The following is a 57671-nucleotide window of genomic DNA, read 5'->3' as shown; positions in this document are numbered from 1 at the left end:
GCCAGAGCGGCGTGCTGTTTGGTTATCTGATGGTGAGCGCAGAAGGGCTGGAGTCCGAAGACAGGGCCATCTTGCGGCTGTTTGCCAAGCAGTTGGCGGTGGGCATCGAGGGGCGCCTCTTCACCGACGAGCTGGCGCGGGTCGCACGCACTGACAACCTCACCGGGCTGCCCAACCGGCAGGCGTTCGAAGAGGCCTTCCACCACTATCAAGCAGTGCTGGCGCGCCATCCGGAGCGTCACCTCGCCCTCTTCATGCTCGACCTCAACGGCCTCAAGCGTACCAACGACCAGTATGGGCACGAGGCGGGCGACGCTCTGCTGATCCAGATGGCTCGCCAGCTGCGCACCCTCTGCCGTCAGGATGAGAAGATTTTCCGCATCGGCGGCGACGAGTTCGTGCTGCTGGCGGAGGCGGATCACCTCGCCAGCCAGCAGCTGGCAGGCAGGTTGGAGGCAAGCCAGCAGCACGCCATCGTGCAACATGGGGAGCACAGCTTCCCGCTGCGTTTTGCCATCGGCTGGAGCAGCAGCGACCAGACCCCGCTGGCGGAGCTGAGCCGGGTGGCTGACGATGCCATGTATGCCAATAAGGCGCGCTTCTATCAGGGGCAGCGATAAAAAGCAGAGGTCTGTGGCGTTGGCGAGCCTTTCGCCAACGCCCTGATCAGCTCGCAAAAATGGCGCGCAACGCTAGACGCGGCGCGGACCATGACTAAGATAGGGGCTCTTGATGTCTCGATTTGGAAGGGAGTAGGAAATGGAGTTAGTACTTGGCCCGCTGGAAGCCCGCGTCATCGGCTGTCTGATTGAAAAAGAGATCTGCACCCCGGATCAATACCCCCTCTCCCTTAATGCACTGGTCAACGCCTGCAACCAGAAGAGCAACCGCGAGCCGGTGCTGGAGCTCTCCGAGCTCGATATCCGCGCCGTGGTAGACGAGCTGATCCGCAAGCGGCTGGTGGTCAACACTGCAGGCTTCAACGCCCGGGTGCCCCGCTATCAGCACAGATTCTGCAACACCGAATTTGGCGAGCTGAAATTCAGTGCCCAGGAGCTTGGCATCGTCTGCGAACTGCTGCTGCGCGGCCTGCAAACCCCGGGGGAACTGCGCTCCCGTACCAACCGCCTCTGCAGCTTCGATGATGTCACCGAGGTGGATGCGGTGTTGACCCAGCTCATCGAGCGTGGACCCTACGTGGTCAAGCTGCCGCGCGAGCCGGGCAAGCGCGAATCCCGCTACGCCCACCTGTTCAGCGGCGAAGTGGATATTCAGGCGATGATGGATGCCGCCCCCGCCGCGGCCTATGCCTCCCCTGCCGCCGACCGTCTGAGCGAGCTGGAGCAGGAGGTAAACGAGCTCAAGAGCCGTCTCGCCGCCATGGAAGCGCGGCTGGCTGCGCTGGATGGTCAGGGCTGATCGCCTTTACCATCGCCAATCTCTATCAGGGAGCCGGGGCTGATGTCCCCGGCTCCCTGCGTTTTTTTATCGTGAGGAAGTGCCCGTGATCACCCTGATTAAAGAGTCTGACCACCAGAAGATGCCCTGGAAAAACCAGCAGGGCACTACCAGCCAGATCCTCATCTCCCCCAAGGGGAGCAGCCTTGCCAAACTCGACTTTGACTATCGACTGAGCTCGGCCCCCATCAAGAACGCGGGCCCCTTCTCCCCCTTTCCCGGCTATCAGCGCATTTTGCTGCCGGTAAGCGGGGCAGGCTTTGTGCTCAACGGACACCCATACGCCACCTTCGAGGCGGCGCACTTTAGCGGCGATGAGGAGACCCACTGCGAGTTGCTGAAAAAAGAGGTGACCGATCTGGGACTTATCTACCATCCGGATCGCATCAGCGCCAACGTGCGGGTACTGAACCTCCCCTTCCCGCTGACCCTTACCCTCGAGCCAGAGAAGACCTACCTCTGTCACCTGCTGAGCGGCCAGCTGGCCGTGCAGGGCAAAGAGGTGGCCATCAACGAGACACTGGTGGTGACCGGTGAAGAGAGCATTCATTTTGAATGCCAGAAGAAGACCGCCATCGCCTTCTTTACCCTGCAGGCCAAATAGCGCGAAAGTCGGCGGTGTGCAGTCATGCCATGCCACGCCACACACAAACAGCAGAGATGAAAAAGCCGGGAAATCCCGGCTTTTGCTATTGAGGCAACCGGCTCGTGCCGGTCAGCACCTTAGTTAACCTTGAAGGAGCCCTTCATCATGGCGAAGTGGCCGGGGAAGGAGCAGAAGAAGGTGAGATCCTTGCCCGCCAGACCGTCGGTCTTGAAGGTGACGCTGCTGCTCTCGCCGCCGCCGATCAGCTTGGTGTGAGCCAGCACACGGGGATCATCCTTGGGCAGATAGCCGTTCTCGGCCCCAGCGCTCATCCCGGCAGTCGCCACGGTCTGATAGTCGGCGGTGCTGGCCAGCACCCAGTTGTGACCCATGGCGGTCACGGGCAGCTTGCCGGTATGGTTCAGGGTGACCGTCACCTCCTTGCAGGTGGCCGGCACGCTCATCTCTTTGAGGTTGTACTGCATGGCATCATTGCCTTCGATGACCAGTGCACACTCATCCGCCAGCACGGGGGCAGCCAGGGTACTCAGAAACAGCAGGGTAATCGCCTTTTTCATCATCTTCTCCTTTGATTGGCAATGGATGGCAACGACTTGGCGGATGCGGTGAACGCTTCGCAAAGATGCCGTCTAAATCGACCTTCATTTTACTCAATTGTCTTCAATCGGCTATGGCTTTTGGCCAAAGCTGCGGGCCAGGTCACCAGACGGTGCTCTACTCGCCACTCTCTCCCTCACGGATGGACGATACGGCCCGCTCCCGCCACAGGTTCAAAACTGTTTAATTTTTTATGCCCTTTTCCCTCCGATTACCCCTATCAGGGCTCGCCCGGCGGGCGCCCCTTGGCTAAGCTAGCGCCCCGATATGAACCTTCTCCAGATGAGAGCGCCGGATGATTGCGATAACCCCCGTGGCGGCCCTGCGCGGCCTGCTGCTGACCCTGCTGCTGGCGCTGGCCGGCTGCCAGCCCACCCCGCCTGCCCAGACCCGTATTCAGGGCAAGACCATGGGCACCTACTATGTGGTGACCCTGAGCGATAGCTACCCCGGTGGAGAGCCCGCCCTCAAAAGCGACGTAGAAAGCCTGCTGGCCCGGATGAACAAGGAGATCTCCACCTACGATCCGGGCTCGCTCATCTCCCGTTTCAATCAGGGGCCCGCCAACACCCCGTTTGCCATCCCACCCGCCATGGCCATCATAGTCCAGCAGGGGATTGATGCCGGTAAGCTGACCGACGGCAAGCTGGATGTGACCGTGGGGCCTCTGGTCAATCTGTGGGGCTTTGGCCCGGACAAACGGCCGGTCAAGCGACCCGATGAGGCGGCCATCGTCGCCGCCCGCCACAAGGTGGGCATCGACAAGCTAACCCTGACCTCGCAGGGTGATCACTTCCTGCTCGAAAAAACGATCCCGGATCTCTATCTCGACCTATCCACTCTCGGCGAAGGGGCGGCATCGGATGAAATCGCCGCCCTGCTCGAGGGCAAGGGGGTACACAACTACCTGATCGAAGTGGCCGGTGCGGTGCGCAGCAAGGGCAACAACAGCAAGGGCTCGCCATGGAAAGTGGCCATCATCGAACCCTCCGATCAGCCGGGGGCGTTTTCCGATATCGTCATCCCCAACGGCATGGCGCTCAGCACCGCAGGCAGCTATCGCAACTACTACGAGCTGGATGGCCAGCGTTACTCCCATATCATCGATCCTGCCACCGGCCAGCCGGTCACCCACAAGCTGGTCTCCGCCAGCGTGATCACCCCGACCGCGCTTGAGGCTGACGCCCTCGATACCGCGCTGATGGTGATGGGGCCCGAAGCGGGTATGGCATTTGCCAAACAGCACAAGCTGGCGGTCTATCTCATCATCAAGACCGAACAGGGGTTCAAGGCCAAGTACACGCCCCAATTCGCCCACTATCTGGCGAAGCAACCGACAGAAAAGCACTGATAAACAGAAGGCCCCGATAACGGGGCCTTCTCATTACGGTTGATGATGAACTTGTCACGGGCTATTCGATGGTCACCCGGTGAGGGGCTGGCGTTTCCACCTGCTTGGGCAGTTGCAACGTGAGGATACCGTTCTCGAACCTGGCGCTGACCTTGTCCAGCGCCACCTCGACCGGCAACTCCAGAGTGCGTGAAACACTGCCAAAATAGCGTTCACTGCGCAGTGTTCGCTCATCCTTGTTCTGGCTGTCAAACTGGCGGATCTCCGCTTTCAGCGTCACCTGTTTACCATGGATATCCACATGGATGTCCTCTTTGGCAACCCCCGGCAACTCGGCTTGCAGCACATAGTTGCCATCACTCTCCTTCAAATCCAGCCTGATCTGGCTCGGCAAGGGGTCCCCGTGCAAGGGGCGAATATAGAAGCCGGACGCCATATCGCGAAACAGGTCATCGAACAGACTGGTACGGCTTGGTAGCAAACTCATCTCTGATCCCTCCGTGATTCATGGACTGACAGAGGCAGGCCCTGATACCTGCCTGATGGGGCCTATATGTGACCGAGGCTTGTCTTTGCCCCCTCTATCAGTCTAAAAAGTGTGCCGCGTGCTGCCACCCCATCTGAGCTTTATTTGATATGGATCAACCACATCGCCCTGGCCACCAGGCACAGAGCGTGACATGGAAACTGAAAGTTGCGTGACAAAAGCACATTGATTGCCACTTGACACGCTTTGGTGGCACACTTTCTCCCATCAACCCGTAGCGCCTCGACCCAGAACAATGCAGACACCGGAAAACGCGTCAGAAAAGAAGAGCCCTGCCAAGCCCCAACGCATTCTGATGGTCAATGAGCAGCGCTCGTTTCAGGTGATGATGAAGGCGATGCTGATCAATCTGGGTATCAGCAACATTACCTACTCCAATACCGCCGAGGATGCACGGCGTCGCTGCCAGAAGGGCAGCTTCGACATCTATCTCATCGATTACGATCTCGGGGTCGGCGAAAATGGCCGCCAGTTGCTGGAGAGTCTGCGTGACCAGAGCCTGATCCCGCCCCAGAGCGTGGTGATAATGGTGAGCAGCGACAGCTCCCGCGCCATGGTGCTGAGTGCGCTGGAGGCCGAGCCCGACGAGTACCTGATGAAGCCCTTCTCCCAGGAGCAGTTCTCGTTTCGCCTCAGACGCGCCCTCGCCCGGCGTCATGCCCTGGCACCGGTATTCACCGCCCTGGCCGACAACAACTTCCAGGCTCTCATTACCGCCTGTGCCGAGCGAGCCGATGCGGTGCCCCGTTTTGCCAACTACTGCCGCTGCTTGCAGGCCGATACCCACCTCAAGTTGGGTGAAGCACAGGAGGCTCGCGCCTTGATGCGCCAGCTGCTGGCCGGCCAGGAGAACAGCTGGGCCCGCCTGACGCTGGGCAAGGCGTGCAACACTCTGGGGCTCCATGAAGAGGCGGTCAGCCATCTGCAGGCGACCCTCAAAAATACCCCGCTGATGGTGGAGGCTCACCTCTGGCTGGCAGAATCCCTGCTGGCCCTTGGCAATGACGAGCAGGCGCAGCAGGAGCTCAGACGGGCGGTGGATATCTCCCCTCAGTCGGTGCAACTCTCCCGCCGGCTGGCGGAGGTGTGCCTGCAGCGCCACGACTACGCCCAGGCCAAGGATGTGCTGATGTCACTGATCGACCTGTCGCGCAACTCGATCCATCGCACGCCCCATTATCTGGGGGCCTATATCCAGACCCTGACCCTCTACGCCCTCAACAGCAACGACAGCTACCACATCGCCAACCTGCAAAAGCAGGTCAATTCTGCCCTGTCGCGCATCCGCGACTCGTTGATGATGTCGGAGTTCAACTACCCGGTGTTCGAGCAGATCTGTCAGGCCCGGGTGCAGATTGCGCTGGGCGAGCTGCTCAAGGGCAAGAAGATGCTCTATCGCGCCAACCAGAACTGGCTCGATGAACCGGCCACCATGCCCCCCGTCCTGCTTGGCGAAACCATCCTCGCCCTCTATCAGCTCGGCGAGTTCGAATATGCCGAAAGCCTGCAAGGGCTGCTGGCGGAGGACGAAGACCGGCTGCTCACCACCTGTATTCAGGCAACCCGGGATGACAAGACGGTACTGGAGCGGCGTCAGCGCTACCAGCAGCTCAACGATCTGGGGATCAAAGCCTATCAGGCCGGGGAGCTTGAACAGGCACTCGGTCACTTCCGCGAGGCCCTGCGCCGCGCCCCCGCCAATACCGGTGCGGCTCTCAACAAGATCCAGGTGCTGCTGCAACTGATGCAGAAAAACCGCAAGAGTCCGGAATTTGGTGCCGAGTGCAAGGACACCCTGGACGTGCTCGACGGTATCCCCCTCAACCCGGCCCAGCAGGAGCGTTTTCGCAAGCTGCGTCAGGAGTTCAACCAGTTCAGCTAAGACGACGCCGCCGCGCCCCCTTTTCCCCGCCTATGCTGAAACCAGTTCGGCAATGCGAGGGAAACGAAGATGGCGATGTGTCGTTATCTGGTGGCCGATGGCCGCCACTGCAGTGAAGAGGCTGGCGAGCACGATCTCTGCCACTGGCATGATCCCCACCATACCCATCAGGAAGCCCACACCGCCGAGGCGCTTGAACAGTACGTTCGCGCTGGCGGACTCTGCCACGGCCTGCAGCTGTCACGGGCCAATCTGGCGGGCCTCAATCTGGTCAACAAGGAGTCCGATCAGGGATTTTTGCTGGAGCAGTGCAACCTCTATCGCGCCAACCTGCGCGGTGGTCACCTCTACGGCCTGCGCATGAAGGGCGGCAGCCTGATGAAAGCCGATCTCAGTGACGCCAACCTCCAGTGCGCCACCCTCGATGACGTCAACCTGCTCGGCATCCGCTGGCACAACACCCGGCTCGACAACATGCAGACCGGCAAACGGGTGATGCAGGATCGCAAGGGGCGCCGCGAACGGGATCCCAAACAGGCGCGCATCTGGTTCAAGGAGGCGGAAGAGACCTACCGGGATCTGCGCAAAGCCTCCGAGGCGCAGGGGATCTTCACCATGTCCGGCAACTATATCCAGCAGGAGCTCACCATGCGCCGCCTGCAACTGCCGTTCTGGTCGACCCAGCGTTTTACCTCCTGGGTGGTCGATCTCTTCTGCGGCTATGGCGAGGCCCCGATGAGGGTGGTGCTCTTCTCTCTGCTGCTCATCTTTATCTGCAGCATTTTTTACTTCTTCTGCGGCCTCAACTTCGCGGGTAACTACCTTATCTATCGACCAGAGGCGCCCCTTGAAGAGAACGCCATCTTCCTGCTCGAATGCCTCTACTACAGCGTGGTCACCTTCACCACGTTGGGGTACGGCGACTTCACTCCGGTCGGGCTCTCCAGGATCTTTGCCGCCTTCGAAGCCTTTACCGGCAGCTTCACGCTGGCGCTGTTTGTGGTGGTATTCGTCAAAAAGATGACCCGCTGACGCCTCTCCCTGCCAAGCGGGTCGGCCACTGGTGCTGACCCGCGCCCCGAACTTGCATCCACCGCCGATTCCTAGTCCAATAGCCACTTATAAAAATGACATGAGCATCCCGGACATGAAGATCATCTCTTTCAATATCAACGGCCTGCGCGCCCGCCTGCACCAGCTGCAAGCCATCATCGACAAGCACCAACCCGATGTGATCGGCCTGCAGGAGATCAAGGTACACGACGAGGCTTTCCCGCTGGCCGATGTGGAGGCCATGGGCTATCACGTGGAGTTTCACGGCCAGAAGGCCCACTATGGGGTCGCCATCATGAGCAAGCAGAAGCCGGTCAAGGTGGAGAAAGGCTTCCCCACCGATGACGAAGAGGCCCAGCGCCGGATGATCATGGCGACCTTCGAGCGCGAAGACGGCTCTCTCATCAAGGTGATGAACGGCTACTTCCCGCAGGGTGAAAGCCAGGATCACGAGACCAAGTTCCCGGCCAAGCAGAAGTTCTACGAGGATCTGCAGCACTATCTCGAAACTCATCACACGCCGGACGACCAGCTGGTGCTGATCGGGGATATGAATATCTCCCCCACCGATCTCGACATCGGTATCGGCGAAGCGAACCGCAAGCGCTGGCTGCGGGATGGCAAGTGCTCCTTCCTGCCCATCGAGCGCGAATGGATGGAGCGGCTGAAAGGGTTCGGTCTCACCGACACCTTCCGCGCCGCCAACCCTACCGAGTGCGAGCGTTTCTCCTGGTTTGACTACCGATCCAAGGGCTTTGACGAGAATCGCGGCCTGCGCATCGACCTCATCATGGCCTCCGACGCCCTCAAGGACAGCGTGACCGAGACCGGTATCGACTACGAGCTGCGCGGCATCGAGAAACCCTCCGACCACGCTCCCATCTGGGCCTGCTTCGCCTGATTGAGTGCGGGCGAGGGCTCCTCTCGCCCGCTACAATTATCCCCCTTTTTCCTCCTGACTATTGTCATCGCACGCACTATCCTGTCGGCAATCTAGTTCTCATATGATACTCTTTACTCCATTTTCCAGTAGCAGAACGGCTTCTGTTGTGAAGAACAGAGAGAACTTTTTCGATCAAGCAGCTTGGGTTCAATGTTCATGCTCTATGATTGAAAAACTTCAATAATCCAATGAGTTAATTTGTAATCATGAAGTTAATCACGTCAGCCGAAAAAAAAGGTGTGCATGATGGCCGCAATCGGGCCAACAGGAGTGAAATGATGATGGAGCCAAACACCAGAGCAGGATTATTCAAACAGGGGATGCTCGCTCTGACGCTGGCCGGTGCACTGGCCGGCTGTGGCGGGGAAACAAACCAGACGGTGCAAACCATGCCGGCCGTGCCCGTGGTAGTCAACGAGGCGACCCTGACCGATGTGCCGCTCACCACCGAGATGGTGGGCGAAACCGCCGGTTTTCGCGAGATCGATGTCCGCTCCCGGGTCAGTGGCATCCTGCTCAAGCGCACTTATGTAGAAGGCCAACCGGTTACCGCCGGCCAGCAACTGTTCCTGATCGACCCCGAGCCCTACAAGGTGGCGCTGGAGCAGGCCAAAGGCACCCTGGCCCAGGAGCAGGCCAGACTCAACAAGGCTCGCGCCGATCGGGATCGCATCATTCCCCTCTTCAAGCGCCAGGTGGTAAGCCGCAAGGACTATGACGACACCATCGCCAACTATGAAGCGGCCATCGCCAGCCATCAGGCCGCTCAGGCCAAGGTGAAGGAGGCCGAGCTCAACCTCAGCTATACCAAGGTCACTGCCCCCATCAACGGCATGGCGAGCAAGAGCTCCCAGTCCGAGGGGAGCCTTATCTCCACCAGTGGCGACAACGGCCTGCTCACTACCATCACCCAGTTTGATCCGCTCTACGTCAACTTCTCCTACTCGGAGCAGGATCGCCTCGATTTCGAGAACTCGGTCAAGAGAGGGACCATTGAAGCCAAGGACGCCACCAACTGGCGCACCCATATCCGCCTGGCCGATGGTTCTGTCTACCCACAAGCGGGCAAGCTCAACTTCTCCGACAACCGGGTCGATCCCCAGACCGGCACCATCCGTGCCCGCGCCATCTTCGATAACAAGGACGGCGTGCTGCTGCCCGGCCAGTTTGTCCGTATGACCATCGATCTGGGCACCCGCAAGAATGCCATAGTGGTGCCGCCCCGCGCTATCGTCCAGTCCCAGGCTGACCGCATGGTGATGGTGGTCGATGCCGAGAACAAGGTGATCCCCCGTCCGGTCAAACTGGGCCCGGTGGTCTCCGAGGGGGTGCTGATCGACAGCGGCCTCAATGCCGGTGACCGTTACATCGTCGAAGGCTTGATGAAGGCTCGCCCCGGCAGCGTGGTGAAACCTGTCTCTGCCGACGAGATGAAAGCCATCACCGCCAAGATGGTCAGCCACTCAGCGGCCAAGTAAGGAGCTCGTATGTTTTCCAGGTTTTTTATCGAGCGTCCCATCTTCGCCAGCGTGATTTCCATCATTATCGTGCTGGGCGGATTGGCGGCAATGCGCTCGCTTTCCATCGAGCAGTACCCCCAGATCACCCCGCCGGTGGTCTCGGTGACCGCTTTCTATCCGGGGGCCACTCCGGAGGTGATCTCCCAGACTGTCGCCGCACCGCTGGAGCAGCAGATCAACGGCGTCGAGCGGATGATCTATATGCAATCGGGTTCGGCCTCCAACGGCCAGATGAACCTCAACGTCTACTTCGAGATCGGCACAGATCCGGATCAGGCCACCATCAACGTCAACAACCGGGTATCGGCCGCCATGGCCCAGCTGCCGGAAGAGGTGAAAAAGCAGGGGGTAACGGTCAAGAAGAAATCGACCTCCATCCTGCAGGTGGTCACCCTCCAGTCGCCGAACGGCTCGTTTGATACCACCTATCTGTCAAACTATGCCCTGCTCAACATCATCGACGAGCTCAAGCGGATTCCCGGCATCGGTGATACCACTCTGTTTGGCGGTACCGACTATGCGATGCGCATCTGGTTGCGGCCGGATCGACTGGCCCAGCTCGAACTCACCCCGAGTGATGTGATTAGCGCCATCCGCGAGCAGAACACCCAGTTTGCGGCAGGCAAGATCGGCGCTCAGCCCACCTCGACCCCCATCGACTTCACCTACACGGTGCAGACCAAGGGTCGCCTTGAAGATGTGAAAGAGTTCCAGAACATCATAGTTCGCTCCATGCCCGATGGCTCCAAGATCCGGGTCCGCGATGTCGCCCGGGTCGAGCTGGGGGGCAAGGATTATGATCTGGTGGCCCGCGCCAACGGCAAACCGGCCATCGGTATCGCTACCTATCTGCAGCCCGGTGCCAACGCCGTAGCAGTCGCCGATGCGGTGCACACCACCATGGAGCGGCTCAAGGAGCGCTTTCCGCAGGATATCGAGTACCAGATCCCCTACGACACCACAGAGTTTGTGAAGATCTCCATCGAAGAGGTGGTACACACCCTGTTCGAGGCGATCGTGCTGGTGTTCGTGGTAGTCTACCTGTTCCTGCAGAACTTCCGCGCCACCCTGATCCCCTGTATCGCGGTGCCAGTGTCGCTCATCGGGACCTTCGCCGGCATGCTGGTGCTCGGTTTCTCCATCAACCTGCTGACCCTGTTCGGCATGGTGCTCGCCATCGGTATCGTGGTGGATGACGCCATCGTGGTGCTCGAGAACGTCGAGCGGATCATGAGCGAGAAGAAATGTTCGCCCAAAGAGGCTGCCATCCTCGCCATGCAGGAGGTCTCAGGTCCGGTGGTCGCCATCGTGCTGGTGCTTTGCGCCGTGTTCCTGCCGGTCGCCTTTATGGGTGGCATGACTGGGGTGATGTACAAGCAGTTCGCCATCACGGTCGCGGTCTCGGTGGCCATCTCCGGTCTGGTGGCTCTGACTCTCTCTCCGGCCTTGTGCGCCGTGTTGCTGAAAGAGGGACATCACAAACCGGCCCGTTTCTTCGTCTGGTTCAACGATAAATTTGACCAGCTGACCCGCGGCTATGTACGGGGTGTGGCCTTCCTGAACCGTCGGGTGGGGGTCGCTTTTGCCATCATCGCCGTACTGCTGCTCTCCATCTACGGTCTCTTCCTGAAAGTGCCGGGCGAGCTGGTACCGAACGAAGATCAGGGCTACCTCATCTCCGCCGTCATGCTGCCGGATGCCGCCGCCATGAGCCGGACACAGGCAGTGGCGGATCAGTTCGACAAGCTCGCCATGGCCAATCCCAATGTGAAGGATGTGATCACTTTCTCGGGCTTCGACATCCTCTCCAACGCCATCATCAGCAACAGCGGTCTCACCTTCATTACCCTGAAGGACTGGAGCGAGCGCAAGGGGACAGGCCAGGACTCCTTCGAGCTGGCCAAAACTCTGCAGGGGATGAGCCTGATGGGGCTGGCTGACGGCTTTGTTGCCTCCTTCAACCCGCCCCCCATCCAGGGAATGTCCACCACCGGCGGACTGGAAGGCTACCTGCAAAACCGGGGTTCCGGCAGTGCCCAGGAGTTTTCGGGCGAAGTACAGCGCTTCCTCGCCGCCGCCAAGGAGCGCCCCGAGTTTGCCAGTGTCACAACCACATTCCGTGCCAATGTGCCGCAGGTCTATCTCGACCTGGATCGCGAGAAAGCCAAGGCGCTGGGGCTGCCGATCAATGCGGTGTTCGACACCATGCAGGCCACCTTCGGTCAGGTCTATGTCAACGACTTCAACCAGTTTGGCCGAACCTACCGGGTACAGTTGCAGTCCGAAGCGGACTACCGCGCCAAGAAGAGCGATATCCGCAACGTCTACGTGCGCTCCAACACCGGCGAGATGATCCCGCTCAGCAGCCTGGTGACGGTCCGTGATGCCACTGGCCCCGAGCTGGTAGAGCGTTTCAACATCTTCCAGGCAGCCAAGATCATGGCACAGCCGGCACCCGGCTACAGTTCGGGTCAGGCGATCGCCGCACTGGAAGAGGTGGCCAACAGTACCCTTGGCAACGATGCCAAGCTGGAGTGGACCGGTTCCGCCTATCAGGAGAAGGCCTCTGCCGGTAGCGCAGGCATGGCGTTCGGCTTCGGTATTGTGATGATCTTCCTCATCCTGGCAGCCCAGTACGAACGCTGGAGCCTGCCGTTTGCGGTGATCACAGCCGTACCGTTCGCCCTGTTCGGCGCCCTGCTGGCCACCTGGCTGGTAGGACTCACCAACAACGTCTACTTCCAGATCGGGCTGGTGACCCTGGTGGGTCTTGCCGCCAAGAACGCCATACTGATTGTGGAGTTCGCGGTGATGAAGCACGAAGAGGGGATGAGCCTCATCGAGTCGGCACTGGAGGCGGCGCGCCTGCGTTTCCGTCCCATCGTGATGACCTCGCTGGCCTTCATCCTCGGCTGTGTGCCGCTGGTCACCTCCAGCGGCGCTGGTGCCGCAAGCCGTCACGCTCTCGGCTGGCCGGTGATCGGCGGCATGCTGGCGGCCACCTTTATCGCCATCTTCTTTATCCCGCTCTTCTTCCGCCTCATCATGAAAGGGTCGGAAAAGCGCGCCAAGCCGTAACGCTCTCCACGGGCGTTCCACCGATAACAAACTACCCCCGCCCGTGCGGGGGTATTTTTTTGTCTGCGGTGTGCTTCAATGACACACATCGAGACTTTTTTGCACAGGATCCGGATATGCTGGCTCAGCTCTGGCTCGCGACGACCTTGACGACCACTACCCTCTCCGCCTGTGGTCATCACGATTATCCCCCCTGGAACTGGCTGAGCGATGGCAAGATCATCGGCGTTTGTGCCGAAGTAGTCAGTACCCTCTATCAACGGTTGGGTTTCAATGTGGATCTCTCCTATGTGGGCCCCTGGGCCCGCTGTCAGCAGAAAGTGGCGAAAGGAGAGGTCGACATCAATATCTGTGCGCTGCGCAACGAAGAGAGAGCACACTACTCCCGCTTTACCCGAACGCCCATGGCCATCAATGACATGGCGGTGTTCGTGCGCCAACCCGGCAGCCGCTTGCTGCAGCGACGGGAGGATCTGACCGGACTGCGGGGAGCCATGATGATAGGCGTCAGCCTTGGCAGCGAAATGGATGATTTTTTGCAAGCAAATACCCGCATCTACAGGGTCAACTCCCTCAAGCAGGTATTTGGCCTGCTGGCCAGTGACCGGGTCGACTTCGTTCCCTATGGCCGCTCTTCCGGTCGCCTGTTTTTGAGCGAAAATTACCCGAGCAGCGGAATGGTTGATCTGCAGTGGCCACTGCAGCGCGGTGAGCTCTATATTTCTGTTTCACTACAATCTCCCCATCTTGGCACCCTCGAACAGCTGGAACCCATGCTGCAAGCGCCGGGCATGAGGCAGTGGATAGATCAGCTGCTGGAGAAATACAGCGACATCTATCTGCAACAACAGCGCCAGCCCTCGCCTTGACCTTCTCCCAGAAGCAAGGTTTAGAGTCTGGATACCAGATCCTGAAGGATGACCGGATTGTCACTCACCCAGCTTGCGACAAGATTGCCCTCTGCCCTGCTAGCCCGGCTATTGCTGGCGCTGCTGCTCGTGTGCAATCTGACTCTCTGCATCAGCTGGCATGGTTCTCCCCTCTCCTCCAAGCCGACCCCAAACAACACTCAGTCGATGGTGATGTTCGATTCATCCATGGCGATGGCGGATGGCGAGAGCTCTCATGCGATGCCCGCAATGTCTCACCCGAGCGATACCATGGCCCTCTCCTGCCATCAGGGAGACGAGGGGTCGGCCATGGGCGATGAGTGCCAGATGCAGACCGGCGTCAATGCCCTCTCCTTCGGCGCGATAGCTCTGCTGGGTGTATTGGTCGCCCTGCTGATCTTCCCCCTGCTACTTGGCAGTAACTTCGCAACTGCACTGCTTGATAACTGGTTGCGGGATCCCTTCCTGCGATCACGCGGTACCCATCCCCCCTCCTGGCCGCGCCGACACCTGATGTTGTCGGTGCTGCGACACTAGAAAGATCTTCTCTTGCGGCAGCGGCAAGCCTCGGCTTGCCCGTCTCCTGCCGCCTTGCCTGACCCTGTGCCCCGGCCAAACCGGCCCGCTCACTGGGAGCCGTGCGCGCTGATACAGCTGCGCCCCGTTTGCCGCCAATCCCTTAGGTGATGCCTTGTCCATCTCCGATCCGGCGGCCTGCACAAGAGAAGAGATATGATGTCACTTGTCCCTGTTACCGGCCTTATCGCCGCCAAGAACTTTGCCACCCTGCCACTAAGTGGGGGTGTGCGATGAGCCAGAAACTGCTGGTATCAGCCCTGCTGCTGGCCCTCGGCGCCGGTGGCGGCTACTGGGCTGCCAAACAGACCACTGCTAGCACCGTGGCCAAGGAGAAGACGCCGCTCTACTGGGTCAACCCCATGGATCCGCGCGACAAGCGCAATGCCCCGGCCAAGGACAACATGGGGATGGACTTTATCCCCGTCTATGAGGAAAAACAGGGCGGCTCACCGGGCACCGTCACCATCAGCCCCGAGATCCAGCAGAACCTGGGGGTGCGGCTTGCCAAGGTGGAGAAGCTCCCTATCCACCAGCAGATCGAGACGGTGGGCTACGTCGGCTATGACGAGGACAAGCTGGAGGCGGTCAACGCCCGCATGGCGGGCTGGATCCGCACCCTCGCCATCAAGAGCGAAGGGCAGCAGGTGAGCAAGGGGAGCCTTATTTACAAGCTCTACGCCCCGGATCTGGTCAACGCCCAGCACGAATACCTGCTGGCCCTCAACACTGCCAACCCGCTGCTGCTGCGCGCCGCCGAAGGCAAGCTCAAGTCCCTGCAGGTACCGGCAGATCAGATAGCGGCCCTCAAGCGCACCCGTCAGGTGCAGGAGACGGTGCGTATCTATGCCCCCAGCAGCGGTTATGTCTCCGAGCTGAAGGTGCGCGAAGGCCAGTATGTGGAGCCCGCCGCGGCCCTCTTTAACATCAGCACCCTCAAGCAGGTGTGGGTGAGTGCCGAGGTGTTCGAGCGCCAGGCCGCCCAGCTGAAGGTGGGGGATCCGGTCACCATGACCCTCGACTACGCCCCCGGCCGCCACTGGCAGGGCCGGGTCGATTACCTCTACCCGACTCTGGATGCCACCACCCGTACCCTCAAGGTGCGGCTGCGCTTCGCCAACCCGGACGAGTTTTTGAAACCCAATATGTTCGCCAAGGTGACCATTCAGGCGGGCAAGGGAGAACCGCAATTGGTGGTGCCGAGCGAAGCGGTGATCCGCACCGGCAGCCAGGACCGGCTGGTGCTGGCGCTGGGGGATGGCAGCTTCAAGTCGGTCGCCGTCACTCTGGGCCCCCAGTTTGGCGACAAGGTGGCCATCAAGGCTGGGGTAGAGGCTGGGGATAACATCGTCAGCTCGGCCCAGTTCCTGCTCGACTCCGAATCGGCCATCGATTCCGACTTTCAGCGTATGACGGCGGTGCGCCCCGCCCAAGTGTGGACTCAGGGCGAGGTTGAAAGCATCGATCTGGCCAACCGCACCCTGATGGTCTCCCACCAGCCCATCCCCGAGTGGCAGTGGCCCGCCATGGAGATGGAGTTCACCGTCGCCGACGGGGTCGATATCAGCAAGCTGGCCGAGGGACAGACCCTCCATCTGCAGGTGATGCAGGAGGGGGATGAGTACCGCATCACCACCATCCATCAAGAGCAAGAGCAAGAGCAAGCACCAGCAACTGGCGACACCGCCAAGCCTGCGGCAGATGAGATGGAGAAGATGGAAGGCATGGACCATAGCCAGCATCAGATGACGATGCCCGAGATGGAGAAGAAGTCATGATCCCTGCAATCATTCGCGGCCTGACAGGCAACCGCTCTCCGCTCTCTGCACCCAATGAGCAAGGAGCCCAACCATGATCCCCTCGATTATTCGCTGGTCCGTGGGCAACCGCTTTCTGATACTGCTATTGACCCTCATGCTCACCGCCTGGGGGCTCTGGTCGGTCAAGCAGACCCCGGTGGATGCCCTGCCGGATCTCTCCGACGTCCAGGTGATCATCAAGACCTCCTACCCGGGCCAGGCGCCCCAAGTAGTTGAGGATCAGGTGACCTACCCGCTCACCACCGCCATGCTGGCGGTGCCGGGGGCCACCACGGTGCGCGGCTACTCCTTCTTCGGCGACTCCTTCGTCTATGTGCTGTTTGACGACAACACCGACCTCTACTGGGCCCGCGCCCGGGTGCTGGAGTATTTGAGCCAGGTCGCGCCCAACCTGCCCGCCTCCGCCCGTCCCCAGCTCGGCCCCGATGCCACCGGGGTGGGCTGGGTCTATCAGTACGCGCTGGTGGACAGAACCGGCAAGCATGACCTCAGCCAGCTCACCTCCCTGCAGAACTGGTTCCTCAAGTACGAGTTGCAGACGGTGGAGGGGGTCTCCGAGGTCGCTACAGTCGGTGGCATGGTGCGCCAGTATCAGGTGCGGGTCGATCCGGACAAGCTGCGCGCCTACGGCATTCCGCTCTCCCTTATCGAGACTGCCATCAAACAGGGCAATCAGGAGACAGGCGCTTCCGTCATCGAGATGGCGGAAGCGGAGTACATGGTGCGCTCCAACGGCTATCTCAAGAGCGTGGAGGATCTGAAGCAGATCCCGCTCGGCACCAATGTGCGCGGCGCCCCCCTGCTGCTGGGTGACGTGGCGGATGTAGTCACCGGCCCCCAGAGCCGGCGCGGTCTGGCCGAGCTCAATGGCGAAGGGGAAGTGGTGGGCGGCATTATCGTCATGCGCTATGGCGAGAATGCCCAGCACACCATCGACGGGGTCAAGGCGCGGCTCGCCCAGCTGAAGAGCAGCCTGCCGGAGGGGGTGGAGGTGGTCACCGTCTACGATCGCTCCGACCTTATCCAGCGCGCCATCGACAACCTCTCCGGCAAGCTGGTGGAGGAGTTCGCGGTGGTGGTGCTGGTCTGCCTCGCCTTCCTGTTCCACCTGCGCTCGTCGCTGGTGGTGGTCATCTCCTTGCCCATCGCCATCCTGACCGCCTTCATTGTGATGCACCTGCAGGGGATCAACGCCAACATCATGTCGCTGGGCGGCATCGCCATCGCCATCGGCGCCATGGTGGATGGTGCCATCGTGATGATCGAGAACGTCCACAAGCACATGGAGCGGGAGGCGCTCACCGACAAGAACCGCTGGCGCATCATCACCGAGGCGAGCATCGAGGTGGGGCCCGCCATCTTCTTCTCCCTGCTCATCATCACCATCAGCTTCCTGCCGGTGTTCGCACTGGAGGCACAGGAGGGGCGGATGTTCCACCCCCTCGCCTACACCAAGACCTACGCCATGGCGGCGGCAGCCGGGCTCGCCATCACGCTGGTGCCGGTGATCATGGGCTACTTTATCCGTGGCAAGGTGCTGGCGGAGCAGGCCAACCCGCTGAACCGCTGGCTAAGCCAGGGCTATGTGCCACTGCTCAAGGCCGTCTTGGCCCGTCCGAAAACCACTCTGGCCATCGCCGCCGTGGTGACGGTGGCGGGCTTCTGGCCGCTCAAGTACCTGGGCTCCGAGTTTATTCCGCCGCTCGATGAGGGGGACATCATGTATATGCCCACCACCGCGGCCAATATCTCGGTGGGCAAGGCGCGGGAGATTTTGCAGCAGACCGACAAGCTCATTCGCACCGTGCCCGAGGTGCAGAATGTGCTCGGCAAGGCGGGACGCGCCGAATCGGCCACCGACCCCGCCGATCTGGTGATGATGGAGACCAGCATCCAGCTCAAACCCCGCGATCAATGGCGCCCCGGCATGACCCCGGAGAAGCTCAAAGAAGAGCTCGACTCCCTTATCCGCTTCCCCGGCCTCACCAACGCCTGGGTGCCCCCCATCAAGACCCGCATCGACATGCTGGCTACCGGCATCAAAACCCCGGTCGGCATCAAGATAGCGGGGCCGGATCTCAAGGTGATCCAGCAACTCGGCCAACAGCTCGAACAGATCGTTGGCAAGGTGGAGGGCGCCTCATCGGTCTACGCCGAGCGGGTGGCGGGTGGCCGCTACGTCAAGGTGGATATCGACCGGCTCAAAGCGGCCCGCTATGGCCTCAACATCGCCGATGTACAGGCGGTGCTCGCCACCGCAGTGGGCGGCATGGAGGTGGGCCAAACCATCGAGGGGCGCGAACGCTATCCCATCAACCTGCGCTACCCCCAGAGCTATCGCGATTCTGTAGCCAGCTTGGAGCTGCTGCCGGTGGTCACTCCAAGTGGCGCTCGCATCGCGCTGGCGGATGTAGCCCGGGTCTACATCAGCGATGAAGCCCCCATGCTGCGCAGTGAAAACGCGCGGCTCAACGGCTGGGTCTACGTCGATATTCGCGGCCGCGATATCGGCTCCTTCGTCGATGAGGCCAAAGCCGAGGTGGGCAAGCAGCTGGTGCTGCCGGCGGGCTACGCCCTCACCTGGTCTGGCCAATACGAGTACATGGAACGGGCCAAGGCGCGCCTCGCCTACGTGGTGCCGCTGACGGTAGCCATTATCGTGCTGCTGCTCTATCTGGCGTTTCGCCGCGTTCAGGAGGTACTGCTCATTCTCACCACCTTGCCGCTGGCGGTGGTGGGGGGGATCTGGACCCTCTGGCTGCTCGATTTCAACCTCTCGGTGGCGGTCGGGGTGGGCTTTATCGCTCTGGCGGGGGTGGCGGTAGAGACCGGCGTCTTGATGCTGGTCTACCTCAACCATGCCTGGGATGACCTGGTGGCCAGTGGCAAGCCGGACAAGGCGGGTCTGCACCGGGCGGTGATCCACGGCGCCGCCCTGCGCCTGCGCCCCAAGATGATGACGGTGGTCACCATCATCGCTGGCCTCTTGCCCATCATGTGGAGCCACGGCACCGGATCCGAGGTGATGCAGCGCATCGCCGCCCCCATGATCGGCGGCATGGTGAGCGCGCTGGTGCTGACCCTCTTGGTGCTGCCCGCCGCCTACTACCTGTGGCGCAGCCGGCACCTGGGCGCGACCGAGCACCAACCCGCCGGCTAACCCGGTGGCAGCGCCCTTTTTGACAACCAAGAATCTGAATCAACGACGAGGAAACACCATGAACTACAAGACGCTGACCCTGACCCTGCTGCTTGGCCTTGCCACCCACACCAACCTGCAAGCCGAAGAGATGATGAACCATGCAGGCCACGACATGGGCCAGATGAGCCAGATGGAAGGCATGAACGAGATGGGCGAGATGGCGATGACCCAGGGGGTCATCAGCCGCATCGACGCGGCCAACGGCAAGGTCGGTATCAAGCACGAGGCGATCGACAACCTCAAGATGCCGGCGATGACCATGGTCTTTCGGGTGGCCGATCCGGCCCTGCTCAAGGATCTGAAGGTGGGGGATGCGGTGCGTTTTCACGCCGAGAACCCGGACGGCAAGCTAACCGTAACCACTATCCAGAAACAGTAATCAGAGTCATTTCAAAAAAAACGGCGGGATCATCCCGCCGTTTTCTGTTATTGCACCATCCGCCGAGCGGTCTCCTCAGCCGTTCGGATAGGCTTGGGCTATGTTGGCCTGCGCCCCCCCCATCAACTGAACCGAGATATCCTGCAGCACATAGAGGTCGCGGCGACGGGTCCAGGGTTGATCGGATTGCTCGTCGTACCAGACGGGCAGTTCGATCCCCTCCGGGGCATGGCTCGCCACCTTGCGGGCACGGCAGGTGATGATGCAGCGCTTGACGTGGTCGCGGTGACCGATAACGGCCGCCGTGCCAAGGGCGGCGGCATCTCCGCCGGCATAATCCCTGACAATGGCCTCCACCACGCCGTCCGTGCTGAGGTAGACCAGCTTGCCTTCATTATCCCAGTAAGGCTCGATGGAGATGACATCCCGGGCTGGAATGTCCGGATAGCGGGCCGAGTCGAGGAAGCGGGCAATCTCCCATTGCACGTACATGGGCACCGGCTTTTGCCGATAGAGGGCCGCACAGCAGGCAGCCAGAGCCTCGTTCATGGGGCCGGGCTCGGCCAGTTCATCCGGGTTGCCCGAGGCGTTGGGGCGGTTGCCGAAGGCAAAGGCGATGACGCAGTGGGCCTGGTCGATGGCGACCCGGGACGGGGTCATGTTGAAGCAGGCCTCCTCGATGAAGGGGGCCAGCTGGCGGGCCGTCTGCTCGTCGTGCAGCTCGGCGCTCAGCCGGTCGGTCAGGGTGGTGCGAAAATCCGCCGCACTCCCCTGGCTGTCATTGCTGCTGTTGCAGCCGGTGAGGGTGGCGACCAGGGGGGTACTCAACAGCCCCAGGGTGACTCTACGTCGACTCTCGTTCATTTAGATTCCTCTTTGGTAGCAAGCACTTAACGGGAACAAGCAGCAATTAACCCTTGACCCAATAAACGCTCATACCATACGGAAAAACGGGGGCGACAAAAGCCATACCGCGAGGCTCGTACCCAGAACGTGCAGCAATTCACACATTAATCAATAAACGAAAGCACTCTTTTGCGAATGAGCCAATAAAAGAAATTAACATCCACATTAATGAACCACTGATAGATAGATACTCTATCTGTGGTTCATTCGCACAGATTTCATCCCTCAGATAACGCGCTCGTTCAGCTGCGGGTTGCCAGCAACTGCTCCACATCCTCGATCACCTTGAGAGCCGCCTGCGGGCCGCCGCTGGAGGTCCAGAGCGACCCGTCAACGGCGCCAAAGCGCTTGGCCTTGATCACCGGCAGTTGCTGGAACGCCGGGGTCTGCTCCGCCTGACGCATGGCATCCACCGCATCACCGCTGGCGCTCAGAGTGCCGACCACCAGCCAGTCAGCATCCAGCAGGTTGAGGGACTCCAGACTCAGCGCCGGTGAGTGGGGTGCGCCAGTCCCCTGCTGCTTGCTTGGGCGTACCAGCCCCATCGACTCCACTACGCTGCTGGCAAAGGTGCCCTGATACATAAAGCTCGGCCCCTTGGGGTTCCAGCGCACTATGCTGATGCTCTCCCCCTGATGCTTGGCCAGCTTGCTGCGGGCCTGAGTCAACCGCTCGGCATACTGCAGCAAGAAAGTATCCCCTTGCTGGTCGCGGTTGAGGGTGTGAGCGGTGCGGCGGAAGCTATCCTGCCAAGGCTCACCCCACTTGCTGGTCACCACGGTCGGCGCGATCTCCCCCAGCAAGGTCAGCAGCTCGGGACGGGTCTGGCCGGTCAGGATAAGGTCGGGCTCCAGCGCAATCAGCGACTCCAGATTGGGGCTGTCGAGATCGCCGATCACCTGGATACCCATGCCCGCCTTGTTCAGCAAATAGCGGGGCAAGGTGGGTTGACCACGGCCATTGACGGCGCCGATGGGGGTCAGCCCCAGGGTCAGGGTGCTGTCGAGTTCGAGCTCGCTCAGCACCACCACCCGCATTGGCTGGGCTGGCACCTGCACCTTCTGGCCAAACGCATCGGTCACTTCACGCATCTCCTGCGCCTGAACCTGCGGCGCGGCCAGCATCAGGATGGCTGCTGCCAGGGCGGCAAAACGCTTCATCATTTCACTCCTTCTCGTTGCACGGCCCGGATAATCGGCCGCGTGAATACACTCGGTGGGCCCACAGAGCAGGCCCATATGACTCAACTCGCCGAACGCAGGGCACGGCCATGTTCGTGGCGACGGGGCACGATAATGGGCGCCCCGTCGCCGGGGGCATGCAGAATGTCGACACTGGTCTGGTAGAGCCGGTCGATCAAGGACTTGGTCACCACCTCCCGGGCCGGGCCCATGGCGGCAACGGTCCCCTCGCCGATGGCGATCAGCTCGTCACAGTAGCGGGCCGCCATCGCCAGATCGTGGATCACCAGCAGCACGGTTTTGCCCTCGGCGGTGATGCGATGGATCGCCTCCATCACCTCGGTCTGGTGACCGATATCGAGGGCGCTGGTGGGCTCGTCGAGCAGCACCATGTCGCTGTCCTGCGCCAGGATCATCGCCAGCCACGCCCGCTGTGCCTGCCCGCCGGAGAGGGACGCAGCGCTCTGCTGCCAGATCCCCTCAAGCTGCATTCGCTCGCAGGCAATACGCACCATGCGGGCATCCTCCTCGCCCCACTGATTGAACCAGCCCTGATGAGGGTGGCGGCCATACTGCACCAGCTGCTCCACCAGAATGCCGGCAGGCAGGGTCGGCCGCTGGGGCAGATAGGCGAGCTCCCGCGCCAACCCCTTCATGGGGTAGCTGGCAAGCGGCTTGCCTTTGAGCAGGATCTCGCCGCGTTGGGCTTTCATCTGGCCGGATAGCAGCTTGAGCAGGGTCGATTTGCCGCAGCCGTTGGGGCCGACGATCCCCACCAGCTTGCCCCTCGGCACGCTGAAAGAGATGTCCCGCAGGATGGGGGTCTGCTGATAGGCGAAGTGGAGGCGATTTACGGTGAGCGTCATCAGTCAGCCCTCTGGCGATCGTTAACGAGAAGAAACAGCAGCAACAGGCCGCCGAGAATGCGGGTCATGATGCCGGTCGCCACCTCGTGAGGGCTGGCCAGCACCCGGACCAGGGTATCGCTGGCAAGCAGCAGCAAGGCGCCGCTGAGTGCCGCCAGCCAGAGCGGCACCACCCGGTCTTTCACCAGCCAGGAGGCAAGAATGGGGGCCGCCATGGCGATAAAGACCACGGGGCCGCCGATGGCGGTGCCGAGCGCCGCCACCAGAATGGCCTGGGCCAGAATGCCCAGTTGTACCCGATCGCCGTTGACGCCAAGCCCTCTGGCCATCTCGGGACCAAAGCGCAGCACCGCCAGCGCGCGGGAGAGATAGACGATCCAGGGGCAGAGCAGCAGCAACAGGATGGCGATGGGGGTGATGGTGCTGTAACCCACGGCGATAAAGCTGCCCATATTCCACAGATAGAGGGAACTCAGGTGCAGCAGGGCCTGAGTGGACATCACAAACTGGCCGAGCGCCTCGAACAGCTCGGAGAGGCCGATGCCGATCACCACGAACAGATAGCCCTGCTCGCCCGGTTTGCGGCAGAGGGCATAGAGCACCAGCGCCGCGAAGATGGCGCCGATGGGGGCTGCCCACCAGGGCCAGCTGCCCACCGTCAGGTAGAGGGAAAAGATGATGATGGCCAGAGAGGCGCCGTTGTTGACCCCCACCATGTCGGGAGTAGCCAGCCGGTTGCGCACCAGCGTCTGCACCAGACAGCCGGAGAGCCCCATGGCCGCCCCCGCCACCACCACCCCAAGGATGCGCGGCAGCCGGATCTTGAACAGGGTGAGCTGCTCAAGCCGCGTCCCCTCCCCCAGCAGAGTGTTGACCACCCCGGCAAAGCCGAGCTTGCCGCCGCCAACGCTCAGGGCCAGCAGAGCCAGCGCCAGCAGAGCCATGGCCAGCAGAGCAAGCCAGCGCCAGCTCGGCAGATGGATCAGCAAAGAGCGGTTGCCGGCCCGCAGGCAGAGCATATCGGTAGGTGTGCGCATCAGCCCCTCACTTGACGGTCAGTAGGGTACGAAAGCCCCCGCGATGAACAATGGCGATCAGTACAGGCGCGCCAATCAGGGCCAGAATAACCCCGTTGGGCAGCTCGAACGGCTGGATCAGCCAGCGCGCCAGAATGTCGGCCAACAGCAGAAACAGCATGCCGAACAGGGCGGAGAAACAGACCTGCACCGACAGCTTCACCGGCTCCACCAATCGGCCACAGTAGGCGGCCAGAAAGCCGACAAAGCCGATAGGGCCGGCGATGGCGATGGCACTGGCGGTAAACAGGGTGGCGGCCAGCAGCACGCCAATTCGCACCCGGTTTGGGCGGATCCCCAGCGCCTGGGCCTGACTGTCCCCCATCTGCATCAGGGTCAGCTGGCGACAGAGCAGCAGGGTGATGACAAACGCCGCCAGCACGAAGGGCAGCACGGCGATGATGGCATCGAGATTGGCCGCCGACAGGGAGCCGAGGTTCCAGAAGCGGTACTGCTCCAGCACCATCTTGTTGGAGAGCAGCAGAAAGCTGGAGAGACCGCCGAAGGTGGCGGAAAGCGCCACCCCGACCAGAATGAGCTTGAGGGGGTTGGAGCGGCCAATCATCATGCCGAGCCCCAGCACAATCACGTTGCCGAGCAGCGCACCGAGTCCGGCCCAGAGCAGATAGCCGTAGGCGGACTCCACCCCAAACCAGGTGAGCCCCACCACCAGCGCAAAGACGGCCCCGGCGTTGACGCCGAGCAGGCCGGGCTCCGCCAGCGGATTGCGGGTCGCGCTCTGCAACAAGGAGGCCGCCAGAGATAAAGAGGCGCCGACCACCATGGCGCAGAGGGTGCGCGGCAGTCGCAAGGTATTGAGCACCATGGCGAGCTTCTCGTCACTCGCCCAAGGCGCGTCACCCATCAGGTAGCCGAACACCTCGCGGGCACCATAAACACCCGCACCGGTGGCGAGCGAGAGAGAAAGCAGTATGAACAGGAGGAATAATCCCAGCCAGAACAGCGAGGTCTGGTCTCTAAACACCCTTTAACTCCTTATGATTGCAATGCCATCTTGTTGACACAAAAGCCGTCATCCGAGGTGATACCGTGGCAACAGCGGAAGCCCGCCAGTGCGGGCTCCCGCTCAGCCACTACATCTTGTAGGCCACACCGGCATAGACAGTGCGCCCGTCGAGGATCTGATCGGCCTCGGTGGCAACCCAGTCACGCTTGGTATTGGTCAGGTTGTTGAGCCCGAACTTCAGATCCAGTGCCCGAGTGGCGTTCCAGACTGCCCCGATATCCAGGGTATGGAATCCGGCGGTGGTCTCATAGGTGGTGCCGCTCATGCGCGGAACCGGAAGGATCTGGCTGCCGGTGTAGTTCCAGCCGAGCTGGGTACTCAGGCTCTCGACGACCTGCCACTCCAGCTTGGCGTTGCCGGTATGCTCCGGCGTCCGATAGAGATCCTTGCCGCTGGTCTTGTCCTCCGCGTCGATCAGGGTGACGTTGCTGGAGAGGGTCAGGGCATCGGTGATATCAAACCAGCCGCTCAGCTCCACCCCCTTGATGCGGGCCTTGCTGACGTTCTGATAGGTCATCACCGCCGGACGCCAGGTGGAGGTCCATGCCTCGCTCTGGATCTTGTCCTTGATATCGTTGTGGAAGGCGGTAACCCCGGCGCCCCAGAACGAACCATCATAGGCGGTGCCCAGCTCGTAGCTGACGGCGGTTTCCGGCTTCAGATCCGGGTTGCCCACTACGGCGCAGCGACCGCGACAGGCGGCTACGGCATAATCCGGGTTGGACTGGGCAATGGTCGGCGCCTTGAATGCCTTGCCAATGCCGCCCTTGACCACCCAGTTGTCAGTCAGGCTGTAGAGGGCATAACCGCGGGGGCTGAACTCGGTGCCATAGGTCTCGTGGTGATCGACTCGGCCACTCAGGGTCAACGCCAGATCGCCAAAGCCAAACTCATCCTGCAGATAGAGCGCGCTCTGGTTGACGCTGACATCGCCCCCCTTGAGGTTGACATTATGCTTGAGTTCGGTGATGCGGTACTCGGCACCGCTGGTCAGCAGGTGGCTGCCCAGATTGCCGCTCAGCTGGCCATCAAAGGTGTGGTTGGTCTGGCTCACATCGCCGCTGGTCTTGCTCAGCGCCGTCATCAGTTCGGAGTCATCAAAGAGATCAACCTGCTCGAAGGCATAGCCGACCCGGCTGTCGAACTGATCCCAACGGCCGACATGGGTGGCATTGAGCCCCAGTCGCTCCATCTGCTGGATATTGCGCGGCGTCTGGCCGTAGTTGTTCCAGTGGGCCTCCCGATCGTCTTTGGCGTAGTTCATCCCCACATCCAGATCCTGACGATCGTCGATCAGCCATTTGACGTTGGAGAGGATCCCCAGCTTTTCACGCTGCTCGATGGCATCGGCCTTGGGGTTGATGCTCTGCTCGCTCTGCCAGGCGTCCCGGTGGTTCCCTTCCACCACCAGGTTGGCCAGCAGTTTGTTGTCGATCAGTGCCCCGCCCACATAGGCACTCGCCTTGTTGATATCCCCGCCGTGACCATCGGTGGGGTCGCTGAAGGTATAGGTGGCAGCCGCTTCGGTCTTCTCCCCGGGTTGGCGCAAGATGACATTGACCACCCCACCCAGCGCATCGGCACCGTAGAGGGAGGAGATGGGGCCACGGATCACTTCGATACGCTCGATGGCCGCCATGGGGATGGCAGAGAGATCGAAATCATTGCCATAACCGGAGGTAAGAGCATCGCGGGAGCTGATACGCCGGCCATTGACCAGCAACAGGGTGTAATCCCCCTCCAGCCCGCGCAACTTGATCTCGCTGCGGCCGTAGCTGGTAGCAGGGCTGATATTGACCCCCGGCAACTGTTTCAGAGCGCCGGTGAGGTCATTGACATTGAGCTTGTCGAGCTCGGCCCGAGTCACCACAGAGACGCTGGCCGGGGCGGTCAGCTCGCTGTGCCGGGTTTTACTCGCCGTCACCACCATAGTTTCATGAACGGTGACAGGCGCAGTCCCTTGGGCCAGAACTGGCAGGGCAAAAAGGGACAACACCAGCGGATGCACTGCAAATCGTCGGGATGATGTACGCATCATCAACACTCCACATAAAACAACCAAGGCCAACACCACCGACATCCCTGTCTGACCTCGCCAGACCCGGTGCAAAGTGATGGAGTTCATTGGCATGAACAGTCGTCCATGCCCCATCACCCCGAACATCAGTGCATTACGGCAGGCCCTGCGTTGTGCTATGCCACTCGCAGCCATCAATAACAAAAGCGCCGTACCGACTGACATCGGGACGGCGCAATACTAAATGCAAATCATTTTTATTTGCAAGAGTGAATCAGGTATTCTTTCGCATCCGCTTAATTATCCATCACATCGTGGCGAGTCTGGTGATAGGCCTCTTCACTCTTGCCCCGGCGCCAGTACGGCACGGCGTAGAGCGACTGGCGATCCACCTCGAGCACAGAGCGAAAATGGCGGCGCAGCGGCAGCACCAGCGCCTCTTCCCCACCCAGCCAGAAGAAGCCACCATCGCGCACCAGCGGCAGAGCAATCACATGCTCCAGCAGGCCGCTGGACTCGGGCTCGCCGACAAACCAGTGACAGCGCACCCCGACCGGCAGCGTCAACGGCTGAGCATCGGCCTGATCCGGCACCAGAATCGCAATTTCCCCTCTGGCATCGGCAGGCATCACCTCGCACATCGCCATGATGGCGGGCAAGGCGGTGAGATCCCCTACCAGACAGTAGTGATCGGCCGGTTGCAGCATAGGGTTGGGACCACCCGGCCCGGAGAGGATTACCTTCTCTCCCGGCTTGGCATGGGTAGCAAAGGCGCTGGCGGGCCCGCCGTCACCGTGCAGCACGAAGTCGATATCAATTTCCTGCTCATCACGGCGAAACGCGCGGATGGTGTAGGTGCGGATCACCGGCTTGTCAGCCGGGTCACTCCAGCGCGGGCCGCTCGGGGTCATTGCAGGCAGCACCGGCTCTACCTGATGGGGCTGGGCCAGCATCACCTTGATATGGGCCCCACCGCAGGTGAAGGGATAGTCAGCCAGTTCGCTGCCACCAAAGGTGATACGACGCAAATGAGGGGTGATCTGGGTAATGGCTTTGACAGTCAGCAGACGGGGACGATTGGGAGGCAGAGATGGGGACACAATGAGGCTCCTCGTTGAGTGTGTTGCCTATGCTACACACAAATGGGAATCACTATCAAATGCGATTATTTCTCGTCTATCCGGCTCAAACATCACTAATCACTACCATCAGCCCCCGAACAGAGAAACGGGCTTATGCACGCTAGTCCCATGATTGGACGAAGAAAGCAGCCGGACAACAACACTGTCACGCAGGGTTCCATTTGCCTATTTCGACCATAGTTTTTCGAGATCAAATTTTATTTCTCAATAAGTTTCCTATCCTTAGTGAAGCAGTTAATGTAAGCACAGGATGCCAAACAGGATTGTATGATGGATGACCAGATCCTGATTATTGATGATGACGAGCTCTCCCTCCCCGACGCGCAGCAAGCAGGCTGGAGGGTGATGATTGTTGACGATGAACCGGAAGTGCATCGCATCACCAAGATCACTTTAAACAAATTCGAGTTTGACAATCGTCCCATCGAGTTTCTGCATGCCTATTCGGCTGCAGAGGCAAAAAAATTGCTGGCCACCACCCCGGATGTTGCACTGCTGCTGCTGGACGTGGTGATGGAGGTCGATCACGCCGGTCTTGATGTTGTCAAATATGTCCGTGAAGAGCTGCAAAACAAGATGGTACGCATCGTGCTGCGTACCGGCCAACCCGGCCAAGCGCCGGAAGATGACGTGGTGACCAACTACGACATCAACGACTACAAGGATAAAACCGAGCTCACCTCCCAGAAGCTGCGCACCCTGCTGCGGGCCAGCCTGCGCTCCTATCGGGATATCCGCACCCTGGAAAGCAACCGGCAAGGGCTGGAAAAAGTCATCGAAGCCTCCAAGGGGATCTTTGAGAAACGGGCGCTGCGTCAGTTTGTCGAAGGCGCCCAAGAGCAGCTGAGCGCCCTGCTCCATCTGGGAGAGACCCAGATTTACGATGTAAAACAATATGCCTACGAAGTGAAGGATCAACTGCTGGAGCCCCTGCTGCCAGGTCATCCCCCGGTGCGGTTGACAGAGGCACCCGAGATACTGCGTCAGGCCATGACCCGGGGCTGCAATATCTACAACACCAACCAGATGGTGCTCTACTGCCAAAACCCGCGCCACCACCTGTTGTTTCATATCGAGACCACTCGCCAGCTCAGTCAGATCGATACCAGCCTGCTGACCCTGTTTACCGAAAACATCATAGTGGCACTGGAAAATATCCGGCTCAACGAGGTGATCGCCGACAACCAGCGGGAGATCATCTATCGCATCGGCGAACTGGTCGAAACCCGCTCCAAGGAGTCAGGGTTACACGTCAAACGGGTCGCGCTCTACACCGAGCTTTTCTGCCATCTGCTGGGGATGAGCGAAGAGCAGAGCGAGCTGGTTAAACGGGCCTCACCACTGCACGACATTGGCAAGGTGGGGATTCCCGATGCCATTTTGCACAAACCGGGCAAGCTGACCCCGGAAGAGTGGGAGATCATGAAAACTCATGCCCAACTCGGTCAGGATATGCTCTCCGGCAGCGATCTGGCGTTGTTCCAGATTGGCGCCACCATAGCAGGCAATCACCATGAGAAGTGGAATGGCAGCGGTTATCCCCGCGGTTTGAAGGGGGCCGATATCCCACTGGAAGGACGGATCGTGGCACTGGCCGATGTGTTCGATGCCCTGGGTTCGGATCGCTGCTACAAGAAAGCATGGCCGCTGGACAAGGTGCTGGCCCTGATTGAAGAGGAGAAGGGGCAGCATTTCGACCCCCAGTTGGTCGAGCTGATGATGGCCAATCTGGACAAGTTCCTCGAAATCCGCGAGCAGAACAAGGATGTCTATATCGGCGATCACTGATTGCTGCCAATCCCTTATCCTAAGGGGTCGAGCTAAAAAAACCGCCCTGCTTATCGAGGGCGGTTTCTTCTCTCTGGTGTATCGTTTTTCCCGAGTCTGGGCTACTGCTCTGGCAAGTTGAGATCTAGCTTGGCTGCCGGTTGGCCGTTTTGTTGATTTTCAGCCTGAGCTGCTGCTAGCGCACGTTTAAAAGCACGCCGTTTTTGCATCACCACAAAACCTGCGCCTCCCAGCAACACCAGTAGTACCCCACCCCCAACCAGAACCCAAAGTAGCCACCCCATTCCCTCTTCAGGCTGCTCTTCGGTAGACTCGGCGCTGGAGGCCTGAGCGGCGGCCGACATCACCTCTACAGGAGGCGGCGGTGGCGGGAAGACATTGAAGGTTTTCACCGGCAACTCGATTTTCAGCTCACGGCCGAGGCGAGTGGTGCCATAGAGGGTTGCTTTCACCTCATGCTGACCGACCTCCTTGATGTTGGAGAGATCGATATCAAGCTTGGGGTCGCTGGCGGTCTCGCTGAACTCGTAGAGGCCGCCCACATTGCTGGTCACACTCCCCTTGACCACCACGGAGGCGGGATCCAGCTCATCACGGTCGATTAGCAGTGAGAGCTTGGCACCCAGCTCATCCGAAGGCGGCGACAAGTTATAGCTGAACGGATAGGGGTAAAGCAGAACATCCTGATAACGGGCACGGACAAAAACCTGATTGCCCGTGCTGAACATGGCGCGGTACTTGCCACCGGGAATATCATGCAGCGTCACTTCCGCCGTCATGATGCCATCGCCCGGCACTTCGTCGAGCCCCTTGCCATCATCGCGATAGTGGCCAAGTACTTGATCCAGCACGACCTCTTTCTTATCGGCATCGCTGAACGATTGCAGCTTGACGGTCATGCCAAGATCAGAGAGATAGTATTTATCTTTCGGCGGCTGACCATTGATCAGCAACCACGCCTTGAGCTTGACCACCTCCCCCTGATAGAGCTGCATCGGCAGGGCGGCGATATCGAGCCGGATATCGGAGAGAATGCGCACCCGGTTGTCGGGATCCACCTCGCCAATCGCCTGCCAGGGGCCCGGCATGGGATTGCGCAGGGTAATGAGATCATGCTCCGGCAGCGCCAGCCAACCCACATCTGCGGGTTTGACCTTGCCCACGTAAAGCTTGCTGCCATCGGGGCGAACCAGGATCACGGACGGGGTGCCCGGCTTGCGCTTGATGATGAAGGTGATCTCCTTCACGCCGTAATCGATGCGAAAGCGGTTATCCAGCAGCGGAATATCGGAAGGGGCAAATACCTCGGTCGCCATCGCCCCCAGCGAGAGCAACAACAGCAGACCGGCACACCACTTGCTCATTGCCGCCACAGACAACTTCCTCCCTTTTTCTGTACCAGATCCAGTCTCGCCTCGTGCAGGGCCTGAACCTCGGCACTGGCACGCACCACCTTGAGGGCGGGTCGGTTGCTCTCTAACCGACGAATACTGGTGTCCTGATTGCTTTCGTTTTCGTTGCTTTCGGTGGCCAGATTGAGTTTGGTCTGGCCGCCGGTCATCAGCAGGTAGACGTCCGCCAGGATCTCCGCATCGAGCAAAGCCCCGTGCAGGGTACGGTGGGAGTTGTCGATACCGTAACGATCGCACAGCACATCCAGGTTGTTGCGCTTGCCGGGGAAGAGATCCCGCGCCATCGCCAGGGTATCTGTGATGGTGCAGATATCCGCCGTTTTGAAGTTGAGTCCGAGCTTGCTGAACTCGTAGTCCATGAAGCTCACGTCAAACGGCGCGTTGTGGGCGATCAGTTCGGCGCCGCGGATGAACTCGAGGAACTCGTCGGCGATCTGGCTGAACGACGGTTTGTCACGCAGAAACTCGTCGGTGATACCGTGCACCTGGATCGCTTCCGGGTCGACCAGACGATCAGGCTTGATATAGACGTGATAGTGGTTACCGGTCAGCTTGCGGTTGATCACCTCCACACAGCCGATTTCGATAATGCGGTGCCCCAGATAGACAGGGCCGCCCGCCGTATTCATACCTGTGGTTTCAGTATCCAGAATGATCTGGCGATTCAGTTGGGGTGTGTTCATGATCCAATCTATGTCAAACTTCGGCTTTACTTACTCGCTAGTTTACCCCAAGCCTCATGTTAAAACAGATTGATTGCTCATGTTAAAACAGATTGATGTCTATACCGACGGCTCCTGCCTCGGCAATCCGGGCCCGGGTGGTTACGGGGCCGTGATGGTCTACGGCAAGCACCGCAAGGAAATTTCCGCCGGATTCAAGTTGACCACCAATAACCGGATGGAGCTGATGGCAGCCATCATGGGGCTTCGAACCCTCAACGAGCCCTGCAAGGTGCGCCTCACCACCGATAGCCAATATGTGCGCCAGGGGATCACCCAGTGGATCATCGGCTGGAAAAAGAAGGGGTGGATGACCGCCAATCGTCAACCGGTCAAGAACGTCGATCTCTGGAAGGAGTTGGATGCAGAAGTGGGTCGCCACCAGATTGAGTGGCTCTGGGTAAAGGGCCACTCCGGCCATCCGGAGAACGAACGGTGCGACGAGTTGGCCAGAGATGCCGCCTGCGGCAAGGATCTGGCCGAGGATACCGGTTACCAGCCCTGACGGGCCATGCCCGGTGTGGCGAGGGACTTTGGCAGTTGCCAGCGCCGCCGCACCGGGATCAGTGGAAAACGCCGTTTACGGGCAGCAATCACGTATACCGACGCAAACGCCTTGCAATAATCCCGCCCGATACTCTCCCGCCACCAGCTGTGCCAGCTCTGTTTACCCATAAACGAGTAACCGAAACGCTCGTCAAACATCACTTCACACCCCAATAGATGCAGCCAGTCCGTCACCCGCCCAGGGGTAAACATCCGAGCAGACCAGGGCAACTTGCGCCGTAAAAAAGGGATACAGTGGCCAACTCCCACCAGACTCACCGGATTGTAACCACTGATGATGAGCCAGCCATCATCGGTCAGCACCCTTTCGGCTTCACGCAATACCTGATGGGGATCGGCGGAGAAATCGAGGCAGTGAGCCAGCAGACAGGCATCGACGCTGCCGGTTCGCACCGGCAGCTCGAGGGGATCGCCATAGATGTCCAGCAGTCGTCCCTCAGGCGCGACACCCACCTGATGACGAATGGATGAACATTTGCAGGAGAGCTCGGCGCTCAGGGCTCCGACCTTGAGCAAGTGATACCCGAACAAGTTGGGGCACCATCTGTCGAGCCGCTCCTGGATCTCGGCCGCCACCCAGTCACCCATAGGCAGCGCTGACCAGCTGGTCGGGATCTCGATTTGTTGTTCGGTACGTGCCACCTGCATAATAGGGTTCAACTCGCGGTTTCGAACGCCATCCTGTTATATAAGATACCCTCCCTAAAGAGAAGCAGACTCATGTATCCAGTGATCACAGTTCCAGCCTTTAATGACAATTACATCTGGTTGATTAGACACGAAAATCACTGTCTGGTTGTCGATCCGGGCGATGCCGCCCCCGTGCTGGAGCGGCTCTCGGCACTGGATCTCGTGCTTGATGCCATCTTGCTCACCCACCACCATCATGACCATGTGGGAGGCGTCAGCACATTGCTCGAGCACTTCCCCCACGCGAGACTGTATGGCCCCAAACTTGACCCCATGCCGGATCATCATGGCCAGTGGCTCGAAGATGGTGATCAGATCAACTGGCACGGCCTCGCCCTCGAGGTAATCCATGTGCCCGGGCACACCCGTGGCCATATCGCTTACTATGGTAACGGCATGCTCTTTTGTGGCGATACCCTCTTCTCGGCCGGTTGTGGCCGCCTGTTTGAAGGGACGCCGGAACAGATGTACCACTCGTTACAGCGCCTTGCCGCCCTGCCCGACGAGACCCTGATCTACTGCGCCCATGAGTACACACTCTCCAACCTGCGCTTTGCCTATGCAGTTGAACCGGACAATCCGGCGATCCGTGATCAGATCGGACTGATCAGCAAACTGCGGCAACAAGGGCTGCCAAGCCTGCCCACCCGGCTGGAGGATGAACGCAAGTTTAATGTTTTTCTGCGCTGCGAGCTCGATTCGGTAAAATTTTCTGCTGAAAAGAAGGGGCTAAAATGCGTGGAAAATCCGGTAGATACCTTCACCATCTTGCGTCAGTGGAAGGACGTTTTTTGAACAAACCTTGATCAGGGGGCCATTGCCCCTTATGATGCGGGCTGTTTTTCCCAAAAATGACCGGAACGAGATGAAGGTACGAACGGCCTTATTGGCAGCGCTGTTGCTCAGCGGCTGCCAAAACCTGAGCCATCAGGATGACCGGGCGCTAACGGCAATCGAGCCGATCAAGTCCCCCCAGGTCAAGAAAAAAGCGCATAAAAAACACTCTTCCCATTTCCTGTTTGGCGATGAACAACTGGATGAAATGGAAGAGACGGACAATCTGTGGGTGCGTATCAGCGATGATATGCAACTGGAAACTCCGGACAACCCGCGCATCCGCCAGCAACGTGAGTGGCTGTTGCGCAATGATAAGCATCTGGCGACCATTGCCAGCCGGGCTGAACCCTACCTCTATCTGATGGTAGAGGAGATTGAACGGCGTGAGCTGCCAATGGAGCTTATTACTGTCCCGATGATCGAGAGCATGTTTGATCCTCATGCCCGATCCCGCAGCAATGCCGTCGGACTCTGGCAGTTTGTGCCAGCGACAGGCAGAAACTTCGGTCTGCGCCACGACAACTGGTATGATGGACGGCGCGATGTGCTGGCCTCCACCAATGCGGCGCTCGACTATCTGGAATACCTGAACCGCTTCTTTGACGGTGACTGGCTGCAAACGCTGGCCGCCTACAATGCCGGTGAAGGCCGGGTGCGCAACGCCATCCAGCGTAACCAGCGCGCAGGCAAGCCGACCGACTACTGGTCGCTCGATCTGCCGCGCGAAACCCGGATGTATGTGCCCAAGATCCTCGCCATGGCTGACATGATCAGCAATGCTGACAAATACAATATCCAGTTGCCGGTGCTCGCCAACGAGCCGAAGCTGCGAGTGGTGGAGACCGGCAGCCAGATCGATCTGAATGTGGCCGCCCAACTGGCCGGTCTGCGCACGTCACAGCTCAAGGAGGTCAATCCGGCCCTGAGCCGTGGCGTGATGTCGCCCCGTGGCCCTTACCGCCTGCTGGTACCGGTAGAGTATGCCGATACCCTGGAGCTGGCACTGGCCGATCTGCCCAAGAGCGAGCGTATTCGTACCCGCTCCTATCAGGTCACCAGTGGCGATACCCTGTCGCGCATTGCCCAGAATCATGGCGTCAGCGTGAACGAGCTGAAGCTGGCCAACAATCTGCGCAGCAACAACCTGCGTCGCGGTCAGCAACTGGTGATCCCGACCCACGGTCAGGTCAGCAGCAAGGCCAGCTCCGCCAGCAAACCGCAACAGCTGGCAAGCCGTGGCAGCAGCCAGAAGGCCAAAGTCAGCTACAAGGTGCGCTCGGGTGACAACCTGTGGAGCATCAGCCAGGCACACGGCGTCTCCCACGAAGAGCTCGCCAAGTGGAATGGTCTGAATGCCAAGTCGGCGCTCAAGCCAGGCATGAAGCTGGTGGTCTATCCCAAGCAAGGGAAGAAGAGCGACAAATCGATGGTGTATCAGGTTCGCCGTGGCGACTCCATCTCCTCCATCGCGGCTCGCTTCCAGGTGGCCATCAACGATGTGATGCGCTGGAATCAGCTGGATAAAGGGGATTACCTCAAGCCCGGTCAGGAGCTGACCCTGTTTGTGAAGAACAACAGCTAAGCCTCACCGCTTGAACCCGATAAAAAACGGGGCCTGTCATCTGACTGGCCCCGTTTTTTATTACTGCGGCTAACCGCTACTGTGTCTGAGCCGCCGACTAAAACAATGGCTTGGCGCCGCCTGCGGATGCATCACCGCTCTGCAGGCAAAGCTATCACCGCTATTCCCAGAGCCTTGTCGGCACCACCATCAGCACGGTGCGCTGGCCGATCGCCACATTGGCATTGGGGAAGACCACCGCCTCACGCGGCTTCTCGACCGTGTAGCGCAGCTCGCCATCCTCGGCCAGCACGAACCCTTGGGGGAATTCGGTGAAGTTGTCCACATCGCTGGCGAACAGGAAGCGAAAGTCCGCCGATTTTTTGGTGATCACCCGATCGATGGCAAACAGGGTGAAATCATCCGCCCGCCACGGCTCCAGTGCCACTTCATCCTGAGTGACCAGCTCCTGCAGCGCCTGACGGGTTTCGATAAAGCGGGTCATATCGTTCTCGCCAAACGGGCGCACCTTGCCCAACTCCACCGTAAAGGCGTGGGCACCATGCTGGCGGGAGCTGTAGTAGCTGAAGGTCGTAGTCGGGCTGGCGGAGAGCAGAATAGTACGCACCCCACAGGCGCCGAGGAACTGCACCTGCTCGCGGCAGTGAGGCCGCTCGTGGGGGAAGGGGTAGACGGCAAACTTCTCGTGGCGCGAACCGCGAATGGCGGTGTGCAGGTCGTAGTGGTAACGGGGACGAGCCGGATCGGCAAAGAAGCGGCTCACATACTGCTCGAGGCGCATGGCGCGGATCCGCTCCCGATTGCAGAGCCCCTCCCCCTTGCTGTGTGCTCCGGAGAAGAGCCGGTTCATGTTCTCCTCCACCTCCCGCAGCCCCAGATTCATCGCCGCCGGATTGCCAAACAGGAACAGCACCCGATGACGGGCGCTCAGCTCGCCTGAGAGCAGACGACTCAGCAGCTGGTTGCAGATCTCGATGGGAGCGGTCTCGTTGCCGTGAATACCGCAGGAGAGGACGATATCCTTGCGCCCTCCCGGCTGGCCGCCCGCGCCGCTGGCAGGCTCCAGACAGAGCACGCCCGTATCCCAGACGCTGACCCGCGCACCATCGGGCAGGGCAGATTCAAAGGGCTCAAGCTGCCACTCATGGCTGCGGGTCAAGGCCAAAAAATCGTGCTGGGGAATCATCCGTCTCACCCTCTCGCTCTGGAATACTATGGCCGGATTATACGCAAGGCATCGCGGCTTAAAATCGTTTTTTAAACAAATTCAAACATTAACGATACAAGTGTGATAACAATCGAACGATGACAGCAATGACAGTAGCGATGTGGAATAAAGAGGAGAGGAAAAAGGACCAACAAATAACAAGGGGAAAACGGGGGATATAAAACAGACAATGACAGACATGGCGGCCGGTCGCCACAGGGCAGAACAGCAAACGACTCAGCAGAAAAACAAGGCATCCATGCCCGGTTGATCAACCACGCCAGAACGGCTTGGTGGTCTCTTGATAACGGTCAGCTTCGTTCAGGCCGATGTCTTTAAGCAGGTACTCGGGCAGCTCGGAGAGCTGGCGACGGCTGCGGCTGCGCTCCAGCCAGGTCAGAACGGTCATTTTTACGCGAGCAGCCAGATTCAGTTGGCTAGAATGCTGGTAACCGGTTTCGGTATAAGTCATGTTGGCCATGATATGGCTCCTCTGAATATTTGTTTACGCACTGGGCTTTATTTGATGCGCAAAGCTTAGTCAGGGAGCAGGGCCGACTCAATTGACGAATTTTGATACGTTACATTAGGAAAACTAATAGTAAAAAACTGACTGATACAATTTTAATACTTTGATTTATAAAGAATAATTAAGTCACTATTCGACCATCAACGGCCCGCAGCATATTGTGCTGCATGGCACCCATCTATATATGCATTTTACTGCTTTACATATGCAGGGATGGACAAGGTGTGAACAACTGGCAACAGCGGAGTTACACGAAATTGTTAATTTAATGATCTTGTGATGACCCTTATTTAACACAATGAAACATAAATAAAACCAGCACCGCATCCCCATTCAGAGGCGCACATTGCCCCCTCCTCAAAGTGCCTCTTGGCACTCTAACCGCATGCTGGTATGTTTATTTATACAGTAGTTTTGCTACCCGCAGCGATGTCATACCTGGTGTCGTCAACAGCGGGTCAGACCACAGGATCATCGATGGATACCTTTACCCCGACCGCCGCCCTGCGTCAACAGATGGCCGCCATTGAAGCCTCTCTCAACCAGCTGGCCGATCTGCTTGGCCAACTCGAGCTGCAGGAGGCCCATGTCTATCCCCTCCCCCCGGTGCCACAGGGGGAAGAACACGACCCGATCGAGCAAATTGAGGTGGGCTATCTCAACGGTGAAGCCGCGCTGGCGGCCACCCTCGCCGCTTATCGGGACCACAGCGCCCGCCCCGGCTGCTCCACCAAGGCAACTCATCGGCTGCCCGGCTGGTTGCGCTTTCCTGCCGCCGCCGCTCCGCTGATCCAGCCTCTGGTTGAGGAGATCAATCAGCGCAAGCTCGATTTCAAGGGGCTGGTGCAACAGGCGGGGGGACGGGACGAGAAGTTCGAGCTGGTACATACCGCCCTGCCCGGCGTGATCACTCTGCAGGTCTACCGCAAACTGACCCTGTTGGCGGGGGAGCTGCAATCCCTTGGCTTTACCTGGGCTGACAAGCAGACCATCAATCGCCTCAGTCGCGAGCAGGTGCTTGAGATGCTGGAGCGCAGCCGCCGCTACATACCGGCCCTCTCCAACAACGAGGAGTGGAGCAAGATGGTGGATCAGGAGGTGTACGACATTCGCCGTCTGCCCGCCGATGCCGAGCTGCGGATCCGCCGCCCGGTCAAGACTCACCCGATGATCAACCTGCTCTGGCTGGAGCGCACCCCGCGCAAGCAGCAGATCAAGGCGAGCCTGCCTCTGCTGCTCTGCTCCGATACCCCGCCTGCAGTCACCCATCTGGGCAACTATCCTCCCAAGAGCCGGCAGGCGCGGCGAGATCGCAAAATTGGCGGCGAGCCCATCATCGAGCGGCTGCACCTCTATCTCTATCAGGGGTGACTGGATCTGGGATAACCGGGCCGCCTTTCCGCGATAAACGAGTATCCCGCATCTGTATCGATAGGAGGTATGAAAGGTGGCGTCGCCAATCAGCCCATCAGCAGGGCCCGCAAGCTCTCCACATCTAGCCCGCGCACCTCGGACTGGCCGCTCAGCAGGCCATCGGCCAGCGCCCGCTTCTCGTCGTGCAGGGCGACGATCTTCTCCTCCACCGTCTGCTCGCACACCAGCCGATACACGGTCACCGGCTGGGTCTGGCCCATCCGGTGCGCCCGATCGCTCGCCTGATCTTCCACCGCCGGGTTCCACCAGGGATCGAGGTGCAGCACGGTATCGGCTTGGGTGAGGTTGAGGCCGGTGCCCCCCGCCTTGAGGCTGATGAGGAACAGCGGCACCTCCTCGTGGCGAAAACGCAGGATGGAGTCCTGCCGCGCCTTGGCCGAACAGCCGCCATCCAGATAACAATAATCCCAAGATTTCTGCTCGATGCGGGCCCGCAACAGACTCAGCAGGTCGACGAACTGGCTGAACACCAGCACCCGATGACCGCCGTCGATCGCCTCTTCCAGCAGGGCCATCGCCTCGTCCAGCTTGCTGCTGGTCTGCGACCACTCGGGCATCACCAGCTCCGGCGAGCAGCAGAGGCGGCGCAGCCGGGTCAGGCCACTCAGCACATGCATCAAGGCGCGGCCATCGGCGCTTTGCACCTGCTGCACCACTTCCCGCCGGGTCGCCTCGTAGAGCTGGCGCTCTTCGGGGGAGAGGCTGATGTGGTGGATGATCTCGGTCTTGTCCGGCAGCTCGGTCAGCACCTGTTGCTTGAGACGACGCAGGATAAAGGGGCTGATCACTGCACGCAGCAGCGCCATGTGCTGGGGATCCTTGACCGCCTTGCCAAAACGACGCTTGAACTCGCCAAGGCTGCCGAGCAGCCCCGGGTTGATAAAGGTGAAGAGGCTCCACAGCTCCCCCAGATGGTTCTCGATGGGAGTGCCGGAGAGGGCGAGGCGAAAATCGCCGTCGAGCTGGAACAGCAGCTTGGCGCGCTGGGTACCGGCATTTTTGATCTGCTGCGCCTCATCGAGCACCATGGAAGACCATCGGCGGGACTTGAGCGCCTCCGCCAGGCTGCCGAGCATGCCGTAGTTGATGAGGATCACCTGACCGGCCTTGGCCTCGCGAATAATCCCCTCCCGCTCGGCCGGGTTCTCGAACACCACCACATCAAGCTCGGGGGCGAAACGGGCCACCTCCTCCTGCCAGTTGGTGACCACTGATTTGGGCACCACCACCAGCGCAGGGCCAAGGTGCTGGCGCATGCGCAACACAATCAGCGCCTGCAGCGTCTTGCCCAGACCCATGTCATCGGCCAGACAGGCACCAAAGCCGTGATGGGCCAGGGTCGCCATCCAGCGCACCCCCTCTTTCTGATAGTCCCGCAGGGAGGTAAGCAGCTCGTCCGGGCAATCGACCTCCTGCTGCCACTCCTGCTGCAGGGATTGCCACGCCGCATCCCCTTCGGTGGTAATGACCGAGAGCAGGCGAGTCAGGGGATAGGCCAGCTTGTTGTTGATGCGCTGCTCTTCATCGAGCATGGCCCCCAGCATGGTGAGCCGCTCCACCAGCTTGTCGCTCAGCATCAGGCTGGTCTTCTCGTCGAGCTGAACGGTGCGCTGCCCCGGGGTCATCTGGCGCAGAATAAGGCGCAGATCGAGGATCTGGTGCTCATCAAGCGCCAGTGCCCCTTCGACCTGGAACCAGTCCTGCCGCCGCTCGATGCGCAGGCTCAGAGCAGCTTCATCAAGGCTCTTGAGGCGAGCGCTGTCCTGATGCCAGTGAATGACCACACCGGTATCCACCAGCTCGGGCAGGGCATTGACCAGCGCCAGCGCCTGTTCCCCCTGCAGCAGCCACTCGCTGCCGGGCAGGCCGATGGGGAGTTGATTGCGCAGTAGCTGGGCCTGCAGCTTCTCGGCCGCGAGATCCCGCTGCCAATAGTGGTACGCCTTGATCCCCTGCCGCACGATCGCCTCCCCCTTGCCAAGGGGCTGGGGCGGCAGATCCTCAAAGCGGGTCACCAGCTTGACCGACAGCTGGCCATCCTGCCAATCCAGTTGCACCGAAGGAATGCCCGGCCAGGGAGCCAGTTCGGCGTTGCCGCTAAGCCCCGCAACCTGACTGTGCCAGGGCAGCTCGGGAATAGCGTCCAGGGTGCGTTGCAGCTCGGCCAGCCCCTCGGCGGGCAGCAGCGGGATGGATTCGAGCGCAGGCAAGCGGTCGAGCAGCGGCTGCGGGGTGAGGATCAGCTGCCACAGATCCTGCGCCAGCGGCATGATATGGGCCCCGCGGGCGGCTGCATCTGGGATCAGCAAGGCACTCATCCCCTCTTCGGTCGCGATAATCTGCAGCAGCGGCGCCGTGATGGCGAGCTGCAGCTTCTGCCCCTTGGCGTTGAACAGGCGGGGGTGATCGGCCAGCGGCGCCCAGACATCCCGGGGCAAGCGTCCCATCACCCGCGGCAGGGTGCGCACCACTGCCCAGTCATGCTCGTCGAGCATGGCGGCATACTGGGTGGAGAGCAAGGCCGGATCGACCCGGCGGCCCGCCGTCCACTCCCCCTTGGTACTGAGTTTCTGGATCTTGCACTCCAGCTCGGGGCCGTCAGCATGGAGCAGCCACACCAACCGCTCCTGCGGCTTGCGTACGCCACTGGAGCGTCCCAGCCCCTGCAACCAGTTGAGCCAGCTGGCAGAGGCCGCGGTTTTATCCTCGTCCCCGTCATCATCCTGCTCGTCACAGCCCTCTTGCGCACTCTCCTCACTGCCGCGCAGTTGGCACAAGGGCGCCCCTTTGGCCGCCTCGCCCAACAAGATACGCAGCAGATCCTGACAAAATGCCATAAGGCGATGATGGGGCTCGGCATCGAGCAGATGGGAGAGATCCCACTTGTGCAACATGGCCACCTGCGGGCTCTGGGCACCGTGACGGGCCAGCGCGCAGAGATCGAGCCAGAGATAGCCCCAGTGGAGCTCCTCTACCGGCAGTTGCAAAGTATCGAACAGGCCGACCGCCTGACCGTGGCGATCCCCCGCCCACTGGCTGAGCAGGTCGGCAAGCAGGGGGAACTGACCAGTCAGGCTGCGCTGCCACTTCTTGCGCTGTTCGCTGGCGATGACGGGATCGGCCTGCTGCAACCAGCCAAGCCAGAGCAGGGCGCTGAATGAACGGGGCCACTGGCCCGCCTCGCCCTCATCGGTTGCCTGCCACTGGCCCAGCGCGGTGAGCAGCCGCTCGCCAAGCGGGCCGCTCTGGCTCTGCTGGGCCAGTGCCTGCAGGGCTGGCCAGCCGGGGGCGGCATCCTGGTCCTCGCCGGTTGGCGATGTGCTCTCGCCATCCCCGCAGAGCCAGCGCCACTCCGCCTCGAACGCTTTGGCCCGGGCCTGCACCTCGGGAGCGCAGCGCACCAGCGCATTGGCCAGCGGCCAGCGCTCTTCATAAGGGGCATCGAGCAGCAGCTGCAGCGAGAAGTGCTCCAGCAACAGTTGCTGCCAGGCGGGGCTGGAGCCCGCCAGCAACTGGTGAGCGTCCGGGGTATCGAGCAGGGTCAGCAGATCGCTGGCCGAGAAATAGGTCGGGATCTCCCCCGCCTTGCCGCGGCAGAGCTCGCGCACCACCGCATGGGTGAGATCCTGCCCGGTCAATGAGGGCACCCGGCTCCAGTCCGGCGCCGGGCAAAGACCGGCACGCACCCCCAGGATCAGCGCCAGCGTCCCCTCGGCGGTCAGGCTCCACTGCTGCTCCCCGCGCAATCTGACCAGCCCAGCATCCTGCAGTCGGGTCAGTTTATCGATCAGGGCATGGCCTATCGCCAGTTGTTCTTGCAGCAAACGGGTACTGGCAACGCGCTGCAATTGCAGGGTGGCGAGCAGGGCATAACTATCCGAAGAGAGGGTGGACGCAGACATCAAGACTCACGGGCAAGTGCAAAAGCGGAATTTTAACGGTAAAGCGCCAGCGGCTCGACCCTTTACCGTGAAATAACTCAAAAAAAAACGGCCATCCATGATGACCGTCGAAAGTAACGAAGGAAATAGCCGGATCATCCGGTTACCTCCCACAGCGGGAAAATCGGGAGCGCTAGCCCCTAATTCGTGGGGCCAATGCTAGAGGTTGACGTATTAAAAAGCTTTGAAGCGGATCACAATTGAAAAGGATTTCTGAAAACGCTTTCAATTTTTGACGACCTAAAGAGATGATCTTGCACCAAATGAACCATCTCCAACCCGGCCTTCCTCGTCGCGGCATGGATCCCATATACCCATTTCCATTCAGGGCTCGAGGGGGCTGTTGGCCCTGACCGCCGGAATGCGCGGGGCATTATCGGCGATTGGCAGCTGAACGACTCCCCCCTTGTCCGGAGCATTGGCAGACTGATCTGGCCAGCACGCTCGGTACTCGGCCAGCTACGAGGGCAAACGTGGCGACTCACCGGTTGCAAGAAACGGGGCTTCATCCGACCGGCTTGCCCGGGCTGTCATTGATCGATAGGATGTGCCCCATTCCAAGAGGGCAGGAGCAACATGATTTTGCGACAACGCGTGGCGACAAGACTCCTGCTGCTGGTCTGCATTCTGCTGCTCAATTGTGCACTCCAGCCGCTGACCAGGCTGGCTCAGCTGGAGATAGCCGCTGGCTGCCATATGCTGACCGTCCCATCCTCCGCCATCGATGTCGATGTCGATGAGGATGGCCGCGCAGCAACGCCGCAACCCGGCAGTTGCCAGCTCAACGGCAAGTGGCTCAGTGCCGCCAGCGTGCAATGCGCCGAACAGCTCTTCTTTGCCATCGCATTCCTGATCGCCCTGCTGGCACCACTGCCCCGTTGCTCGCCCCCCCTCCCCCCACCCAGAAATATCTCCCCGCCAGAACGGCGGCTTCATCTCACCCTTTGTGTCTGGCGAGAATGAGTCAGTCGCGGCTTAAACAACCCTGACTTTCATTTTCAAGAGACAACACCATGTCAAACATCTTCAAGACTGCCCTCTTGCTGGGCAGCCTGCTGTGGCAATCCATCGGATTGGCCAGCGATACCGGCTGGCTCACCAGCCCCCGCAACGATCACGCACAAATCCGGCTGCAAGCAGATAGCCGGGATCCGGCACAGCCCCGGGTGCTGCTCAGTCTGGCACTCGAGTCCGGCTGGAAAACCTATTGGCAAAACCCGGGTGAAGGGGGAATTGCCCCTGAAATTCTCTGGGATGATCCCAAACTCACTCAACAATGGCACTGGCCAGTGCCAGAGCGATTCGCGGTCAGCGGCATGTCGACCCAGGGGTATCAGCAGGCCGTAACCTTTCCCATCAGCCTTGGCCATGGCAACCGCAAGGCGCTGACCGGCACGTTACGCCTTTCAACCTGCAGTAACGTCTGCATCCTGACCGACTACCCTTTTGCCCTTGCTCTGGATGGTACGGCACCGGACGGATTCGACCTTGCCTATGCACAGGCGATGAGCAAGCTGCCTCAAGCCATGCCCAAGAGCGTCAACCTCCAGGCCGGCTACCAGCAAAACCGGCTACAGCTGAGCGCTAAGCAGCAAGAGGGGTGGCGGGCTCCGCAGATTTTCCTCCAGCAGCTGGAGGGGGTCGAGTTTGGCGAGCCCAGCCTGGAGGTGCAGGGCAATACCCTGATTGCCCGCATTCCGGTCAGCGATGGCTGGCAAGGGGATGCACCGGATATCCGTCATCAGCAACTGGGCGTGGTACTGGTCAACGGTGACGAAGCCTGGCAGAGCCAGGTCACCATAGGTGATCCCCTGCCACTACCCGCTGGTGGCCACTCGCTGCGCTGGATCCTGGGGGCAGCACTGCTTGGGGGGCTTATTCTCAACCTGATGCCCTGTGTGTTGCCGGTGCTGGCCCTCAAGCTGGGATCAGTACTGCAACTGGAGACCCGTGAGCGTCGCCCGGTTCGCTTGCAGTTCCTGGCGGCAAGCGCAGGTATCCTGGTCTCCTTTTGGACGCTGGCACTGATGAGCACCCTGCTGCGCGCCACCCAGGGGGCCGTCGGCTGGGGTATCCAGTTCCAGAGCGTCTGGTTTATCGGCTTCATGGTCGTGGTGACCTTGCTGTTCTGTGCCAACCTGCTGGGGCTGTTCGAGATCAGGTTATCGAGCAATGTCAACACCCGTCTGGCAACCGCGGGTGGCAACGGCATGGCCGGTCACTTTATGCAGGGCTGCTTTGCCACTCTGCTGGCAACACCCTGCTCCGCCCCTTTCCTTGGCACCGCAGTCGCCTTTGCGCTCGGGGCGCCATCCGGTCAACTCTGGCTTGTCTTTACCGCACTGGGGATTGGCATGAGCCTGCCATGGCTGCTCATCGCCGCCCTGCCCCGTCTCGCGCTCTGGTTGCCAAAACCGGGACGCTGGATGGGGCGCCTGCGCATCCTGCTCGGCCTGATGATGCTGGGCTCCAGCCTCTGGCTGCTCAGCCTGCTTGGCAACCATATCGGCCATAACGGGGTGGTGATCCTGATGGCTCTGATACTGGCAGCCCTGCTGCTGGCGGTCGTATGGCGCCACGGTATTCGCGGTGTAACCCTGGGGCTGGCGCTGGGCTGCTTGCTGGCCGCAGCCCTGCTGCTCGGCGGCGCCTTCACCATGGAGGGCAAACCACAACAGGATACCGTCCACTGGCAGCCACTCTCGGAGCAGGCCATCCAGGACGCCCTGGCACAACACAAGCGGGTCTTCGTCGATGTGACCGCCGACTGGTGCATCACCTGCAAAGCCAACAAATTCAACGTGCTGCTGCGCGATGATGTGCAACGAGCCCTGAGTGCCCCCGATGTGGTGGCCTTGCGCGGGGATTGGAGCCGCCCCTCAGACAGCATCGCCGGCTTCTTGCGCCAACGCGGCAGTGTGGCCATTCCTTTCAACCAAATCTATGGCCCCGGGCTACCGGGTGGCGAGATCCTCTCTCCCCTGCTGGATCGTGCAACTCTGCTGGCCACTCTGGAGCACGCTGCGAACGCCCCTGTTCAAGGAGAAACAAGATGAGATATATCCTGCTCATACAGACCCTGCCGGGAGAGCGGGGCATACCCGCAGCGCAAGGGGGAAATTATCGGCAATCGGCTGATCTCCCTCATATAGCGCTCGGGGGCAACGTCAAAAACGCACTGGTCATCAAGGGGCAGTCATGACAGCAACATCATCCCGGATCCTCCGTCTGCGCCGCTGGAGCAAGGAGGCCCTCTGGCTGCTGCTGTTGGCGGTGATTATTTCGACGGCGCTGGACCTCTGGCGCAGTCCGGCGCTGCCAGAGGAAAGCCCGCTGCCTCAACTGCTGCTGCAAGATGGCACTCTGGCCGACCTGCAGACAATGAGTCGGGACAGACCACTGCTGATCTATTACTGGGCCAGCTGGTGCGCAGTCTGCCGTGTTACCACACCGACAGTGGAGCAGCTATGGCGAGACGGCGAAAACGTGCTGACAGTGGCGCTGCGCTCCGGCGACCAAGCCAGGTTGCAGCAGGGGATGGCCAGGAAGGGGCTGACCTTCCCGACCCACAATGATGAGCATGGCGACCTTGCCGCCCGCTGGCAGGTGAGCGTCACCCCCAGCTTCCTCATCATCAAGCAGGGTAAAGTGGTGAGCTCCACCACTGGCTGGAGCTCGGGCCCGGGACTGAAACTGCGGTTGGCCTGGGCCAGCCTCGGCTAACTCGGCCCGCCAGGGAGCACTATTGCGGCCCCTCTTCCCGCTGAAGAGGGGCTGCGATCGTATCGTTCTGACCTCGATTCAGAAAAAGGCCGGAGCCCGCAGCTACGCTGTTTAGCTTTTCCTCGCCGGTGATGGCATCTTGCCAAACCAGTGCTCTGAAAGTTTCTGCGCCTGTTTGACTTCCGGCCTGGTCATCGCTGCTTCCAGCTCGTCACGAGCCTGCACCGCCTCCGGCATCCCTTCTGTTGCCGCCAATGACAGCCAGGCATAGGCATGTACCCGGTTACGCGGAGCCCCCAGTCCCTCTTCACGCATGGTTCCCATCCGGTATTGTGCCATACGATCACCCTGTTGGGCCGCCAGCCGATACTGCTTGAGTGCCAGCACATAGTCCTCTTTACCGCCCAAACCCTGCCGCAGCATCTCGCCATAAGCATATTGAGCCTGGGTATGACCTTGTCCAGCAGCTTTGGCATAGCTGGCTCTGGCTTGCTCCAACTCACCCTGCTCTTGCTGCAACTGCGCCAGCTCGAAACTGGCCTTGGTGATCCCGCCTTCCGCAGCCAGAGTCAACCAATGCTGCCTGGCTACGCCATCTGTTTGTTGCAAGCTCAGTTGGTACTCCGCCTCATGCGAGCCATGAGTCACCGCCAACTCCAGCCAATATCTGCCCAACGCAGGATCAGCTTGCACCTGCTCTCCCGCCAGATAAGCAACACCCAGCCATAGTTCAGCTTCGGCAGAACCCGCATTGGCAGCTCGCTGATAAGCCGCGAAAGCATCAGTTGGTGTAGCCTGACGAGCCAACAACAACAAGGCATCCGGCTGCTGCTGGGCGGCAGCCTTCTCAAACCAGCGCTGGGCAATATCCGGGCGTTTGATCACCCCTTTCCCCTGCTCGTAGCGCTTGCCCAGCTGATACTGAGCGTCGCGATTGCCCTGCTCTGCCGCTTTTTCCAACCACTTGACGGCATCCTCATCCGCCCCCTGCTGATTGGCATACCACTGCCCAAGGATCAATTGCGCCTCTGCATGATCCTGTTTGGCGGCTTTCTCGAACCAGTCGAGGCATTCACTGACCAACTTGCCCTGATGCTGCTCCTGACACATCAGGCCCAGCTGATAGCTGGCATTGCTGTTGCCAAGGCGAGCAGAGCGCTGCCACCACAGGGTAGCGAGCGTCGGGTTTTTGGGCTCCCCGAGCCCGGCCTGATACCAGTCACCCACTTGCCAAGCAGCATTGGCGCGGATCTGTTTATCGGCGGCCAAGGGGCCAGACTGCTCGGCCGCTTGCTGCATCCAGTGCATGGCATTGGGGTAATCGAGTTGGGTTGCCAGCCGTCTGGCCAGTTCATACTGGGTGCGGCCATCCCCCAGCTTTGCGGCTTGGGATAGCTCGGCATCAGTGCGTGGCGCAGTGGCAGAGCAGGCGGTTAAGATGCTGGCGGTCAGTGCCAGCCATAGGATTCGATGGGTCATGAGAAATTCTTCGCAGAGTGAAAAAGGGGCGAATAAAACAGGGCCGGTTACAGGTAGTGCCATTATTGGTCAATCAAGGGGCAGAAAAGCTGAATTACAGCCTCTCTGCCCCATGGCTTAATAACCGAACTCTTTACGGCTGGCTGCTTCAATCACTTTATATTGAGGTAACGCTTGCGTGATATCACCAAGTACACGTTGATATTCCTCTGGCTTGCTAAATACGAGAGCGTATTCCCCCCAGCTATACGGGGTCTCCATGATTTCCATACCGCACAGCTTGCCAAAAACTGATATTTCACCTGAGTCCTTAAAAATACACCCATAATGGCGGACTCTTGGTTTCATATTGGTGATTTTAAAGGCCAGAAATGCACCTGCACCGGCCAGTGCCTGCGGGCCCACCAAGCCAATAGCGATGATGCTGCCCACAATCAGCAAGCCACCAATCCCACGGATAATGTTGTAAGCCACTTCCGGGATCTTGTCCTGCTGGGTGTAGTAGATCCCCTTGGCAGTCATTCGGTAGTGATAGAGCTGGTTGGGGTCCGTTAAGTAGCGCGAAAAAATAACACCCCAGCCCCCCAGAATTAAAAGCACCCAAATTAACGGCCAAGGGTTCTGACTATCGCTATTAATAAAAACCATTAATGCAATTAGCCAACACACACCTCCCATTAACAGTGACGATGACCATGCAGCTCGCTGGGCATGGTCAATATGCCACTCATATAAAACCGGCTCCTTTTGCAATTCAAGATATTGCTCGCTGTAGTAGTGGTTGGCGCCATCAGCCTCTGCACTCTCTGCGTTCTGCTTGTGTTCTGTGGTGTCACTCATCCTATTTCAACTCTATCAAGGTGCCACGGGCCATAAAGCACAGGGGTTGGCCGCTTAAACGCTCTGCCACCGGGTGGCCTATCTTGCTCTGTTATTAGTCAATCAAAGGACAAAGAAGCTGAATTACAGCCTCTTTGCCCCTATGGCTTAATAACCGAACTCTTTGCGGCTAGCAGCCTCTACCATTTGATATTGTGGCAAAGAGCGAGTTACATCTTCGAGTACCTTGGTGTACTGATTAGGAAGAGTAAAAATCAAAGCATACTCACCTGTTTCCGGCGGATGTTCCCAAATCCTCATCCCATTAATGCCACTAAAGGTAAAGATCTCGCCCTCCCCCTTAAAAATGCACCCATAATGGTGAATCTCTGGCTTCATATTGGTAATTTTAAAGGCCAGAAATGCACCGGCCCCCGCTCCGACCAGTGCCAGCGGGCCCACCAAGCCGACAGCAATGATGCTGCCCAAAATCAACAAGCCACCAATCCCGCGTGCAATGGTGTAAGCCACTTCCGGGATCTTGTCCTGCTGGGTGTAGTAGATCCCCTTGGCGGTCATTCGGTAGTGATAGAATTGATTGGGGGTAAAAAGATAACGTCCCTGAAGTACAGCGAATATTCCGAATACAATACAAAACAGGGTTAACTGCCAAGCTTTTTGACTATCGCTATTAATTAAATTAAACAGTCCTAAGAGCCACAAAAAACCACCTATGGCAATTGGAAGCTCCCATGCAAGTCTCTGCTGATGATCAATCTGCCACTCATATAAAACCGGCTCCTTTTGCAATTCAAGGTATTGCTCGCTGTAGTAGTGGTTGGCGCCATCAGCTTCTGCACTCTCTGCGTTCTGCTTGTGCTCTGTGGTGTCACTCATCTTATTTCAACTCTATCAAGGTACCCTGGACGGGCAGTTTATCATCGATCTCAGCGGTCAAGACCACCCCTTTGGCCAGGGTACCGCGGGCCATAAAGCGCAGGGGCTGACCACTTAAACTCTCTGCCGCCGGGTAACCTATCTGCAACTGCAGTTCATCCCCCTGATTGGCGGCGACCGCCAGTGTCACCTGCCCAACCCCTTGGCTGGTCACCTTGATGGCGGCCTCTTGCGCAGGGCCCAGCACAGGAGTTAACACGGAGGCGGGGTAGCTCTGCTTGGCAAGTTGATAGCCAAGCAGCTTTATCGACAACTGCAGGGTAATGGTGCGCAGATGCGGCGGCAGCGCAACGGTCAGCTTCCCCTCCTTGAGCTCCACCGTCGGCTGACAGGCAACCCGTTCATACTGAAGCAGCTCTTCAGCCGCAGGCCACCCGGCCGGCTTGGTGCCCCAGGTGGATTGCAACAGCCAGCGATCTATAGGCAGACGGTTATAGCGGGCCAGTATCACGGTGGCGGCCAGATAGAGCAGGGTGCCGATACCAATAGATGCGACCATCCAAGTAGCCCATGTAGCCCCTAGAGTTGCACCAAATAGCAAACGGCCAAACGACACAACGGCTGGTATCCCCTGCGCCCCCAAGCCCCCCAGCTTTAACCAGTAACCAAATTGCTCCATATCGGCATTGGTATCATCCATTAGCTTGGCATGAGTCTCCCACGCCTCCAGCCCCGCCGCCAGCAGTCCCAGCCCGGTCATCCAGCCGGTGGTAAGGGTAAAGCGGCGCACCAGAGCGGGGTCTACTATTGCGGCTTCAGCTAAACGCTTATTCAGAAGATGTTTAGGCACCACCACCTGCCCCTGCTTGATGGCCACCATAGCGCTGCCGGTCCAGGCGGCGGTGTAGGCCAGGTTACGGTTCAGCTCCAGCTGTGCGGTAGGGTTGCCCTGCAGCTTGCGCGCGTTCTCGTCATACCCTTGCAGCGCCACCGTCAGGTTGGCGATATTGAGCAGGGCCGCCAACCCGCCAAAGTTGCCCCACCCTTGCCACACCTTGGCGGCCGCTTGTACCCCTCTGGCACCTTGCCGCTGCAAGTTGAGGTAGCTGGCCATCTTGCGCTCAAACTCCTGCTGCAAACCGCCTTCCAGCAACAGCAGACGGGGCCATTTCAGCTGCGACCACTCGGCGCCTGCCGCCTTCATCCGGCCAAGGTGGCCCTCTGTTATCTTGCCGGGCGTTGCCAACTTGCCGAGCAGGTTGCCCTGTACCTGAGCCACAAAGGCTTTGCTCTCGGCCACAAATGCGGAGTTGATGCGCACCTGCTGGCCGGTGTGAATTGATTCGAGTACCACCAGACTCAGAGTGCGGCCAAGTTTTTCACCGCTGAGCAGATGCGGATGCAGCAACTCGCTGAGCTGTTGCCATGGCTTGATGGCCACCCCGGCGATAGCCGCTTTGAGGGCGCTCATGGTCGCCTTGGCGCCCTCATGCAGCCCGCCAAACAACTTGCTATTGCTCAGAAAATCGTTATTGGCTATCGCTTCCATCGCCGCCAGCGCATTGGCGACACCGGTGATATTGCCCACCCCGAGCCAGTCTGGGTTTTTCTCAAGCTCTTTTTTGACCTCGAGATCAAAGCCGTAGTGTGCCAGCGCGGGCAGAGCCCCCTTTTTCAATGCCTTGGTCAACTGTTCACCCCGTTTGGTGTTGGGGGCCAAAAATAGGCTAAAGAGCCACTGGCAGCTGCTGGCCAGCAGCTGGGTCTGGGCATCCTCCGTCTGGCTATCGAGCCCCAACAGCAGGGGGGAGGTCGGTAAGGCTTGCAATAGCTGCAGGGCATCGTCATAGCTGGTCAGCCAGCGCGGGCGCAAGGCATCCACCCCTTGCGCGTACTGCTGGATAATCTCTTCCAGCCCCGACCAGTTCACTTCGTCATCAAAGCGCACCCCGGGCCAGCTGGCCCACTTGTCGGGATTGAGGCCCAGCTGCTTGAGCTGGGCATGCTGCGCCATCAGGCGCTGCTCGGCGCCGAGGTCTATGTAGTGATGGCCAATGCCTTGACGCTCCTTGTAGTCATACTTGGCAACCAGATAGGAGTGCAACTGCTTCTTGAGCTTGAAGGTCGCCAGACGGTCGCCCCTGGCTGACGCAGGCAGGCTGCCTTCATCGAGCGGGGGCAGTGCCAGCATCTCGGTGATACTGGCCATGGTCCAGCGGTGACGGGTTTCGTCGTCATTAAAGGGCTGCTCATGGCGGATAGCGATATCGCTCAGGCGCTCGGTCACATCGTGCATATCCGAGATAAGGTCGTCGAGCGCCACCACCAGAGCACTTTGTAAATCCGGCATACCGGCCTTGCTGGCCTCCGCTGAGCCTGCCGGTTTGTCACGCCACAGCAGGCCCGGCGCTACCCCCTCGGGGGCCTTGAGGGTGGCGCAGCTTTCGACGAATCCCTTGTTGGGCAAGCCCATGTCGGCTACGTGGGTAGAGAGCAGATCCAATAATCCCGCATGCTCACCCCCCATCTTGCTGGCCAGCGAGAGCAGATTGAATGAGCGCATCCCTTTGCTGCGCAGACTGTTCTGCTCGCAGTACTCCTTTTTCAGCCGCTCGGTCCAGCGCTGATGGGAGAAGGCCATCGCCACCTTGTGGTTGGCCGAATAGAGCAAATGCCCTTTGCTGCCCTTGCTGGCATGAATAAACTGGCTGCCTTTGACCTCATACTCGTCGAGCATTTTTATTTTTTCATCAAAGACATAGAGCCAGCCATCGCGCAGCTGGCGCAGGGTGTAGGGATTGGCCTTAAGCGCCAGAGGGCCTTTGAAGTGCTTGGCAGGCAGAGGGTGCGGCTGTTTTGCTGGCGCCTCAAATACTTCATCAAGGGCATAGCGCACCGGTACCAGGGCAATCTCTTTATTTTTAAAGGGGCAGGTGCCAACCGGGCTCTTGCAATCCTTGTTGCCGGCAGCTCCAGCTGCTTGGTTCGGGGTGCTCATGACGTTATTTCCTGTGCAATGGCGTGTTGCTCTGCCCAGTTGGCTGCCTGTTCAACACGCTGTGACGGGGTCTGTGCCGAGGGGGTAGTCAACAACCTGCTCACGATCGGGTAGGCATCACCCTGCCACCATGACTCGCCCAGGAAGCCCAGCACATTGAAAAACAGCAGCAAGTCGCGTTCGGTCTGAAATCCCAGTTGATAAGCCTGTTGGGCCCAGCGGGCAATCCAACACTTTGGATCGGTCTGCTGCGCCAACCGGGCGGGAAACCACGCCTGCATGTGGCGATAAACCGCATCCAGCTGGTTTTGCCAACTCACTTCGCCCAAGCGGGCCCATTGCACATCGGTGAGTCTGCATGTGTCGCCCATCGGCTCGGCAAGCGTCTCTTTGACCTGCCAATGGCGCCAACCGGTGCGGGTTGGCAGCCAGACTTGTGCAATTTTCCGCCACAGCCAGGGGTCTGCATCCACCATCAGACATGCCATGGTTTCCGGGGCGGCCAGTTTGAGCAAGATGCGGCTGCCGTAAGGGCTTTCGACCTCGATAAGCTGGCGCAACTGATCCGCCAGCGGCAAGAGAGGCAAAGCGGAGGCGAGCAACCATCCGGTATTGGCTGACAGGCTCTTGAACCAGCCGAGCAAGGGCTCGCTGGCCTCCACCAGACAGGGAGAGACCTCCCGCAGGCTATCCCAGGGGGCGTAGAGATAGAGCGGCTGGTAAGCCGGGCAGTCGCTGACCTCAAATAGTTGGCGTTCGAGCTCAGGGATCTGCCCGCCATCGAGCAACAGATAAAGACGTTCACCTTCTGCCAAGGTGAGCGCTGGCAATACCATTAGTTGCCCTCCTTGGCCAGCTGTTCACATATCTCGCAGACCGGCTCGGCCGATTTCAGAGTCGCAATCTGGCGAACCGTGTCGACCGGGGGCGGCGGGGGCACCGCCTCGACATCATCAGGCAGGATAGGCATCTGCCCAGCCCAACCGGAGCCAGAACCGGGACTACCGCCAGAGTTCATCTTGATGGAGCCACCACTTATCGTCACGCCATCAGCATCGACCTTGACGAAGCTGCCACCCACTTTAAGTGTCAGCTCGACACCGGCCTCCAACACGATCTTCATGCCTGCCTTGTAGTGTACCTCCTGGCCGGCATCAATCAGCAGCGATTGCCCCAGCTTCTGATGCATGGAGGCATCCACCGTCAGCGAGTAGTCCGCCTTGATCTGGTCGCGCTTTTCGCCTTCGACTGTCAGGTAGTCGTTGGCCTTGATGCGAGTGACCCGCTCGTTGTCGATATCCCGATGCTCGTCGTGTTTGATATGCCAGACGACATCGTTCTGGATGAGCACGTTCAGATCTTTCTGACCGTGGAGATAGATCTCTTCCTGACCAGCCTGGTCTTCAAAGCGCAGCTCGTTGAAGCCTTCGCCCTGATGGGTTTCGGTGCGCAGCACGGTGCGGGTCTTGTTGAGTGGCAACTCGTAAGGTGGCCGGTTGGTAGCGTGATAGGTGCGGCCAGTCACTATGGGCTGATCGGGGTCCCCTTCCAGAAATGAGACGATAACCTCGTGGCCAATGCGCGGCATGGCCATCATGCCGTACTGACCACCGGCCCAGCCCTGGCTCACCCGCACCCAGCAGGAGCTCTGGTCGTTGGAATTGCCGTAGCGGTCCCACGGAAATTGCAGTTTGACCCGGCCGTGCTCGTCGCAGTAAATCTCTTCCCCTTCGGGACCAACCACCATGGCAATTTGCGGGCCATCCACCATGGGCTTGTTTGGCGCCTCTGGGCTGCCGATACGCGCCCGCCAGGTAGTGCTCGCCTTCACCACGCCAAATTCGTTGTGATAAACGGTCGGGCCACTGCCGCCCTCCTCCTCCAGCGCTTGCGGCTGTTCGCCGGTGTGGCGGATATGGACGACTTGCCAGTCGGTATTGAGGCTATCGTTGGGGTGCTCGGTCAGTGAGAAGAACAGCCCCGGCATAAGGGCTGCGCTATTCGATTTGCCGCTGCCCGCCACTGCATCGTTGCGTAGGGCATCGAGCCGGTGCTGGGCAAAGGCCTTGCCGCTGCCGTCCTGCTTGTAGCGACCCGGGTAGTCAAAATGCTGATAGGTATCGCGCTGATGCTCGAGCTCTGCGCCCTGCTTTTTGTGGGAGAGGCCATAAGCCGGCGTCTTGAAGCTGTAGTCCTTGAGCTCTACATCGCTTGGCCGTACCGCCTCACGGTAGTGGAACTGGCGCACGTAAGGACCTTGTTTCAGCGAGCGGTTGCCAAGGTTGAAAAAGAGCTCGGGGCCAGCAGTCAGGGCTGCGGCATCGTCAGCAAAGACGATGCGATGTTTGCCTGCTTCAAACTCGTGGAAGTAGAAGAGCCCCTCTTCTGCGGCAAGGCGATTGAGGAAGTCGAGGTCAGTTTCGCGATACTGAACGCAGTATTCCCGCTGGGCATGTTCATTTTTCAGGGCAAAGGCGTAGTCGGTGATACCGTGTTCTTGCAGCAGAATGGAAAGAATTTCCTCGGGCTTCTGTGTCTGAAAGATGCGGGAGTTTTGGCGCAATCCCAACCGCCACATGGCCGGTTTGACTTGCAACTGATAGCGGGTGCGACGAAAACCGCTGTCCCCTTGGGCAAACTCGCTCACTACCCCGCAGACCCGGCGTTGCAGCTCGCCGTTGTACCACACCAGCAGCTCGCACGGCTGGTCCAGCACGGCACCAAAGTCGATATCGGGTTGGCTGCTTGCCAGCTCCAGCGTCAGAACAAACGGTCCGCTGAGCCTCTCATGCAAATCAAAGGCAGCGACAACGAAGGTGGTTTCTGGCAACGCCCCCACCTTGGCGGTGAATTGTAATCCTGTGCTATTGGCCATCTTGTGCCTTCTCCATAGCTACCGCACGCCCGCGGCGCGCTACTTGGTGGTTCGATGATGAGATAAAGCCATCATTGACGGCCTTACCTCATAACCGAGCCAAACTGTGGCCATTCTCTCTAACCGGCCTGTCCGCTGCCCGAACCAATCACCACGCCACCACAATCCACTGCCGTGCCGGTGACGGCGATGGGTTTGCCATTCACCAGCACAGAGCCAACACCACCGGCAATGGCCCGTGGGTGCGGCGGGTTGTTGGGCTTGTCATGGGGCGCCAGTGGATCACCTTGACGAGCCACAGGCTTGCCATCTAGGAACACGTCGGGACTGGCAGCTATCACCGGGGTCGGTGGGAAGCCATCGTGGTCGGTGCCGATGTCACCGAGCAGTGCGATAGCGGGGCACATAGTCATTCTCCATATGAGCGGGTAGACGCACAGACATCATCCCTCTGCCCCTGTGCCCGATGGAACGCACCAGGCACAGGCGATTTTGATAAACAGCGGATAAACAGAACAGGCCACAGCACAGGCTATGCCATTTAGCACTGGCGAAATTAGCCAAATAAAATCAAATGGTTAACCTCTTTCGATAGATGACAGGGTTATCCATTCGCAAGGGATTGCGCAAACTGGGCAATCCCCCTGCAAAATATTGCATCTGCAGTGCAACCATCTGTAGTATGCGCAACTGGTTGCGCATAACAGAGCAATCAGCTACCGGATAGCCCTTGTTGCAGTTGGTAAAGCCGGATGTTGAGTGCTTTCAAGTCACTCTCTATCCCTTTCAGCTCGGCAGCCGTAATAGGCTCCTGCGACGCTTTTCGCGCCTCCAGTTCGCTCAGACGTAAACTGAACGGGACCTCCTGCATCAGGTTCTTCTGTACCTCGTAGAGCTGAGACTTGAGGTAGGAAATCGTGACCGTCTTGCGCTGACGCTCCAGCTCCAGCAGCTGATCGATCAGGGCATCGACCCCGGCGCGCGCCTCCAGATAGGTCGGCACCCGGTTGAGATCCCCTTGCTGGCCGGCCAGCGCGGTCTGCCACTGCTTGTCCAGCGCCTTGACCGCCAGCGAGTCGGGATAGAGCATCTGCAGCGAATTGCGCAGCCCCTCGCCATAACGGTACCAGTAGAGGGGAGAGGTCTGCTCCAGCCGATCCAGTTGGGCCTGATAACGCGATACAAGCTCGCTCTCCATCCCCTGCAAGGTCTGCTCCCCCAACACGATGCGCGCTTGGCGAATGTCGTCATAACTCAGGGCCTGCGGTAACGCTGCAGCGGGTTGTTGCAACCGTTGCGCCGCGATGACCTTCTCCTGCTGCTGATGTTGCCAACCAAGCCATCCCATCATAGGCAAGGCGCAGGTGAGCAGGCCACAGCCAAACCAGAACCAGGCCGGCCGCTGTTTGCGGTGCTGCTCAATCTTGAGCACGGTCGGCTTCATCTGCCCCTTCTCGCGCCCCACCAGGATACTGCCCTGAGGCAGGTGCGGGGTTGCCCCGACAGAGGCGCCATGGTCGCTCTCCATGTCGGATTTGAAGAAGACCATCGGCGGGATCTGCAGCTCATCCTTGAGGCCCGGCTCATCGGAGACGATGACAATCTCGGTCTCGTCAAACAGATGGGTGTAGCCCTCGATAAAGTGCACCAGATTCTCGACCCGGGGGATGCGGCTCAAACCGGCGTTGTGCAACTTCTCGCTGATGAGTTGCAGTGCCCGCTCGCAGCGGTAGATCAACCGCTTGTCCTCGTGGCTGATCTGGTACTGGCGGATCACGTCGCTGATGCGGGCAATAAACCAGTCGAGCATCTCGATGCGGGCCCGCTCCTGATGCACCGGTGGCCAGAAACTCTCCCACTGGGTGACGATCAGGTTGGCGAGAAACTCGCACCCTTCGGTAAAGCCGCTCAGCCCCTGAATGCGGGAGCGCGCCAGAGTGAAGTAGATGGCGGTCTGCAGATCCACCCCGTGCTTTTCAAAGATTTGACTGGCGAGCTGATGGATCCGGGCCCAATCCACCTCGGGGCGGGAGGCGTGGCTGAGCTTGTTGAT

General features: G+C 59.8%; 45 protein-coding genes (2 of these 45 cut by a window edge). 22 read left to right on the top strand and 23 right to left on the bottom strand.

Annotation, left to right across the window (positions count from 1 at the left end; translation table 11 throughout):
* The 3 genes from G5380_RS06845 to G5380_RS06835 form a co-directional block, all read left to right on the top strand.
* Positions 1-620, top strand: the 3' portion of a protein-coding gene (locus G5380_RS06845) for a diguanylate cyclase domain-containing protein (RefSeq protein ID WP_421352564.1). Its footprint begins 1519 nt before the window's first position; only the last 620 of its 2139 coding nucleotides appear in the window; its start codon lies off the left edge, out of view; the stop codon is at positions 618-620.
* A gap of 139 nt (positions 621-759) precedes the next feature.
* Positions 760-1419 carry a YceH family protein gene (locus tag G5380_RS06840; RefSeq protein WP_421352563.1) on the top strand — a complete coding sequence of 220 codons (660 nt, stop codon included), beginning with the start codon at positions 760-762 and terminating at the stop codon, positions 1417-1419.
* An 85-nt stretch (positions 1420-1504) separates the two neighbouring features.
* Positions 1505-2062, top strand: coding sequence for a HutD family protein (locus tag G5380_RS06835; RefSeq protein WP_421352562.1), 558 nt, complete (start codon positions 1505-1507; stop codon positions 2060-2062).
* Positions 2063-2181: 119 nt separating this feature from the next.
* On the opposite strand, the gene azu is transcribed toward G5380_RS06835, so the two are convergent.
* Positions 2182-2622, bottom strand: a complete 441-nt coding sequence (gene azu, locus G5380_RS06830) for an azurin (RefSeq protein ID WP_005337768.1) — start codon at positions 2620-2622, stop codon at positions 2182-2184.
* 335 nt (positions 2623-2957) lie between these two features.
* On the opposite strand from azu, the gene G5380_RS06825 reads away from it, so the two are divergent.
* Positions 2958-4013, top strand: coding sequence for an FAD:protein FMN transferase (locus tag G5380_RS06825; RefSeq protein ID WP_421352561.1), 1056 nt, complete (start codon positions 2958-2960; stop codon positions 4011-4013).
* 61 nt (positions 4014-4074) lie between these two features.
* Here the strand turns inward: G5380_RS06825 and G5380_RS06820 are convergent, their stop codons facing one another.
* Positions 4075-4500 carry an Hsp20/alpha crystallin family protein gene (locus tag G5380_RS06820; RefSeq protein WP_103250619.1) on the bottom strand — a complete coding sequence of 142 codons (426 nt, stop codon included), beginning with the start codon at positions 4498-4500 and terminating at the stop codon, positions 4075-4077.
* Positions 4501-4795: 295 nt separating this feature from the next.
* On the opposite strand from G5380_RS06820, the gene G5380_RS06815 reads away from it, so the two are divergent.
* The 10 genes from G5380_RS06815 (at position 4796) to G5380_RS06770 (ending at position 19903) form a co-directional block, all read left to right on the top strand.
* Entirely contained in the window at positions 4796-6442 is a 1647-nt protein-coding gene (locus G5380_RS06815) for a tetratricopeptide repeat protein (protein WP_421352560.1), read from the top strand.
* A gap of 69 nt (positions 6443-6511) precedes the next feature.
* Complete coding sequence (locus G5380_RS06810; protein WP_201937181.1) at positions 6512-7474, top strand: ion channel; 963 nt, start codon at positions 6512-6514, stop codon at positions 7472-7474.
* 115 nt (positions 7475-7589) lie between these two features.
* Positions 7590-8396 (top strand): exodeoxyribonuclease III, encoded by an 807-nt coding sequence (xthA, locus tag G5380_RS06805; protein WP_100653387.1) that lies wholly within the window; start codon positions 7590-7592, stop codon positions 8394-8396.
* 362 nt (positions 8397-8758) lie between these two features.
* Complete coding sequence (locus G5380_RS06800) at positions 8759-9916, top strand: efflux RND transporter periplasmic adaptor subunit (protein WP_421171953.1); 1158 nt, start codon at positions 8759-8761, stop codon at positions 9914-9916.
* Positions 9917-9925: 9 nt separating this feature from the next.
* Positions 9926-13036 (top strand): efflux RND transporter permease subunit, encoded by a 3111-nt coding sequence (locus G5380_RS06795; protein WP_421352559.1) that lies wholly within the window; start codon positions 9926-9928, stop codon positions 13034-13036.
* Between the two features lie 116 nt (positions 13037-13152).
* Complete coding sequence (locus G5380_RS06790) at positions 13153-13905, top strand: substrate-binding periplasmic protein (protein WP_058055876.1); 753 nt, start codon at positions 13153-13155, stop codon at positions 13903-13905.
* Between the two features lie 57 nt (positions 13906-13962).
* A complete protein-coding gene (locus tag G5380_RS06785) occupies positions 13963-14463 on the top strand; it encodes a hypothetical protein (RefSeq protein ID WP_421171804.1) in 501 nt (166 codons plus the stop codon).
* Positions 14464-14735: 272 nt separating this feature from the next.
* Positions 14736-16280 carry an efflux RND transporter periplasmic adaptor subunit gene (locus tag G5380_RS06780; RefSeq protein WP_421352558.1) on the top strand — a complete coding sequence of 515 codons (1545 nt, stop codon included), beginning with the start codon at positions 14736-14738 and terminating at the stop codon, positions 16278-16280.
* A gap of 73 nt (positions 16281-16353) precedes the next feature.
* Entirely contained in the window at positions 16354-19482 is a 3129-nt protein-coding gene (locus G5380_RS06775) for an efflux RND transporter permease subunit (protein ID WP_421352557.1), read from the top strand.
* A gap of 58 nt (positions 19483-19540) precedes the next feature.
* On the top strand, positions 19541-19903 hold the full coding sequence (locus tag G5380_RS06770) for a copper-binding protein (protein WP_216953225.1): 363 nt from the start codon (positions 19541-19543) through the stop codon (positions 19901-19903).
* Between the two features lie 75 nt (positions 19904-19978).
* Here the strand turns inward: G5380_RS06770 and G5380_RS06765 are convergent, their stop codons facing one another.
* The 7 genes from G5380_RS06765 to G5380_RS06735 all read right to left on the bottom strand — a co-directional run bounded on the left by G5380_RS06765 (position 19979) and on the right by G5380_RS06735 (position 28076).
* Complete coding sequence (locus G5380_RS06765; RefSeq protein WP_421352556.1) at positions 19979-20767, bottom strand: hypothetical protein; 789 nt, start codon at positions 20765-20767, stop codon at positions 19979-19981.
* Positions 20768-21051: 284 nt separating this feature from the next.
* Positions 21052-21969: an ABC transporter substrate-binding protein gene (locus G5380_RS06760; RefSeq protein ID WP_100645523.1), complete on the bottom strand. Its 918-nt coding sequence runs from the start codon at positions 21967-21969 to the stop codon at positions 21052-21054.
* An 83-nt stretch (positions 21970-22052) separates the two neighbouring features.
* Positions 22053-22856 carry an ABC transporter ATP-binding protein gene (locus G5380_RS06755; RefSeq protein WP_227342324.1) on the bottom strand — a complete coding sequence of 268 codons (804 nt, stop codon included), beginning with the start codon at positions 22854-22856 and terminating at the stop codon, positions 22053-22055.
* The gene (locus tag G5380_RS06750) at positions 22856-23893 is read right to left on the bottom strand and encodes a FecCD family ABC transporter permease (RefSeq protein WP_421352555.1); all 1038 of its coding nucleotides are present in this window, start codon (positions 23891-23893) and stop codon (positions 22856-22858) included. The genes G5380_RS06755 and G5380_RS06750 overlap by 1 nt, the downstream gene beginning before the upstream one ends.
* 7 nt (positions 23894-23900) lie before the next feature.
* Positions 23901-24917, bottom strand: coding sequence for a FecCD family ABC transporter permease (locus G5380_RS06745; RefSeq protein ID WP_047439191.1), 1017 nt, complete (start codon positions 24915-24917; stop codon positions 23901-23903).
* A gap of 109 nt (positions 24918-25026) precedes the next feature.
* Complete coding sequence (locus G5380_RS06740; protein WP_421208752.1) at positions 25027-26994, bottom strand: TonB-dependent receptor domain-containing protein; 1968 nt, start codon at positions 26992-26994, stop codon at positions 25027-25029.
* A gap of 278 nt (positions 26995-27272) precedes the next feature.
* Positions 27273-28076: a siderophore-interacting protein gene (locus G5380_RS06735; RefSeq protein WP_069526731.1), complete on the bottom strand. Its 804-nt coding sequence runs from the start codon at positions 28074-28076 to the stop codon at positions 27273-27275.
* Between the two features lie 312 nt (positions 28077-28388).
* On the opposite strand from G5380_RS06735, the gene G5380_RS06730 reads away from it, so the two are divergent.
* On the top strand, positions 28389-29906 hold the full coding sequence (locus G5380_RS06730; RefSeq protein WP_216954328.1) for an HD domain-containing phosphohydrolase: 1518 nt from the start codon (positions 28389-28391) through the stop codon (positions 29904-29906).
* Between the two features lie 101 nt (positions 29907-30007).
* Here G5380_RS06730 and G5380_RS06725 read toward each other — a convergent pair whose 3' ends face one another.
* Complete coding sequence (locus G5380_RS06725) at positions 30008-31270, bottom strand: TIGR03503 family protein (protein WP_421205315.1); 1263 nt, start codon at positions 31268-31270, stop codon at positions 30008-30010.
* Complete coding sequence (gene dnaQ, locus G5380_RS06720; RefSeq protein ID WP_047439188.1) at positions 31267-32001, bottom strand: DNA polymerase III subunit epsilon; 735 nt, start codon at positions 31999-32001, stop codon at positions 31267-31269. The genes G5380_RS06725 and dnaQ overlap by 4 nt, the downstream gene beginning before the upstream one ends.
* A gap of 79 nt (positions 32002-32080) precedes the next feature.
* On the opposite strand from dnaQ, the gene rnhA reads away from it, so the two are divergent.
* Positions 32081-32545: a ribonuclease HI gene (gene rnhA / locus G5380_RS06715; RefSeq protein ID WP_005337815.1), complete on the top strand. Its 465-nt coding sequence runs from the start codon at positions 32081-32083 to the stop codon at positions 32543-32545.
* On the opposite strand, the gene G5380_RS06710 is transcribed toward rnhA, so the two are convergent.
* Entirely contained in the window at positions 32533-33255 is a 723-nt protein-coding gene (locus G5380_RS06710) for a methyltransferase domain-containing protein (protein WP_421208664.1), read from the bottom strand. The two genes, rnhA and G5380_RS06710, sit on opposite strands and share 13 nt — an antisense overlap.
* Positions 33256-33327: 72 nt before the next feature.
* Here G5380_RS06710 and gloB point away from each other — a divergent pair, with 72 nt between their 5' ends.
* Both gloB and G5380_RS06700 read left to right on the top strand, forming a co-directional pair.
* The gene (gloB, locus tag G5380_RS06705; RefSeq protein ID WP_042055494.1) at positions 33328-34092 is read left to right on the top strand and encodes a hydroxyacylglutathione hydrolase; all 765 of its coding nucleotides are present in this window, start codon (positions 33328-33330) and stop codon (positions 34090-34092) included.
* Between the two features lie 70 nt (positions 34093-34162).
* Entirely contained in the window at positions 34163-35716 is a 1554-nt protein-coding gene (locus G5380_RS06700; protein ID WP_005353270.1) for a lytic transglycosylase, read from the top strand.
* A 160-nt stretch (positions 35717-35876) separates the two neighbouring features.
* Here the strand turns inward: G5380_RS06700 and astE are convergent, their stop codons facing one another.
* Both astE and G5380_RS06690 read right to left on the bottom strand, forming a co-directional pair.
* The gene (gene astE / locus G5380_RS06695; protein WP_042083984.1) at positions 35877-36902 is read right to left on the bottom strand and encodes a succinylglutamate desuccinylase; all 1026 of its coding nucleotides are present in this window, start codon (positions 36900-36902) and stop codon (positions 35877-35879) included.
* 292 nt (positions 36903-37194) lie between these two features.
* Positions 37195-37404: a DUF1127 domain-containing protein gene (locus G5380_RS06690; protein WP_042083987.1), complete on the bottom strand. Its 210-nt coding sequence runs from the start codon at positions 37402-37404 to the stop codon at positions 37195-37197.
* 525 nt (positions 37405-37929) lie between these two features.
* Here G5380_RS06690 and G5380_RS06685 point away from each other — a divergent pair.
* Entirely contained in the window at positions 37930-38823 is an 894-nt protein-coding gene (locus G5380_RS06685; protein WP_216978392.1) for a DNA replication terminus site-binding protein, read from the top strand.
* A gap of 89 nt (positions 38824-38912) precedes the next feature.
* Here G5380_RS06685 and G5380_RS06680 read toward each other — a convergent pair whose 3' ends face one another.
* Positions 38913-42788 (bottom strand): SNF2-related protein, encoded by a 3876-nt coding sequence (locus G5380_RS06680; protein ID WP_421352554.1) that lies wholly within the window; start codon positions 42786-42788, stop codon positions 38913-38915.
* A gap of 615 nt (positions 42789-43403) precedes the next feature.
* Here G5380_RS06680 and G5380_RS06675 point away from each other — a divergent pair.
* From G5380_RS06675 to G5380_RS06665, 3 genes are all read left to right on the top strand, one after another.
* Entirely contained in the window at positions 43404-43790 is a 387-nt protein-coding gene (locus G5380_RS06675; RefSeq protein ID WP_421208660.1) for a hypothetical protein, read from the top strand.
* A 50-nt stretch (positions 43791-43840) separates the two neighbouring features.
* Positions 43841-45883, top strand: coding sequence for a protein-disulfide reductase DsbD family protein (locus G5380_RS06670; RefSeq protein ID WP_337072820.1), 2043 nt, complete (start codon positions 43841-43843; stop codon positions 45881-45883).
* A 142-nt stretch (positions 45884-46025) separates the two neighbouring features.
* Positions 46026-46550 carry a protein disulfide oxidoreductase gene (locus tag G5380_RS06665; RefSeq protein WP_216978388.1) on the top strand — a complete coding sequence of 175 codons (525 nt, stop codon included), beginning with the start codon at positions 46026-46028 and terminating at the stop codon, positions 46548-46550.
* 111 nt (positions 46551-46661) lie between these two features.
* On the opposite strand, the gene G5380_RS06660 is transcribed toward G5380_RS06665, so the two are convergent.
* From G5380_RS06660 to G5380_RS06625, 8 genes are all read right to left on the bottom strand, one after another.
* Positions 46662-48029, bottom strand: a complete 1368-nt coding sequence (locus G5380_RS06660) for a tetratricopeptide repeat protein (protein ID WP_421208659.1) — start codon at positions 48027-48029, stop codon at positions 46662-46664.
* Positions 48030-48146: 117 nt separating this feature from the next.
* Positions 48147-48869 carry a hypothetical protein gene (locus G5380_RS06655; protein WP_421352553.1) on the bottom strand — a complete coding sequence of 241 codons (723 nt, stop codon included), beginning with the start codon at positions 48867-48869 and terminating at the stop codon, positions 48147-48149.
* A 147-nt stretch (positions 48870-49016) separates the two neighbouring features.
* Positions 49017-49745 carry a hypothetical protein gene (locus tag G5380_RS06650; protein ID WP_421208657.1) on the bottom strand — a complete coding sequence of 243 codons (729 nt, stop codon included), beginning with the start codon at positions 49743-49745 and terminating at the stop codon, positions 49017-49019.
* Between the two features lies 1 nt (position 49746).
* Complete coding sequence (locus G5380_RS06645) at positions 49747-52743, bottom strand: toxin VasX (protein WP_421208656.1); 2997 nt, start codon at positions 52741-52743, stop codon at positions 49747-49749.
* The gene (locus tag G5380_RS06640; RefSeq protein ID WP_421208655.1) at positions 52740-53579 is read right to left on the bottom strand and encodes a DUF4123 domain-containing protein; all 840 of its coding nucleotides are present in this window, start codon (positions 53577-53579) and stop codon (positions 52740-52742) included. The genes G5380_RS06645 and G5380_RS06640 overlap by 4 nt, the downstream gene beginning before the upstream one ends.
* A complete protein-coding gene (locus G5380_RS06635) occupies positions 53579-55618 on the bottom strand; it encodes a type VI secretion system tip protein VgrG (RefSeq protein WP_421221389.1) in 2040 nt (679 codons plus the stop codon). Before G5380_RS06635 ends, G5380_RS06640 begins: the two co-directional genes overlap by 1 nt.
* A 119-nt stretch (positions 55619-55737) precedes the next feature.
* The gene (locus G5380_RS06630; protein WP_019444936.1) at positions 55738-56025 is read right to left on the bottom strand and encodes a type VI secretion system PAAR protein; all 288 of its coding nucleotides are present in this window, start codon (positions 56023-56025) and stop codon (positions 55738-55740) included.
* 305 nt (positions 56026-56330) lie between these two features.
* Positions 56331-57671: the 3' portion of a VasL domain-containing protein gene (locus G5380_RS06625; RefSeq protein ID WP_421312582.1), read on the bottom strand. The gene runs 87 nt beyond the window's last position; the window shows 1341 of its 1428 coding nt (coding positions 88-1428); its start codon lies off the right edge, out of view; it ends in the stop codon at positions 56331-56333.

The organism is Aeromonas sp. 604443, from assembly GCF_049170315.1.
GTDB classification, from domain to species: domain Bacteria; phylum Pseudomonadota; class Gammaproteobacteria; order Enterobacterales; family Aeromonadaceae; genus Aeromonas; species Aeromonas veronii_A.
This window is presented reverse-complemented; position numbering and strand designations above follow the sequence as displayed.

Excerpts from the sequence above, each read along its gene's own strand:
- G5380_RS06740 (WP_421208752.1), bottom strand. The coding sequence starts at position 26,994 with ATGCGTACATCATCCCGACGATTTGCAGTGCATCCGCTGGTGTTGTCC.
- G5380_RS06810 (WP_201937181.1), top strand. The coding sequence starts at position 6,512 with ATGGCGATGTGTCGTTATCTGGTGGCCGATGGCCGCCACTGCAGTGAA.
- G5380_RS06760 (WP_100645523.1), bottom strand. The coding sequence starts at position 21,969 with ATGAAGCGTTTTGCCGCCCTGGCAGCAGCCATCCTGATGCTGGCCGCG.
- gloB (WP_042055494.1), top strand. The coding sequence starts at position 33,328 with ATGTATCCAGTGATCACAGTTCCAGCCTTTAATGACAATTACATCTGG.
- xthA (WP_100653387.1), top strand. The coding sequence starts at position 7,590 with ATGAAGATCATCTCTTTCAATATCAACGGCCTGCGCGCCCGCCTGCAC.
- G5380_RS06780 (WP_421352558.1), top strand. The coding sequence starts at position 14,736 with ATGAGCCAGAAACTGCTGGTATCAGCCCTGCTGCTGGCCCTCGGCGCC.
- G5380_RS06665 (WP_216978388.1), top strand. The coding sequence starts at position 46,026 with ATGACAGCAACATCATCCCGGATCCTCCGTCTGCGCCGCTGGAGCAAG.
- G5380_RS06660 (WP_421208659.1), bottom strand. The coding sequence starts at position 48,029 with ATGACCCATCGAATCCTATGGCTGGCACTGACCGCCAGCATCTTAACC.
- G5380_RS06750 (WP_421352555.1), bottom strand. The coding sequence starts at position 23,893 with ATGCGCACACCTACCGATATGCTCTGCCTGCGGGCCGGCAACCGCTCT.
- G5380_RS06685 (WP_216978392.1), top strand. The coding sequence starts at position 37,930 with ATGGATACCTTTACCCCGACCGCCGCCCTGCGTCAACAGATGGCCGCC.
- G5380_RS06710 (WP_421208664.1), bottom strand. The coding sequence starts at position 33,255 with ATGCAGGTGGCACGTACCGAACAACAAATCGAGATCCCGACCAGCTGG.
- G5380_RS06655 (WP_421352553.1), bottom strand. The coding sequence starts at position 48,869 with ATGAGTGACACCACAGAACACAAGCAGAACGCAGAGAGTGCAGAGGCT.
- G5380_RS06725 (WP_421205315.1), bottom strand. The coding sequence starts at position 31,270 with ATGAGCAAGTGGTGTGCCGGTCTGCTGTTGTTGCTCTCGCTGGGGGCG.
- astE (WP_042083984.1), bottom strand. The coding sequence starts at position 36,902 with ATGATTCCCCAGCACGATTTTTTGGCCTTGACCCGCAGCCATGAGTGG.
- G5380_RS06680 (WP_421352554.1), bottom strand. The coding sequence starts at position 42,788 with ATGTCTGCGTCCACCCTCTCTTCGGATAGTTATGCCCTGCTCGCCACC.
- G5380_RS06770 (WP_216953225.1), top strand. The coding sequence starts at position 19,541 with ATGAACTACAAGACGCTGACCCTGACCCTGCTGCTTGGCCTTGCCACC.
- G5380_RS06675 (WP_421208660.1), top strand. The coding sequence starts at position 43,404 with ATGATTTTGCGACAACGCGTGGCGACAAGACTCCTGCTGCTGGTCTGC.
- G5380_RS06840 (WP_421352563.1), top strand. The coding sequence starts at position 760 with ATGGAGTTAGTACTTGGCCCGCTGGAAGCCCGCGTCATCGGCTGTCTG.
- dnaQ (WP_047439188.1), bottom strand. The coding sequence starts at position 32,001 with ATGAACACACCCCAACTGAATCGCCAGATCATTCTGGATACTGAAACC.
- G5380_RS06630 (WP_019444936.1), bottom strand. The coding sequence starts at position 56,025 with ATGTGCCCCGCTATCGCACTGCTCGGTGACATCGGCACCGACCACGAT.
- G5380_RS06775 (WP_421352557.1), top strand. The coding sequence starts at position 16,354 with ATGATCCCCTCGATTATTCGCTGGTCCGTGGGCAACCGCTTTCTGATA.
- G5380_RS06670 (WP_337072820.1), top strand. The coding sequence starts at position 43,841 with ATGTCAAACATCTTCAAGACTGCCCTCTTGCTGGGCAGCCTGCTGTGG.
- G5380_RS06690 (WP_042083987.1), bottom strand. The coding sequence starts at position 37,404 with ATGGCCAACATGACTTATACCGAAACCGGTTACCAGCATTCTAGCCAA.
- G5380_RS06640 (WP_421208655.1), bottom strand. The coding sequence starts at position 53,579 with ATGGTATTGCCAGCGCTCACCTTGGCAGAAGGTGAACGTCTTTATCTG.
- G5380_RS06815 (WP_421352560.1), top strand. The coding sequence starts at position 4,796 with ATGCAGACACCGGAAAACGCGTCAGAAAAGAAGAGCCCTGCCAAGCCC.
- rnhA (WP_005337815.1), top strand. The coding sequence starts at position 32,081 with ATGTTAAAACAGATTGATGTCTATACCGACGGCTCCTGCCTCGGCAAT.
- G5380_RS06790 (WP_058055876.1), top strand. The coding sequence starts at position 13,153 with ATGCTGGCTCAGCTCTGGCTCGCGACGACCTTGACGACCACTACCCTC.
- G5380_RS06820 (WP_103250619.1), bottom strand. The coding sequence starts at position 4,500 with ATGAGTTTGCTACCAAGCCGTACCAGTCTGTTCGATGACCTGTTTCGC.
- G5380_RS06645 (WP_421208656.1), bottom strand. The coding sequence starts at position 52,743 with ATGAGCACCCCGAACCAAGCAGCTGGAGCTGCCGGCAACAAGGATTGC.
- G5380_RS06795 (WP_421352559.1), top strand. The coding sequence starts at position 9,926 with ATGTTTTCCAGGTTTTTTATCGAGCGTCCCATCTTCGCCAGCGTGATT.
- G5380_RS06765 (WP_421352556.1), bottom strand. The coding sequence starts at position 20,767 with ATGAACGAGAGTCGACGTAGAGTCACCCTGGGGCTGTTGAGTACCCCC.
- G5380_RS06700 (WP_005353270.1), top strand. The coding sequence starts at position 34,163 with ATGAAGGTACGAACGGCCTTATTGGCAGCGCTGTTGCTCAGCGGCTGC.
- G5380_RS06650 (WP_421208657.1), bottom strand. The coding sequence starts at position 49,745 with ATGAGTGACACCACAGAGCACAAGCAGAACGCAGAGAGTGCAGAAGCT.
- azu (WP_005337768.1), bottom strand. The coding sequence starts at position 2,622 with ATGAAAAAGGCGATTACCCTGCTGTTTCTGAGTACCCTGGCTGCCCCC.
- G5380_RS06755 (WP_227342324.1), bottom strand. The coding sequence starts at position 22,856 with ATGACGCTCACCGTAAATCGCCTCCACTTCGCCTATCAGCAGACCCCC.
- G5380_RS06635 (WP_421221389.1), bottom strand. The coding sequence starts at position 55,618 with ATGGCCAATAGCACAGGATTACAATTCACCGCCAAGGTGGGGGCGTTG.
- G5380_RS06800 (WP_421171953.1), top strand. The coding sequence starts at position 8,759 with ATGCTCGCTCTGACGCTGGCCGGTGCACTGGCCGGCTGTGGCGGGGAA.
- G5380_RS06825 (WP_421352561.1), top strand. The coding sequence starts at position 2,958 with ATGATTGCGATAACCCCCGTGGCGGCCCTGCGCGGCCTGCTGCTGACC.
- G5380_RS06730 (WP_216954328.1), top strand. The coding sequence starts at position 28,389 with ATGGATGACCAGATCCTGATTATTGATGATGACGAGCTCTCCCTCCCC.